Source organism: Pseudomonas sp. R1-43-08, assembly GCF_003852255.1.
Taxonomy (GTDB): domain Bacteria; phylum Pseudomonadota; class Gammaproteobacteria; order Pseudomonadales; family Pseudomonadaceae; genus Aquipseudomonas.
In genome coordinates this window covers 1,090,584-1,148,254 of the sequence record NZ_CP027734.1, presented here as the reverse complement: position 1 = coordinate 1,148,254, position 57,671 = coordinate 1,090,584, and the positions used below count along the sequence as shown (strand labels likewise).

The 57,671-nt window shown below is 60.5% G+C and carries 47 protein-coding genes and 3 pseudogenes (2 of these 50 cut by a window edge); 20 read left to right on the top strand and 30 right to left on the bottom strand.

What is annotated here, in order from left to right:
* Positions 1 to 123: the start of a DUF3649 domain-containing protein gene (locus tag C4J87_RS05085; protein WP_124365939.1), read on the bottom strand. Its footprint begins 180 nt before the window's first position; 123 of the gene's 303 nt are visible here — the first part of the coding sequence; its start codon is at positions 121 to 123; its stop codon lies beyond the left edge, outside the window.
* Between the two features lie 169 nt (positions 124 to 292).
* Between C4J87_RS05085 and C4J87_RS05080 the strand changes: the two genes are divergently transcribed.
* The 3 genes from C4J87_RS05080 to fecA all read left to right on the top strand — a co-directional run bounded on the left by C4J87_RS05080 (position 293) and on the right by fecA (position 4,147).
* Positions 293 to 781 (top strand): sigma-70 family RNA polymerase sigma factor, encoded by a 489-nt coding sequence (locus C4J87_RS05080; RefSeq protein ID WP_124365938.1) that lies wholly within the window; start codon positions 293 to 295, stop codon positions 779 to 781.
* The gene (locus tag C4J87_RS05075) at positions 778 to 1,719 is read left to right on the top strand and encodes a FecR domain-containing protein (protein WP_124365937.1); all 942 of its coding nucleotides are present in this window, start codon (positions 778 to 780) and stop codon (positions 1,717 to 1,719) included. Before C4J87_RS05080 ends, C4J87_RS05075 begins: the two co-directional genes overlap by 4 nt.
* A 91-nt stretch (positions 1,720 to 1,810) precedes the next feature.
* On the top strand, positions 1,811 to 4,147 hold the full coding sequence (gene fecA, locus C4J87_RS05070) for a TonB-dependent Fe(3+) dicitrate receptor FecA (protein WP_124365936.1): 2,337 nt from the start codon (positions 1,811 to 1,813) through the stop codon (positions 4,145 to 4,147).
* Positions 4,148 to 4,307: 160 nt separating this feature from the next.
* Here fecA and C4J87_RS05065 read toward each other — a convergent pair whose 3' ends face one another.
* Positions 4,308 to 5,180: a LysR family transcriptional regulator gene (locus tag C4J87_RS05065; RefSeq protein ID WP_124365935.1), complete on the bottom strand. Its 873-nt coding sequence runs from the start codon at positions 5,178 to 5,180 to the stop codon at positions 4,308 to 4,310.
* Positions 5,181 to 5,284: 104 nt separating this feature from the next.
* Between C4J87_RS05065 and C4J87_RS05060 the strand changes: the two genes are divergently transcribed.
* Complete coding sequence (locus C4J87_RS05060) at positions 5,285 to 6,796, top strand: MFS transporter (RefSeq protein WP_124365934.1); 1,512 nt, start codon at positions 5,285 to 5,287, stop codon at positions 6,794 to 6,796.
* A gap of 56 nt (positions 6,797 to 6,852) precedes the next feature.
* Here the strand turns inward: C4J87_RS05060 and C4J87_RS05055 are convergent, their stop codons facing one another.
* Both C4J87_RS05055 and C4J87_RS05050 read right to left on the bottom strand, forming a co-directional pair.
* On the bottom strand, positions 6,853 to 7,263 hold the full coding sequence (locus tag C4J87_RS05055) for an HPF/RaiA family ribosome-associated protein (protein ID WP_124365933.1): 411 nt from the start codon (positions 7,261 to 7,263) through the stop codon (positions 6,853 to 6,855).
* 213 nt (positions 7,264 to 7,476) lie between these two features.
* On the bottom strand, positions 7,477 to 8,424 hold the full coding sequence (locus tag C4J87_RS05050; RefSeq protein ID WP_124365932.1) for a LysR substrate-binding domain-containing protein: 948 nt from the start codon (positions 8,422 to 8,424) through the stop codon (positions 7,477 to 7,479).
* Positions 8,425 to 8,561: 137 nt separating this feature from the next.
* On the opposite strand from C4J87_RS05050, the gene C4J87_RS05045 reads away from it, so the two are divergent.
* Together C4J87_RS05045 and C4J87_RS05040 are read left to right on the top strand one after the other, a co-directional pair.
* Positions 8,562 to 9,938, top strand: coding sequence for an L-serine ammonia-lyase (locus C4J87_RS05045; RefSeq protein ID WP_124365931.1), 1,377 nt, complete (start codon positions 8,562 to 8,564; stop codon positions 9,936 to 9,938).
* Between the two features lie 324 nt (positions 9,939 to 10,262).
* On the top strand, positions 10,263 to 10,580 hold the full coding sequence (locus C4J87_RS05040) for a DUF3509 domain-containing protein (protein ID WP_124361424.1): 318 nt from the start codon (positions 10,263 to 10,265) through the stop codon (positions 10,578 to 10,580).
* On the opposite strand, the gene C4J87_RS05035 is transcribed toward C4J87_RS05040, so the two are convergent.
* Positions 10,577 to 11,065, bottom strand: coding sequence for a phosphate-starvation-inducible protein PsiE (locus C4J87_RS05035; protein ID WP_057724703.1), 489 nt, complete (start codon positions 11,063 to 11,065; stop codon positions 10,577 to 10,579). The genes C4J87_RS05040 and C4J87_RS05035 overlap by 4 nt on opposite strands.
* 320 nt (positions 11,066 to 11,385) lie before the next feature.
* Here C4J87_RS05035 and C4J87_RS05030 point away from each other — a divergent pair, with 320 nt between their 5' ends.
* On the top strand, positions 11,386 to 11,646 hold the full coding sequence (locus C4J87_RS05030) for a YebG family protein (RefSeq protein ID WP_003171979.1): 261 nt from the start codon (positions 11,386 to 11,388) through the stop codon (positions 11,644 to 11,646).
* Between the two features lie 54 nt (positions 11,647 to 11,700).
* Here C4J87_RS05030 and C4J87_RS05025 read toward each other — a convergent pair whose 3' ends face one another.
* The gene (locus C4J87_RS05025) at positions 11,701 to 12,720 is read right to left on the bottom strand and encodes a Glu/Leu/Phe/Val dehydrogenase dimerization domain-containing protein (RefSeq protein ID WP_124365930.1); all 1,020 of its coding nucleotides are present in this window, start codon (positions 12,718 to 12,720) and stop codon (positions 11,701 to 11,703) included.
* Between the two features lie 188 nt (positions 12,721 to 12,908).
* Between C4J87_RS05025 and C4J87_RS05020 the strand changes: the two genes are divergently transcribed.
* Entirely contained in the window at positions 12,909 to 13,712 is an 804-nt protein-coding gene (locus C4J87_RS05020; RefSeq protein WP_124365929.1) for a SirB1 family protein, read from the top strand.
* Here C4J87_RS05020 and C4J87_RS05015 read toward each other — a convergent pair.
* From C4J87_RS05015 to hmgA, 4 genes are all read right to left on the bottom strand, one after another.
* Complete coding sequence (locus C4J87_RS05015) at positions 13,709 to 15,070, bottom strand: aromatic acid/H+ symport family MFS transporter (RefSeq protein WP_124365928.1); 1,362 nt, start codon at positions 15,068 to 15,070, stop codon at positions 13,709 to 13,711. The genes C4J87_RS05020 and C4J87_RS05015 overlap by 4 nt on opposite strands.
* 162 nt (positions 15,071 to 15,232) lie before the next feature.
* Positions 15,233 to 15,865, bottom strand: coding sequence for a maleylacetoacetate isomerase (maiA, locus tag C4J87_RS05010; RefSeq protein ID WP_124365927.1), 633 nt, complete (start codon positions 15,863 to 15,865; stop codon positions 15,233 to 15,235).
* A gap of 12 nt (positions 15,866 to 15,877) precedes the next feature.
* Complete coding sequence (fahA, locus tag C4J87_RS05005; protein ID WP_124365926.1) at positions 15,878 to 17,164, bottom strand: fumarylacetoacetase; 1,287 nt, start codon at positions 17,162 to 17,164, stop codon at positions 15,878 to 15,880.
* 3 nt (positions 17,165 to 17,167) lie between these two features.
* Positions 17,168 to 18,451: a homogentisate 1,2-dioxygenase gene (gene hmgA, locus C4J87_RS05000; protein WP_124365925.1), complete on the bottom strand. Its 1,284-nt coding sequence runs from the start codon at positions 18,449 to 18,451 to the stop codon at positions 17,168 to 17,170.
* Positions 18,452 to 18,571: 120 nt separating this feature from the next.
* Here hmgA and C4J87_RS04995 point away from each other — a divergent pair.
* Positions 18,572 to 19,350, top strand: a pseudogene (locus tag C4J87_RS04995) (IclR family transcriptional regulator).
* Between the two features lies 1 nt (position 19,351).
* On the opposite strand, the pseudogene dacB reads toward C4J87_RS04995, so the two are convergent.
* The 8 genes and pseudogenes from dacB to C4J87_RS04955 form a co-directional block, all read right to left on the bottom strand.
* A pseudogene (gene dacB / locus C4J87_RS04990) lies at positions 19,352 to 20,808 on the bottom strand (D-alanyl-D-alanine carboxypeptidase/D-alanyl-D-alanine-endopeptidase).
* 100 nt (positions 20,809 to 20,908) lie between these two features.
* On the bottom strand, positions 20,909 to 23,323 hold the full coding sequence (locus C4J87_RS04985) for a TonB-dependent receptor (RefSeq protein ID WP_124365924.1): 2,415 nt from the start codon (positions 23,321 to 23,323) through the stop codon (positions 20,909 to 20,911).
* 133 nt (positions 23,324 to 23,456) lie between these two features.
* Positions 23,457 to 23,729, bottom strand: coding sequence for a GIY-YIG nuclease family protein (locus C4J87_RS04980; RefSeq protein WP_124361413.1), 273 nt, complete (start codon positions 23,727 to 23,729; stop codon positions 23,457 to 23,459).
* Positions 23,730 to 23,765: 36 nt separating this feature from the next.
* Positions 23,766 to 24,236, bottom strand: coding sequence for a nuclear transport factor 2 family protein (locus tag C4J87_RS04975; protein WP_124365923.1), 471 nt, complete (start codon positions 24,234 to 24,236; stop codon positions 23,766 to 23,768).
* Between the two features lie 69 nt (positions 24,237 to 24,305).
* On the bottom strand, positions 24,306 to 24,941 hold the full coding sequence (locus C4J87_RS04970; protein WP_124365922.1) for a response regulator transcription factor: 636 nt from the start codon (positions 24,939 to 24,941) through the stop codon (positions 24,306 to 24,308).
* Positions 24,942 to 25,137: 196 nt separating this feature from the next.
* Positions 25,138 to 25,872, bottom strand: coding sequence for a response regulator (locus C4J87_RS04965; protein ID WP_256679970.1), 735 nt, complete (start codon positions 25,870 to 25,872; stop codon positions 25,138 to 25,140).
* A gap of 308 nt (positions 25,873 to 26,180) precedes the next feature.
* Positions 26,181 to 27,455: a CynX/NimT family MFS transporter gene (locus tag C4J87_RS04960; RefSeq protein ID WP_124365920.1), complete on the bottom strand. Its 1,275-nt coding sequence runs from the start codon at positions 27,453 to 27,455 to the stop codon at positions 26,181 to 26,183.
* A complete protein-coding gene (locus C4J87_RS04955) occupies positions 27,445 to 28,104 on the bottom strand; it encodes a FadR/GntR family transcriptional regulator (RefSeq protein WP_124365919.1) in 660 nt (219 codons plus the stop codon). Before C4J87_RS04955 ends, C4J87_RS04960 begins: the two co-directional genes overlap by 11 nt.
* A 159-nt stretch (positions 28,105 to 28,263) precedes the next feature.
* Between C4J87_RS04955 and C4J87_RS04950 the strand changes: the two genes are divergently transcribed.
* Positions 28,264 to 28,575 (top strand): type II toxin-antitoxin system MqsR family toxin, encoded by a 312-nt coding sequence (locus C4J87_RS04950; protein WP_124365918.1) that lies wholly within the window; start codon positions 28,264 to 28,266, stop codon positions 28,573 to 28,575.
* The gene (locus C4J87_RS04945) at positions 28,572 to 29,060 is read left to right on the top strand and encodes a type II toxin-antitoxin system MqsA family antitoxin (protein WP_124365917.1); all 489 of its coding nucleotides are present in this window, start codon (positions 28,572 to 28,574) and stop codon (positions 29,058 to 29,060) included. Before C4J87_RS04950 ends, C4J87_RS04945 begins: the two co-directional genes overlap by 4 nt.
* 60 nt (positions 29,061 to 29,120) lie before the next feature.
* Here C4J87_RS04945 and C4J87_RS04940 read toward each other — a convergent pair whose 3' ends face one another.
* The 4 genes from C4J87_RS04940 to C4J87_RS04925 all read right to left on the bottom strand — a co-directional run bounded on the left by C4J87_RS04940 (position 29,121) and on the right by C4J87_RS04925 (position 33,290).
* Positions 29,121 to 29,885: an amino acid ABC transporter ATP-binding protein gene (locus C4J87_RS04940; protein WP_003171943.1), complete on the bottom strand. Its 765-nt coding sequence runs from the start codon at positions 29,883 to 29,885 to the stop codon at positions 29,121 to 29,123.
* A gap of 11 nt (positions 29,886 to 29,896) precedes the next feature.
* On the bottom strand, positions 29,897 to 30,994 hold the full coding sequence (locus C4J87_RS04935; protein WP_124365916.1) for an amino acid ABC transporter permease: 1,098 nt from the start codon (positions 30,992 to 30,994) through the stop codon (positions 29,897 to 29,899).
* A gap of 10 nt (positions 30,995 to 31,004) precedes the next feature.
* Positions 31,005 to 32,186: an amino acid ABC transporter permease gene (locus C4J87_RS04930; protein WP_124365915.1), complete on the bottom strand. Its 1,182-nt coding sequence runs from the start codon at positions 32,184 to 32,186 to the stop codon at positions 31,005 to 31,007.
* 72 nt (positions 32,187 to 32,258) lie between these two features.
* Complete coding sequence (locus C4J87_RS04925; protein WP_048723770.1) at positions 32,259 to 33,290, bottom strand: amino acid ABC transporter substrate-binding protein; 1,032 nt, start codon at positions 33,288 to 33,290, stop codon at positions 32,259 to 32,261.
* Between the two features lie 345 nt (positions 33,291 to 33,635).
* Here C4J87_RS04925 and C4J87_RS04920 point away from each other — a divergent pair, with 345 nt between their 5' ends.
* Positions 33,636 to 34,292, top strand: a complete 657-nt coding sequence (locus tag C4J87_RS04920) for an alpha/beta hydrolase (protein WP_124365914.1) — start codon at positions 33,636 to 33,638, stop codon at positions 34,290 to 34,292.
* A gap of 95 nt (positions 34,293 to 34,387) precedes the next feature.
* On the top strand, positions 34,388 to 35,854 hold the full coding sequence (rhlB, locus tag C4J87_RS04915; RefSeq protein ID WP_124365913.1) for an ATP-dependent RNA helicase RhlB: 1,467 nt from the start codon (positions 34,388 to 34,390) through the stop codon (positions 35,852 to 35,854).
* Between the two features lie 62 nt (positions 35,855 to 35,916).
* Here rhlB and C4J87_RS26295 read toward each other — a convergent pair whose 3' ends face one another.
* The 8 genes from C4J87_RS26295 to C4J87_RS04880 all read right to left on the bottom strand — a co-directional run bounded on the left by C4J87_RS26295 (position 35,917) and on the right by C4J87_RS04880 (position 47,238).
* On the bottom strand, positions 35,917 to 37,005 hold the full coding sequence (locus C4J87_RS26295; protein WP_256679969.1) for an RHS repeat-associated core domain-containing protein: 1,089 nt from the start codon (positions 37,003 to 37,005) through the stop codon (positions 35,917 to 35,919).
* A 158-nt stretch (positions 37,006 to 37,163) separates the two neighbouring features.
* The gene (locus C4J87_RS04910; protein ID WP_256679968.1) at positions 37,164 to 40,808 is read right to left on the bottom strand and encodes an RHS repeat-associated core domain-containing protein; all 3,645 of its coding nucleotides are present in this window, start codon (positions 40,806 to 40,808) and stop codon (positions 37,164 to 37,166) included.
* A 39-nt stretch (positions 40,809 to 40,847) separates the two neighbouring features.
* On the bottom strand, positions 40,848 to 42,818 hold the full coding sequence (locus tag C4J87_RS04905; protein WP_124365912.1) for a hypothetical protein: 1,971 nt from the start codon (positions 42,816 to 42,818) through the stop codon (positions 40,848 to 40,850).
* A gap of 241 nt (positions 42,819 to 43,059) precedes the next feature.
* The gene (gene moaE, locus C4J87_RS04900) at positions 43,060 to 43,512 is read right to left on the bottom strand and encodes a molybdopterin synthase catalytic subunit MoaE (protein ID WP_124365911.1); all 453 of its coding nucleotides are present in this window, start codon (positions 43,510 to 43,512) and stop codon (positions 43,060 to 43,062) included.
* 2 nt (positions 43,513 to 43,514) lie between these two features.
* A complete protein-coding gene (gene moaD, locus C4J87_RS04895) occupies positions 43,515 to 43,757 on the bottom strand; it encodes a molybdopterin converting factor subunit 1 (protein WP_124365910.1) in 243 nt (80 codons plus the stop codon).
* Entirely contained in the window at positions 43,754 to 44,227 is a 474-nt protein-coding gene (gene moaC / locus C4J87_RS04890; protein ID WP_124365909.1) for a cyclic pyranopterin monophosphate synthase MoaC, read from the bottom strand. The genes moaD and moaC overlap by 4 nt, the downstream gene beginning before the upstream one ends.
* Positions 44,228 to 44,378: 151 nt before the next feature.
* Entirely contained in the window at positions 44,379 to 45,773 is a 1,395-nt protein-coding gene (locus C4J87_RS04885) for a PhoH family protein (protein ID WP_057724660.1), read from the bottom strand.
* Between the two features lie 340 nt (positions 45,774 to 46,113).
* Positions 46,114 to 47,238 carry a polysaccharide deacetylase family protein gene (locus C4J87_RS04880; protein ID WP_124365908.1) on the bottom strand — a complete coding sequence of 375 codons (1,125 nt, stop codon included), beginning with the start codon at positions 47,236 to 47,238 and terminating at the stop codon, positions 46,114 to 46,116.
* Positions 47,239 to 47,370: 132 nt separating this feature from the next.
* On the opposite strand from C4J87_RS04880, the gene yaaA reads away from it, so the two are divergent.
* From yaaA to algG, 7 genes and pseudogenes are all read left to right on the top strand, one after another.
* Complete coding sequence (gene yaaA, locus C4J87_RS04875) at positions 47,371 to 48,150, top strand: peroxide stress protein YaaA (RefSeq protein ID WP_124365907.1); 780 nt, start codon at positions 47,371 to 47,373, stop codon at positions 48,148 to 48,150.
* Positions 48,151 to 49,026: 876 nt separating this feature from the next.
* Entirely contained in the window at positions 49,027 to 50,343 is a 1,317-nt protein-coding gene (locus C4J87_RS04870) for a nucleotide sugar dehydrogenase (RefSeq protein ID WP_124365906.1), read from the top strand.
* Positions 50,344 to 50,426: 83 nt separating this feature from the next.
* Positions 50,427 to 51,908, top strand: a complete 1,482-nt coding sequence (alg8, locus tag C4J87_RS04865; protein WP_164484512.1) for a mannuronan synthase — start codon at positions 50,427 to 50,429, stop codon at positions 51,906 to 51,908.
* Positions 51,909 to 51,945: 37 nt separating this feature from the next.
* The gene (locus C4J87_RS04855) at positions 51,946 to 53,112 is read left to right on the top strand and encodes an alginate biosynthesis protein Alg44 (RefSeq protein ID WP_124365905.1); all 1,167 of its coding nucleotides are present in this window, start codon (positions 51,946 to 51,948) and stop codon (positions 53,110 to 53,112) included.
* Positions 53,113 to 53,282: 170 nt separating this feature from the next.
* A complete protein-coding gene (gene algK, locus C4J87_RS04850) occupies positions 53,283 to 54,662 on the top strand; it encodes an alginate biosynthesis TPR repeat lipoprotein AlgK (protein WP_124365904.1) in 1,380 nt (459 codons plus the stop codon).
* Positions 54,659 to 56,146 carry an alginate export family protein gene (locus C4J87_RS04845; RefSeq protein WP_124365903.1) on the top strand — a complete coding sequence of 496 codons (1,488 nt, stop codon included), beginning with the start codon at positions 54,659 to 54,661 and terminating at the stop codon, positions 56,144 to 56,146. Before algK ends, C4J87_RS04845 begins: the two co-directional genes overlap by 4 nt.
* Positions 56,146 to 57,671 (top strand): annotated as a pseudogene (gene algG / locus C4J87_RS04840) (mannuronan 5-epimerase AlgG); it runs 42 nt beyond the window's last position. The gene C4J87_RS04845 and the pseudogene algG overlap by 1 nt, the downstream one beginning before the upstream one ends.

Here is a 57,671-nt window from a genome sequence, read left to right as displayed (position 1 = left end):
CAGCCACAGTGCGAGGCAGATAGCGGCCAGGGAGGCCATCAGATAACCGCCGACCACCGCCGCCAGCACCCGGGAGGTGACGGAAAGGCGATAGGACGCGCGCAGTGGGGTTTTGCTGTTCATGCGACAGGCGCCAAGTTCATCAGCGCGCAATATTAATGATAAATATTCTCATAAGCAAAAGAGAACGGATGAATCACCGGCTTCGCGGATTGCCGAACCTCGTCCCCGCCCCTACAATGCGAACAATTCTTGTTCTCTAAAGCATGCCGATGCTGATGGAGTGATCCCGTTGCCACCGTCCAACACCGTCGAAGTTCTGTACAACGACCATCACCACTGGCTTACCGGCTGGTTGCGACGCAAGCTCGGCTGCCCGGAAAGCGCCGCCGACCTGGCCCAGGACACCTTCATCCGTGTACTCAGCGCACGGGAAGCGCCAACGCTGAACGAACCCCGCGCCTTTCTCACCACGGTCGCCAAGCGCGTGCTGTTCAACTTTTACCGTCGCCAGGACTTGGAACGCGCCTACCTCGATGCCCTGGCACAATTGCCGGAGCAGGTAACGCCGTCTGAGGAAGACCGCGCCATCATCCTGCAAACCCTGGTGGAGCTGGACCAATTGCTCGACGGCTTGCCGATCCAGGTCAAACGCGCCTTCCTGCTGGCCCAGCTCGATGGCCTTACCTATGCGCAAATCGGTGCCCAGCTGGGCATCTCCATTGCCACGGTCAAACGCCATCTGCATAAAGCCGCCCTGCGCTGCTACTTCGCTCTATGAACATCTCGCCCCCCGTCGCCGAACAAGCCGTGCACTGGTTGCTGAAAATGCAGCAAGGCACGCTCGACCCGCGCCAACAGGCCGCCTGGCAGCAATGGCTGGATGCGCACAGCGAGCACCAGCGCGCGTGGGACCACATCCAACGCGTCAACCAGCGCCTGCGCGGCGTGCCTTCGCCCCTGGCGCACGCGGCGTTGAATGCACCGGCGTCCAACAGCCGGCGCCAGGCGCTGAAGCTGCTGTTGCTCCTCGGCGCCGGTTCGGCGGCAGCCTGGAGCCTGCGCCAGCAGCGTATTCTGCCGCCGCTGACCGCCGACTTCCGCAGCCCCGTCGGCCAGCGCCGCACCGTGCAGTTGGCCGACGGCAGCCAGTTGCAGCTCAACACCGGCAGCGCGGTGGATGTGCATGTCGATAGCCAGCAGCGACTGATCCGCCTGCTCGAAGGTGAAATCCTGCTGACCGCCCGCGCCGGTGCCACGCCGCTGCGCGTACTCACCAGCCAGGGTCTGCTCAGCAGCCAGGCGGCGCGACTGAACGTGCGGCAGTTCAGCGACCATACTCAACTGGCGGTGCTCGACGGCCAGGTCGACGTGATGCCCAACCACTACAGCGGCCTGCCGCTGACCGTCGAGGCCGCGCATCAGGTCAATTACACCCGCAAAGGCTGGGACAGCCCTCGCCCCACTGACGCCAACAGCGGTGCCTGGGCAGACGGCATGCTGGTGGCTGCGCATATGCGCCTGGAGGATTTCCTCGGCGAACTCGGGCGCTACCGTCGCGGCCAGCTCAATTGCGACCCGCAGGTGGCAAACCTGTTGCTGTCGGGCAGCTATCCACTGGATGACAGCGAACGCATCCTCGACCTGCTGGAAGTCAGCCTGCCGGTCACCGTGCGACGCTTTACCCGCTACTGGGTGACGGTTCAGGCCCGCGCCTGAAATTATTCAGAAAAACAGTGAGCCGTTTTCCCGTCCTCGCGTGACAGAGAAGGAAAGCCACCTTGATCCTTCCTTCTCAGGACCGCCCTTCATGCCCCTGCAACCGACGCTTCTTGCCCGTACCCTGCGCCAACTCCTACTCGGCGCCAGCCTCAGCCTGACCGCGCTGCCCCCAGTGATGGCGGCCGAAGCCAAGGCCTATCACATCGCACCGACCAGCCTGGAAGCGGCCCTGAACCAGTTCGGCCGCGAAGCCGGCGTGCTGGTGTCTTTCGGCTCCGAGGTCACCGCCGGCCTGCAAAGCCCGGGCTTGTCGGGCACCTACAGCACCGCCGAAGGCCTGAATAAACTGTTGGAAGGCAGTGGCCTGCAAGCCCGTGCCGAGGGCGACAACGCCTACAGCCTGCAACCGGCCAGCGCCCCGGTTACCCTCGAACTGCAGACATCCAACGTGGTCGGCGACTGGCTCGGCGATGCGGCGCAGACCAACGTGTTCGAACACCCCGGCGCGCGCGATGTGATCCGCCGCGAAGCCTTCGAACGCCAGGGCGCGACCCAGGCCCGCGACGTGCTCAACCGCATCCCCGGCGTCAACGCCCCGGACAACAATGGCACCGGCAGCCACGACATGGCGCTGAACTTCGGTATTCGCGGGCTCAACCCACGCCTGGCGTCGCGCTCCACGGTATTGATGGACGGCATTCCCGTGCCCTTCGCACCGTATGGCCAGCCGCAACTGTCATTCGCACCGATCAGCATGGGCAACATGGACGCGGTCGACGTGGTACGCGGCGGCGGCGCGGTGCGCTACGGCCCGCAAAACGTCGGCGGCATCGTCAACTTCGTGACCCGCGCGATCCCGGATGCGCCCACCGTCAAAGGCGGCCTGCAAACCGAAACCAGCCCGTCCTCCAGCCACGACGGCTTCAAGACCACCGGCAACCTGCTGGCCGGTGGCACCGCCGACAATGGCCTGGGCGGCGCGCTCCTGTATTCCGGCACCCGTGGCGGCGACTGGCGCGAAAACAGCGACACGCGCATCGACGACCTGATCCTAAAGGGCAAATACCAACTGGACGACGCCAACAGCTTCAACGCCATGGCGCAGTACTACGAAGGCCAGGCCGATATGCCCGGCGGCTTGAACGTCAAGGACTACAAGGCTGACCCGTACCAGTCGACCCGCCCCTACGATAAGTTCTGGGGCCGCCGTACGATGTTCAACTTAGGCTACCGCTACGAGCAGGACCGCCGTGAGTTCACGGTCAACAGCTTCTTCACCAAAACGCTGCGCAGCGGTTACCTCGACCAAGGCAACTTCCTCTCGCTGTCACCGCGCGAGTACTGGGTACGCGGCCTGGAAACCCGCTTCGCCCAAGGCTTCGACCTTGGCCCCACCACACACGAAGTCGGCGTCGGCTACCGCTACATCAATGAAGCCGGCCACGAGCTGCGCTACCGCACGCCGATTGCGGCCAACCAGCAAATCCCGACCACCGACAGCCGCAACGACCGCGACACGCGCGGCGGCACCGAGGCCAATGCGTTCTTCATCGATGACCGCATCGATATCGGCAAGTGGACCCTCACGCCGGGCATCCGCTACGAGATGATCAAGTCCCAGCAGACCAACAATCTGAGCAACGTCAACTACAAAGGCGACTACAACACTGCGCTGCCGGCGTTGAACGTGCTCTACCACCTCACCGACGACTGGAACCTCTACGCCAACACTGAAGGCTCGTTCGGCAGCGTGCAGTACAGCCAGATGCCCAACCGCGTGAGCAGCGGCGAAGTGAAACCGGAAAAAGCCCGCACCTGGGAGCTCGGTACGCGCTATGACAACGGCAGCCTGCGCGCGGAAATCGGTGCGTTCCTGATCAATTTCGACAACCAGTACGACAGCAACCAAACCAATGACACCGTGATCGCACGCGGTGAAACGCGGCACCAGGGCATCGAGTCGAGCATCAACTATGCCCTCGACGGCTTGAGCCCGGCACTGGCCGGCTTCGATGTGTACGCCACCTATGCGTATGTCGACGCGACCATCCGCGAAGACGGCCCGAACAAAGGCAACCGCGTGCCCTTCTCGTCCAGGCACAAAGGCACCCTCGGCGTGGGTTACACCGAAGGCCCGTGGAAGCTCAACCTGGACAGCAGCTACCAGAGCAGCCAATTCGCCGACAACGCCAACACCCAGGCCGAAAGCGCCGACGGCGCGAATGGACGCATCCCCGGCTACATGCTGTTCAGCAGCCGCGCAGCGTATGACTTCGGCCCACAGCTGTCGGACTTGAACGTGGCGGTCGGCGTGAAGAATATCTTCAACAAGCAGTACTACACGCGCTCGTTCGACGATAACAACAAGGGCAAGTACGTAGGTGAGCCGCGCACGGTGTACGTGCAAACGTCTATCGCGTTCTGACTGCCTGCCTTTGTAGATCACAACAAATCCAAATGTGGGAGGGGGCTTGCTCCCGATGGCGGAGTGTCAGTCAGTATATTTTTAACTGACCCACCGCTATCGGGAGCAAGCCCCCTCCCACATTTGGACCGAGTACCGCTTAGAGATCCGATGAGGTCCTTTAACTTCCCGCCAGGCAACTGGGGGTGGCCGCGACTAGCGCATCAATGGCGCATCGGGTCTTGGCCGGCATGTGCGGCGCCGTCGGCCAGATCACATGGATGGGGGCCGGCTGTGCGCGGAAATCGGCCAGCACCGCCGCCAGTTGCCCGCGCAGCGCATAGTGGGCGATCAACCAACTCGGCAACCAGGCCAGCCCCACACCCGCGATGGCCGCATCGGCCACGGCCTGGAGGTCGTCCAGCACCAAGGGCGTGACCAACCGCGAGCGATGAGCGCTGTTACTGCGGTAGGCAATGCCGCGATGAGCCGACAAGTCTTCGATACAGTCAATGGGCCCCCTGCGCTGCAAATACGCGGGCGACGCCGCCAGGCCCATGACCTGCTCGCCCAGGCGCCGCGCAGTCAGGCGGTCGGTATCCGGCAGTGGGCCGATGCGCACGGCGATATCGAAGCCTTCCTGCGCCAGATCGGTCATGCGGTCGGAGAAACTGATATCGATCTCCAATTGCGGATAGCGGTCCATCAAGCCCCACAGCGCAGGCGCGGCATAGTGGTGACCAAACGCCAGCGGCAAACTCGCCCGCAAGCGCCCGCGTGGCTGCTGGCGGCCGCTTTCCAGCACCGACTCGGCCGCCTCCAGCTCTGCCAGCGCGCGCAGACAGTGTTCGTAGTACGCCTGCCCATCCTCGGTCAGACGCTGGCGCCGCGTAGAGCGTTGCAACAGGCAAGTGCCCAGCCGCGCTTCCAACCGCGCCAGGCCCTTGCCCACTGCCGAACGGGTGAGATTCAGCCGGTCGGCGGCTGCGCTCAGGCTGCCGCTCTCGACGATTTGCACAAACAGCTCGACGCCATCGAAACGTGGGGTGCTCATCATAGTTTGTCGCCCTGCATTCCCTTATCCATGGAAAAATCATCGCAAATAAAGCACCAGATTCCCGAGAGAATAATCCCTCCCACTCTCGAAAGGAACGTCGCATGCCACCCGCCGCCACGCTATCGGCCCTCAGCCCACCGCATGTCGCCAGAAACGGTCTGGCGCTCACCGCCGTGTGCCTTGTGGCCCTGATGTTCGGCCTGGAAATCTCTAGCGTGCCGGTCATCCTGCCCACCCTGGAGCGCGAACTGGGCACGGGGTTTCAAGATGCCCAATGGATCATGAATGCCTACACCCTGGCCTGCACCAGCGTGCTGATGGCAGCAGGCACCCTGGCCGATCGCTTTGGCCGTCGACGCATGCTGGTGCTGTGCCTGTGGGTCTTCGGCCTGGCCTCGCTGGCCTGTGGCTTGGCCAACGACGCGTCGACGCTGATCGTGGCGCGTTTCGTCCAGGGCATCGGCGCTGGCGCGATGATGATCTGCCAGTTCGCGATACTGTCGCACTTGTTTCGGGAACCGGCGGCACGCGCCCGGGCATTCGCGATCTGGGGCGTGATTGCCGGCGTGGGCCTGGGGTTCGGGCCGATGGTCGGTGCGCTGATCCTGGCAGTCGCGGACTGGCGCTGGGTGTTTCTCGCGCATGTGCCGCTCACCCTGTTCACCTTGGTGTTGTTGCGCATCAGCGTGCAGGAATCCCGCGATCCGGCCAGCCATCGCCTCGATATCGCCGGCATGCTGACCTTGACGCTGGCGGTGTTCGCCCTGGTGTACTTCATCACCCAGGGCACCGAGCATGGCTTCGCCACACCGGGCATGCTCGGCTGGGCGGGTTTGGCGCTGGTGGCGTTGCTGCTGTTCATCGTCGTGGAAAAGCGCAGCGCCCATCCGATGTTCGATTTTTCGGTGTTGCGCATCCAGCGCTTCGCCGGTGCACTGATGGGCTCGATCGGCATGAACTTCAGCTTCTGGCCGTTCATGATCTACCTGCCGCTGTATTTCCAGGCGGGCCTGGGCTACGACACCCTGACCACCGGCGGCGCCCTGCTCGCCTACACCCTGCCCACCTTGCTGGTGCCGCCGCTGGCCGAGCGCCTGGCCCTGCGCTACGGCGCCGAACGCATCATCCCGGTGGGCCTGGCGACGATGGGCGCGGGGTTTCTGGCAATGGCCGCCGCCAATGGCGTCGCGCAGCCAAGCACGCTGCTGGTGCTGCTCAGTTGCGTGATCGCCGGCATCGGCCTGGCGCTGACCAACTCGCCCACCACCAACACCACTACAGGCGCCGTCTCGGCTGATCGCGCAGGCATGGCCTCGGGTATCGACTTCAGCGCACGGCTGATCACCCTGGCGCTCAACATCGCGTTGATGGGCCTTGTGCTGTTGCTGGGGATCGGCCATTACCTGGCCGAGGTCATGCCGCCAAGCACGGCAATGGAGTGGCCGACACTCAGCCAGCACATCGCGGCGGGCAAGCTGGCCGTGCCGGGGTTGGTGTTCAACGAGGCCCAGGCGGCGCTGCGCAACGGCGCCGGCTGGGCCATGCTCTTTGCAGGGTTGGGTGCTTGCGGGCTGGCGATGCTTAGCGGGTATTTCTTCAAACGGCGCCGTTAAACGAAAAACGGGCCTGCATGCGCAGGCCCGTCTTCAAGGGGGAGTGAAAAAAACCATCAGCCGTTGAATACGGCCCGTTCTTTTTCCAGAAACTCCTGTTCAAGCTCATCTTCATTGACTTTGGTGGTCGGCTGGTTTTTACCGGCAGCGCGGGGCTTGCCTTGCAGTTTGCCGAACAGATGGTCCAGCGCGTGGTCGAGCTTGGTGGCCGCGCCATCGATCGCTTGTTCCAGCGTATCGGCTTTATGGCAGACCGAAATCGCTTGATGGCCTTTTGGACGTGCCTCCAGACGGCAACTTAAATCGTGGGGACCGGGCTTGTCGCCGTTCTCATCCCGCAGGTAGACCTCGACACGGGTCAGGTCTTCTTCATAACGTTCGAGCGTGCTCTCAATGGTAGTACGTACCCACTCCTCCAGTCGGATGCTGCTTTCAATATGGTTATCGCTATTGACTTGGATTTGCATAGTTCTTCCCTTATTTCAGCTAGCTCGCCAGAGATCACAAACTGCAACACCGGGGTGGTGAAACCATGACCTCTTGTTTACACAATTGAGCACTCGCTGAAACAATTCAACCCCTTTGCAAAGATAAATCCCACATTACAAATTAACCCTGACGACAAGCAAAAACGCTGTTAGGGTGGGGAGTTAGTTACATCTTCTTACCCCTGAAGATCCTCACAATTGCCCCGCTCCCATTGGGTGCAATGCCCGGAAAACCCCTGCCTCCTCCACCAGCCAATCATGCACCGCGCGCACGCCCGGATGGCTCAATGCGCCTGGCGCGTACAGCAGCACGTAGCGTTTGTGGTTGGGCACGGCCAGGCCGAACGGCACGATCAGGCTGCCGCGCTCCAGTTCATCGTTGAGCAACGTGCGCCGCGCAATCGCAACGCCCATACCGGCAATGGCGGCTTCGATGGTCAGGTGGTTGCGGTTGAAGGTATGCCCGCGGCGCACATCGGCGTCGTGGTAACCAATGGCATTCAGGTAAAACTCCCACTCGGCATACTCATAACTCCCACGCCAGGCAGTGATGTCGTGCAACAGCGGGAAATGCACCAGGTCCGCCGGCCCATGCAACGGCGGGCGCCCGCGTAGCAGGCTGGGGGCGCAGACCGGAAAGATCTGTTCGTCCAGCAGCGCTGTGGATAACAGGCCTGGGTAGCTACCGTCGTTCAGGTCGATGGCCAGGTCGAAGTCGCCCTCGTGCAGGGCGATGCTGCTGTCTTCGGCGACCAGGCGCAGTTGAATGTCTGGAAAGCGCTGCTGCAAGCGTGGCAGACGCGGGGTCAGCCACTTGCCAAGAAACGACGGGATCGAACGCAGGCGCAAGGTGCCGCTGATCATCCCAGCGTCCAGACGCTGTAATTCGGCGTCAATGCTGCCATAGGCCTCCCCCACCACCGCCGCAAGGCGTTGCCCTTCGGCGCTGAGCTCCACGCCCCTGGCGCGCCGATGAAACAGTCGAAAGCCCAGGCGCTCCTCCAACTGGCGAATCTGCTGGCTCACCGCCCCCGGCGTGATGTGCAGTTCTTCGGCGCAGCGGGTGAACGACAAGTGCCGTGCAGCGCATGAAAACACATGCAGCCAGCCATACGTCTGGCCATGAAGGGGGCGGGTCATAGCGTTTAGTCCTGCTAAAGAGTGTCTTAGGATAATTCGTTGGTCAGTGCTGATCCAGAGGCTCAGTATCGCGTCAATTCCGCCTGCTCTACAAAACATGGCAGCGATTTCTACTCCATTGCTTGTAAGGCTTTAGCATGGCTATCAGTGTTTTCGATCTATTCAAGGTGGGCATTGGCCCGTCCAGCTCCCATACCGTCGGCCCGATGCGCGCTGCGGCGACCTTCGCGCAGGCGCTGACCGACCAACGATTGCTCAGTGAAACCCGCCGCGTCGAAGTGCGTTTATACGGTTCGCTGTCAGCTACCGGCGTCGGCCACGCTACCGACCGCGCCTGTGTGATGGGCTTGATGGGAGAATGGCCGGATCGCATCGACCCCACCTCGATCAACGCACGCATCCAGCAACTGCGCGAGTCCGGCCAACTGCTCCTCGCCGGCCAGCAGAACATTGCCTTCGACTGGCACACCGACCTGTTGCTGCTCGACGAAAGCCTGCCCTACCACCCCAACGCCATGTCCCTGCACGCCTATGGCGACAGCGGCCTGCTAAGCGAGCAAACCTATTATTCGGTGGGCGGTGGTTTCATCATCGAAGCCGCCGAAGCCGCGTCGGGCATTGCGCCCACCAGCGATGTGCAATTGCCCTACGACTTTTCCAGCGCCGTCGAGCTGTTGGCCTTGTGCAACCAGCACGGCCTGCGGGTTTCGGAGTTGATGATGACCAACGAACGAGCGTGGCGCAGCGACGCAGACATCCGCAGCGGCCTGCTGCATATCTGGTCGGTGATGCGCGAGTGCGTGGAACAAGGCCTGCGCGATGAAGGCATTCTGCCCGGTGGGCTGGATGTACCGCGTCGCGCTGCGAAATTGCACCGCAGCCTGTTGGAAATCGGCAAGCCCAACGTGATCACTTCGACCTTATCAGCCATGGAGTGGGTCAACCTGTTCGCCCTCGCCGTCAACGAAGAAAACGCCGCAGGCGGGCGCATGGTCACCGCACCGACCAATGGCGCGGCAGGGATCATCCCGGCGGTGCTGCATTACTACATGAAGTTCAACGCCGACGCGTCCGATGACGACGTCGTCAATTTCTTTCTGGCCGCCGCCGCCGTCGGCATCCTCTGCAAGAAAAACGCCTCGATCTCCGGTGCCGAAGTCGGCTGCCAGGGCGAAGTCGGCTCGGCCTGCGCCATGGCCGCCGCCGGGCTGGCAGAGATCCTCGGCGCTACACCTGAGCAACTGGAAAACGCCGCCGAAATCGGCCTGGAACACAACCTCGGCCTGACCTGCGACCCGGTTGGCGGCCTCGTGCAGGTGCCGTGCATCGAGCGCAACGCCATCGCGGCGGTCAAAGCGATCAATGCCACCCAAATGGCCCTGCGCGGCGACGGCAAGCACTTTATTTCCCTCGACCGGGTGATTCGCACCATGCGCGATACCGGCGCCGACATGCATGACAAATACAAAGAAACGTCACGGGGCGGCCTGGCGGTCAGCTGGGTGGAGTGCTGACCGGGATGACTGCGCCGTCAGCGGTCGTTTTTTGCGTACTGCCCTGAAACGGATCACCGTTCCCAGCACAACCTGTATCAAATGTGGGAGGGGGCTTGCCCCCGATAGCGGTGTGTCAGCCAATAAATGCTCGGCTGGAAGACCGCTATCGGGGGCAAGCCCCCTCCCACATGAGTTGCTGATCGTCTGGCAGTGCGCTGTACGGCACGGCCCTTGCTGTACAGCCTCTGAGGAAAACGGACTTTGGCCGGTGGTCAGGCAACGCGAACTATTCCCGACACCGGTCGTCAATGACTGCATGTTCTTATCAGGCGGTAACGCACCATGGACAACCCTTTTCAGATCATCACCGACACCTTCAGCCCCCAATACCGCGTCAACCTGAGCATCCAGCGGCTGGACGGCAGCATCATGCTCACGCTCTCCGATGACAGCGGCGTAGTGGCCAAACGCATGATCAGCGCCGAACAACGCAACGACCCGCAACGGCTCAAGCGCCTGGTGCAGAGCATCCAGTTCGGCATCGCCATCGAGCAGGGTCACAGCGCTATGGAAATCCTCGCGGTGATGACCGATGGCGACAATCACAAGCTCTTGCAGCCACCGCCCACCCGTAGCCTGCCGTTCAGCGTCGGGCTTTAAAGCTCGCCCTTCTCGGTTTCCAGGCTCGCCTCGCCCTTACGACGCGGGCCTTCGACCTTCACCGACGGAAAGGCCGACGACGCGTAGCGCACCACCAGAATCGCGAAGGCCAACAGCAGAATCCCACCGCACAAGTAGATGATGCCTACATCTGGCGGATTGTGATGGGACACGTTGGAGATCAGCAGACGCGTCAGCGCGGTGATTGCCACGTAGATCAGGAAGCGCACCGGCATGTGGTTGGTCTTGAAATAAATCCCGACCATGGCGCCCAATTCCAGGTAGATGAACAGCAGCAAGATGTCATCGATCTTGATATGCCCGTTCTCCAGCATCCCCAGAAACTCCATCACCGCCGCCCAGGCAGTGACCGCCCCGATAGCGAACAGCGCCAGGTAGTGGAACGACTCCACAAACAGATTGCCCAGCGACTCGGCCAGCCCATGGACTTGTTGACGCAGCTTTTCGGCCCAGTTGATTTTCACGATGATGTTTCCTTAGGTCGGCTCGACCGGATAATGCGGGAGGGACGTGACGGTTGTTCTGCATGCAGAAAAAAGGCCAGCACGTGCATAAGATGATGGCTCGATGGCATGAGACACAGATTAATCAGGGCGCTCACCAGACCTAGAGCAAAGGGGCGAGCGTGCTCGCTACAATGAGCATTTGCGCTGTAGCAAACCCCCATTTCCCAACTACATTAAAAACCTACTATCCAAACCCCCGCGTTTGGCTTATGCTTTTCGCTGTATATAAATACAGTAGTCGCAAAAGACAACTATCGTGAAGGCATGTGAGGTGGTGAATGGCCGTCGAAGTGGTATACCGCAGCAGCCGAGATCTGGAGCGTTTGTTCATGGATAAAGCCGAAGCTGACCGTCATGACAAGATGCTTGAACTCGCTGAGTTGCTGGCAGAAGTGTTGCAAAAAGCCGTGCCGTCCTTGAGCGAGCAGCAGGTGGAGGAAGCCGGGATCTACATGGCGAAGAACCGCGATGTATTTGCCAAGGCGTTCAAGAGCCAGCCGGACGCGTTGTCCGAGTTGCTGAACGCGGCGGCGGAATAAAGCCCGAATTGAACAGGCCCTGAATCATGGATTCAGGGCCTTTTTAATGCCTGGTCATTGGTACAGCAGGCGCTCGGCGAGTTCGTCTGCGACCCGTGCCGGGGAGCGTTTTTCGGCTTGGGCATGGGCGTAGACTTCGGTCAGGCGCTTGCCGATGTTGGACAGGTGCGCGGTGATGCTCGGCAGCTCGGCGCCGCTGTGTTTGAGCGCGACATAGATCAGGCCGCCGGAATTGATCACGTAGTCCGGGGCGTAGAGGATGCCGCGCCCTTCCAGTTGGTCGGCCACTTGCAGGTTGGTCAATTGCGCGCTGGCAGAGCCAGCCACGGCGGCGCAGCGCAGTTGGCCGACGCTCTGGCGATTGAACACCGCACCCAGGCCGCAAGGCGCGAGGATATCGCAGGGCGTGCTGAGCAAAGCGTCGTTGGCGATGGGGTGGGCACCCAATTGCTCCATGGCCAGTTGCACCTTGCCATGGTCGATGTCGCTGACCAACAGTTCGGCACCCGCCGCGTGCAGTTGTTCGGCCAGGGCGTAACCGACATTGCCCAGGCCCTGCACCGCCACGCGCAGGCCTTCGAGGTTGTCGCTGCCCAAGCGGGCCATGGCGGTCGCGCGGATGCCGGTGAACACCCCCATGGCCGCATGCGGTGCAGGGTCGCCGGCGGCCGTGGTGCTGGTGACGAACCGGGTGTGTTGGGCGATGCAATCCATGTCGGCGACCGAGGTGCCGCTGTCGATGGCGGTAATGTAGCGCCCGCCCAGTTGCTCCACACAGCGACCGAAGGCTTCAAACAGGCTTGCGCGGCTCTCCACATGGGCGGGGCGCAGGATCACCGCCGTGCCGCCGCCCACCGGCAAGCCCGCCAAAGCGGCCTTGTAGCTCATGCCTTGAGCCAGGCGCGCGGCATCCGCCATGGCACTTTCATCATCGGGGTAGGCAAGATAGCGACAGCCGCCCAAAGCCGGGCCCAGGCGGCTGTTATGAATGGCGATGATCGCCTTCAGCCCGCTCACCGGGTCGACGCTCAGGTGCAGCGATTCCAGGCGGGTGCTGTGCATGAGCGCAAACATCGTCGTGCTCCCGAATCACTTCTGGTAGTGGCCCAAGTATAGGCTGACAACAGCAAACTGCTCGATCGCACTGGAATAAGCGTCCCCGTTTCGTGGGACCCGCGGCATAAGAGCGTGGGATATTTACTTAAGATGCTGGACGAAAATTCGCAGCAAGGCTAAAACGAGGGCATCCGCCGGAGAATGCAATGAATCCCCGCACAGCCTTTTTCGCCTGCCTGGACCGTTCACCCCCTGCGCTGTTCGAAGCCGCGCTGTGGATTGCTGCCGAGCATGATGCTGGCGTACAGCCACAGCTGATCCTGCAGGCGTTCGGCCTGCTGCAACAACAGGTCAGCCTGGGCATGCCCACGTTGCCGGCCGATGAACTGGGCCAGCCGCTGCTGCGCTGCATGAACGACCTGGGCTTTGCTCAGGATGACTTCACCCCGCTGCGCCCCGCCGCCGCGCTGCTGGACAAGGTGTTACAACGTAAGCGCGGACAACCCCTGGCCCTGGGCCTGATCGCGCTGGAGCTGGCGCGGCGCCTGGAGATCCCCCTGGTCGGGGTGAATTTCCCCGGCCACTTCCTGCTGCGAGTACCCGGCGCCGATCACCTGCTGGACCCCTGCGGCGGTCGGCGGCTGTACCCCAACGACTGTCGCGAACTGCTGCACCGCCAGTACGGAGCCAATCTCAAACTACAAGCCGAGCACCTGCACAGCGCCGATCCGCGCGCGATCCTGCAACGGCTGTCACGTAACCTGCGCCAGCTGTACCTGGCCAACGACGAACCACTGGCCGCCCTGATGGATGCCGAGCGTGTGCTCGAACTGGGCAATGCCAGCGCCGCCGACTACCTGGCGCGGGCCAGCCTGTATCAGCGCCTGGACTGCCCGAGCGCCGAACGGTTTGACCTGGAACACGCGTTGATGCTCAGCGAAGACCCTATCCAGCGCCTGCGCCTGACCGAGCGGCTGGGGCACCTGCCGCCCAATTCCGTGGTGCATTAGGGCGCTTTGAGCAGGTCGCCCGGCGACGGCTTCATGGCATCGCTCGTGCCTGGCGACCGCACCTGAATAATCAACAGCGCCGCAATCACCGCTGGAATCGCACAGAAGAAGAAAATCTGCTGCACCGGAATATGCATCGCCAGCAGCAGGCTGCCGAACAACGGCCCCAGGATCGAGCCGAATCGCCCCACCCCCAATGCCCAGCCCGTACCGGTGGCGCGCACGTGCGCCGGGTAGAAATTACTGGCGAACGCATTGAGGGTCAGTTGCCCGCCGATGATGCAGAACCCGGCGGCAAACACGCACGCCACGAGGTAACGCGGATTGTCATGATTCAGGCCCAGCAGCACAGTGCACACCGCCGCCGCTGCCAGCACAGCGGACAACAGGCGCACTTTGCTTTTCAGCCGATCGGCGAACCAGGCCATGCCGATAGCGCCCAATGTGCCGGCAAACAGGAACATCGAGGTCACCAGGTTGGCCTGGTTCAACGCCAGCCCGCTTTCGAGCAACAGCGACGGCAGCCAGCTGATCATGAAATACAGCAGGATCAGGCTGACGAAAAAGGTCGCCCAGATCAGCACCGTGGGGCGCGCGTAGCCGTTACGGAACAGCTCCACCACGGTCAACCGGCTGCCCTGCTCCTGGCGATTCTGCGCCTCGCTCGCCAGGGGCGCCCGCCAATCGGGCAACATGCGCGCCGTGACCTTGTGCAAGCGCGCGTAGGGCGGCGCATCGCGCAGCAGGCGCGGCAGGGATTCGGGCAACCGCCACACCAGGAACGGAAACAACAGCAGCGGCGTAACACCGCCCGCCAGGAACACCGCCTGCCAACCGAAACCGTCGATAAACCCCGCCGCCACAAACCCACCGGCCGCGCCGCCGAACGAGAAGCCACAGGCTGCCAGGGTCACCATCAGGGTGCGCATGCGTGGCGGCGAATATTCCGACATCAAGGCCATGGCGCTGGGCATCGCGCCGCCCATGCCGATGCCGCAGATAAAGCGTGCGGCCATCAGCGTGGTCAGGGAGTTGGCGAACACCATCAATACGGTGAGGCTGGCGTAGATCAGCACACAGGCCAGTAGAATGCGCCGCACACCGAACCGGTCCGCCAGTGGCGTCACCAGCAGCGAGCCCACTGTGAGGCCGAGCAGGTTGGCGCTGAACACCGGGCCGAACGCGGCTTTTTCCAGGCCCCAGTCCTTGGCCAATGCCGGCACGACATAGCCGAGCACCTGGGCGTCGTAGCCATCGGTCACCAGCAGCAATGCCAGTAGCAGGAGAATCAACCACTGATAGCGCGACACCGGACGGGCGTCGAGTGCCGCGCGAAAGCTGGCAATCTGATTGTGCATCGCAAGGTACCTTTCATTATTTTTATTGGCTGGCGCTGATCAAAAACTGTGGGAGGGGGCTTGCTCCCGATGGCGGTGTGCCAGTCGACATATTCATAGCTGGCACACCGCTATCGGGGGCAAGCCCCCTCCCACATTTTGTTTCTGTGCAAGTTATGGGAATTATGGTGTGTCAGGTTGATTGGCCGGGTGCGCCTGCACGAACGCCGGATGTTGCGCCGCCAATGCGGCTACCCGCCCGATACGCGGGTACGCCGCCAATGGCACCTTGAAACGCTCGGCTGCATACAGCTGCGGAATCAGGAATGCATCGGCCATGCCCGCTTGCTCGCCAAAGCAGAACCCGTGATCGCCAATCAGCTGCTCCACCGCACCGAGGCCCTGGCTGATCCAATGCGCGATCCACTCGAGCAATTGCGCCTCATCATGGCCCCACTGGCGCAGCAGGTTCTGGGTGCTGGAGTTGTGCAACGGGTGAATATCACAGGCGATGATCGATGCCACGGCGCGCTCGTGGGCACGCGCCGCCAGGTCTTTGGAGAGCAGCGGTACCTCGGGATAACGTTCCTCCAGGTATTCGACGATTGCCTGGGACTGAATCAACAGTTCACCGTCGCTGCGCAAGGCCGGCACACGCCCTTGTGGATTGATCGCCAGGTACTCGGGCTGGCGATTGGCTCCGCCAGCCGGCACCAGCAGGTTGACCGGCACCGCCGTGAAGTCCAGGCCCTTGAGTGCCAGGGCGATGCGCACCCGGTAGGACGCGGTCGAACGATAGTACGTATAGAGTTCCATCACCCCGCCCCCTCAGCGTGCGCCGACCACAGTGCCACGGCATTCGCCGAAACCGATGGAGGCAAAACCTTCGCGGTTGCAGCGCGCACGCAGGATGATTTCGTCGCCGTCTTCGAGGAATTTGCGCACCTCGCCGGAGGCCAGTTCAATCGGTTTTTTGCCGCCTTCGGTGATCTCCAGCAGGCTGCCGAACTGCCCCGGCTGCGGCCCCGACAACGTGCCCGAACCAAACAGGTCACCGGCTTGCAACTGGCAACCGTTGACGCTGTGGTGCGCAACCATTTGCGCTACGGTCCAGTACATATGTTGGGTGTTGCTCAGGGTCAGGCGGTGGGCCGGCAGGTTCTGTTCACGCATCGAAGCGGTGGTCAGCAGCACTTCCAATTCGATATCGAAGGCGCCCGCCTTTTGATCGCGAGGGTCCAGCAGGTACGGCAACGGTTGCGGATCGCCTTCGGGTCGCGGCGGTTGCGCCTTGCGGAACGGCTCCAACGCTTCGGCCGTGACTACCCAGGGCGAGATGCTGGTGATGAAGCTCTTGGACAGGAAAGGCCCGAGCGGCTGGTATTCCCAGGCTTGGATATCGCGTGCCGACCAGTCGTTGAGCAGGCAGAAACCGGCGATATGTTCGGCCGCATCGCCGATGGCAATCGCATCGCCCATGGTGTTGCCCTGGCCGATCCAGATGCCCAGTTCCAGTTCATAGTCCAGGCGGGCGCAGGGGCCGAAGGTGGGCTCGGCCTGGCCGGCCGGCAGTGTCTGGCCCTTGGGGCGGCGCACATCCGTACCCGAGGGACGAATAGTCGAGGCACGGCCGTGATAGCCAATCGGCACGTACTTGTAGTTGGGCAACAGCGGGTTGTCGGGACGGAACAGTTTGCCGACGTTCTGCGCGTGTTCGATGCCGACATAGAAGTCGGTGTAATCATTGATTTTGGCAGGCAAGTGCATCTGACAATCGGCGGCACGGTGCAACACCTGCGCCTCGCGGGTTTGCAGCTTGCTGCCTTCGGCGAGCAGTTCCAGCAGGCGCTCGCGCAAGGCTACGCGTGGGCCGCGGCCGAGTTCGAAAAAGGCGTTCAACTGGCCGCCCGCAGTCGCCTCGACGGCACGCCGCGCTTCCCCGTCAAATTCATCCAGGGCGGCGTGCAGGTCAAGGATCGCGTCGCCAATCGCCACGCCACTGCGCGGCGCCGAGCCGTTGATGCTGAACACCCCCAGCGGCAGGTTCTGCAGGGGGAAATCCGCGTGACCGTTGGCGCAAGCGACCCAGCTGCGGGTCTGTGTGGGTTGAGTCATGGGTTATCTCCGATTCGGGTTGAAGGTGGCGGGCAGCGAAGCCCAGCACGCGTCATAAGCGGGTTGCAGTTGCGGGCATTCCAGGGCGAACTGGGTGGGGCGCAGCACCTGGCTGGTTTCGAACATGAATGCCATGGTGTTATCGATCTTGTGCGGCGCCAGCTCGGCATTGATCGCCTTGGTACAGGTCTCGCCGTCCGGGCCATGGGCGCTCATGCAGCTGTGCAGCGACGCGCCGCCGGGCAGGAATCCCTCGGCCTTGGCGTCGTAGGCGCCCTGGATCAGGCCCATGTATTCGTTCATCAGGTTGCGGTGGAACCACGGCGGGCGGAAAGTGTTCTCGGCCACCATCCAGCGCGGAGGGAAGATCACGAAGTCGAGGTTGGCCAGGCCGTGCACGCTGGTGGGCGAGGTCAATACGGTGAAGATCGACGGGTCCGGGTGATCGAAACTCACCGTGCCGAGGGTATTGAAGCGACGCAGGTCGTACTTGTACGGCACGTTATTGCCGTGCCAGGCGACCACGTTCAGCGGCGAATGGTCGAGCTCGCAAGCCCAGAGTTCGCCGAGGAATTTCTGTACCAGCGTGGTCGGCTGCTTGAGGTCTTCGTAGTGGGCGACCGGGCTGAGGAAGTCGCGCGGATTGGCCAGGCCGTTGCTGCCGATGGGGCCCAGGTCTGGCAGGCGCAGCGGTGCGCCATGGTTTTCGGCGACGTAACCGCGCGCCTGGGCATCGAGCAGTTCGACGCGGAACTTGAGCCCGCGTGGCAGTACCACAATCTCCAGCGGCTCGACCTCCAGCACGCCCAGTTCCGTGGCGATCCGCAAACGGCCCTGTTCGGGCACGATCAACAGTTCGCCGTCGGCATTGAAGAACACGCGCTCCATCGAGCGGTTGGCGCGGTAGGTGTGGATGCTGATGCCTGACGGCTTTTGCGACGCCGCGTTGGCGACCATGCCTACGAGCCCGTCGATAAAGTCAGTCGGCTCGCCTGGGATGTCCAGCGGGTTCCAACGCAGCCGGTTCGGCGTCACCGCGCCCAGAGGTCCGCCGGCCAACTGCCGCTCCAATTTGCTAAAGGCCGGGTGATTGGCCGATGGCTGGATGCGGTACAGCCAGGTACGCCGGGCTTCGCTGCGCGCCATAGTGAACGCGGTGCCGGAGAACAGTTCGGTATACAGCCCGTAGGGCGCTTTCTGCGGCGAGTTCTGGCCGACGGGCAGCGCGCCGGGCAGGGCTTCGCTGGCGAATTCATTGCCGAAGCCCGACAGGTATTCGAGGTTCATGGAGCATCCTCTGGGGGTCAGTTGTTTTTATCGTAATCCAGTTACGCTTAACGTAATTTGATCGCCATGGACCGTCAAGCTATAAAGACGCCCACTCATCTCTCGGATTCTCGCACCCCCATGGAAAAGCCCCGCGACACCGGTAAACAGAAAGTCCGCTCGGCCGAAGTGGGCACCGATATCCTCAAGGCCCTGGCCGAACTGTCGCCGGCCACTTCACTGTCGCGCCTGGCCGAGCATGTGCAGATGCCGGCGAGCAAGGTCCATCGTTACCTGCAGGCGCTGATCGCCTCGGGCTTCGCCGAACAGAACGCCGCTACCAACCATTACGGCCTGGGGCGCGAAGCCTTGCGCGTAGGCTTGGCTGCGCTGGGCAGTATGGATGTGCTGAAAGTCGGCGCGATGCCCCTGGCGGAGCTGCGCGACGACCTGAATGAAACCTGCTTCCTGGCGGTCTGGGGCAACCAGGGTGCGACCGTGGTGCAGATCGAGCCGGCAGTGCGCGCGGTGACGGTGGTGACACAACTGGGTTCGGTCTTGCCGCTGCTCAGTTCGTCCACCGGGCTGGTGTTCAGTGCGTATCTGCCGACACGGGAAACCGTGGAGTTGCGTGACCGCGAAATCCAGGCCGGCACCGCCCATGCCCTGGCGGATGACCAGGCCTACGCCATCACCTGCGAGCAGATCCGCCACCGTGGCCTGCACTTTGTGCATGGTTTGCTGATGCCGGGGTGGATGCGTTGTCGGCGCCGGTGTTCAACGCCGTGGGGCACGTGGCGGCGGTGATGACGGTGGTCGGCCCTACTTCGCTGTTCCACGCCGATGAAGACGGCCCGGCGGCGCAGCGCTTGCTGGCGGCGACCCGGGCCGTGAGTTGGCGCATGGGCTATCAGCCCTGAGTCAGTCGTGCCACTGCGCGAGGGCCACGGCCAGGCGGTTTTCCAGAGCATGGATGCTGGCGGTGTCGCTCAGGTAGTTATTGCTGATCATCGCAAACACCAGTCGCCGTCCTTGGGCATCTGTGAGGTAACCGCTCAGGGACGACACCCCGCTCATGGAACCGGTCTTGCCGTGCAGGTTGTTCTCGGCGGCCGTGGCGCGCAGCCGATAGCGCAAGCTGCCGCCGGTCATGCGATCGCTGTTGCCGGCAATTGGCAATGCGTTGTACCAGGCATCGAACCACGGCTGTTTGCTTGCGGCCAGCAGCAGGTCGGAAAGGGTCTGCGACGACAGCAAATTACGCCGTGACAGGCCCGAGCCGTCCACCTGGCTCAAGGTGCTCGTATCCAACCCCTGACGCTTGAGGAACCCTGCCACGGCCACGGCACCCGCCGCCGCCGTGCCGCTATTGGCGGTCTTGCGGCCCATGGCTTTGAGCAAGGCTTCGGACATGGTGTTGTTGGAGAGCTTGAGCAGCGGCGTGATCAATTCCTGCAAGGGCGCCGATCGATGCTCGGCCAGCAATGTCGCCGTGGCCGGACTTGCACCGCCCATGATGCGACGGCCCTGCACCCTGATGCCCTGTTGCGCCAGCGCTTGTTCAAACAGATTGGCCACCCACTGCGTCGGCTCCCACACGCTGACCAATTGCTCGCTCTGCCTGCCCGGCGCAACGGTGCCGCTGAGCTGCAACAGGTTGGTGCCATGCCGGCGGTTGATCCCATAGCTGTTGCCCGGCCCACTGACGGCGCGGTTGTTCAATTGCAGGTAATCGCTGGGCGGGTAGAGGTCGACACTCACCGGCAAACCGGCCCGCACCGGCGCCTTGGCGGTGACCAATACGCTGCCTGCGTCAAAGTCAGCATTGGGCGACACCGTCAACGCGGAAATCTGCGCGCCGTAGTAGGTGGTTTCATCATCGTGAGACCAATCGACGCCCAGGCGTTCGGCATCGAACCAGGTATCGTCGAACACCAGGTCGCCCTGGACCTGGCGGATGCCCTGGCTGGCCAGTTGCGCCGCCAGGGCCTGGTAGTCGGCGAGCTGCAGGGTCGGGTCGCCAAGGCCGCGCAGGTACAGGTTGCCGGTCAGGCGTTCGCCCTGGCGCGTGCCGTCACTGAGCAGCTGCGTGGCGAAGCGGTACTGCGGCCCCAGCACGTCCATAGCCGCTGCAGTGGTCAGCAGCTTGAGGTTGGAAGCCGGTACCAACCGCGTGCTCGGATTGTGTTGATACAGCGTGTCGCCGCTGCGTACGTCGCGCACCGTCAGTGAAACCGTGGCGCCACGCAACGCCGGGTCGGCCAACAGTTGGTCGAGCGCCGCTGGGGGGCGGGGTGTGAAACGCTGGCGCAGCCGCCCAGTAACAAGCTCAAGCCGACCAGCAGCGCGCAGGTGTGTAGCCATCTTCCAAAATGCATCAGTAGCGTTTTCCGTAGGCATCGAATGCCGGCAACGCTAACAGCTCAGGTGTCAATGTGGGAGGGTGCAATCCCCCCTCCCACAAAAAAGCAAATCCGGTCAGAAGGTAAGGGTGCTGGACACCGACACCTGCCGCGCATCACCGATGGACACGAACTGGGTGTTCACCGAAGAGGTGTAGTAAGTGCGGTCGAAAAGGTTTTTCACATTGAGCTGGAACTTGACCTTCTGCCCGTCGATTTTGGTGTCATAGCTGGCGAACGCATCGGCCACGGTATAGCTCGGCAATTCGAAGCTGTTGGCCGCATCCCCTGCCCTCTCGCCCACGTAGCGCGCACCGGCACCGACGCGCAGTTGATCGCCACCCAGCAGGCTGCCGAAGTCATACACGGCCAACAGCGACGCGGTATTTTTCGCCACGTTTTGCAGGCGGTTGCCTTTGAGCGTCGGGTCGTCGGTGACCTCGGCATCGGTGTAGGCGTAACTGCCGATCAGGCTCCACTTATCGCTCAGTTGGCCGCTGGCATCCAGCTCCAGGCCACGGGAACGCACCTTGCCCGCCACGCTGTAGACCGAGGTCAGCCCCTCGCCCACCTGCACCAGCACGTTGCGCTTATCGATGGTGAACAGCGCGGCGCTCGCGGTGATGCGCCCCGGCAGGTCGAACTTGGTACCCAGCTCCCAGGCCTTGGATTCTTCCGGCTGCAGGCTGCCCTCCAGCACCGTTTTGTTGGCCAGCGGCGCAATGGTGGAGTTGGGTTTGAACGACTCGGTGTAGCTGCCGTAGAACGACAGTTCGTCGGTGTAGCGATACACCAGCCCGGCACGCGGCACCCACTTCTGGCCGTTGCCGTCGGTGTTGGCAGTGAACGGCACGCCTTTGCCGGCGTATTGGTCGTACATCTGGTAGCGCGCGCCGCCCACCAGGATCCATTGGTCGTTCAGGTGGATGGCGTCCTGGAAGAACAGCGAATCGCTGCGCAGCAGATCGGTCTGGTTGCTGTCCGGCGCGCTGACATTGGAGCCCGCCACTTCGTTGCCGTAGACCGGATCGTTGTAGTTGAAACTGCCGCGTGGCGCCTGGCGAATCAGCTCGGCGCGGTGGATTTTGCGGTATTCATCGTCCAGCCCGAACACCAGGTCGTGGCGCATGCCGGCCACGTCGACCTTGCCCTCAAGGCTGGCGGTGGCGAAGCGGTCAGTGGTCAGCGCGCCCTGGGTGCCGTCCATGCTGCGGGTCAGCGTGCCGTTGGTGTTGACCTTGACCACGCGCACCTGGCTGGCGTCGTAGGTTTCACGGTTCCAGCTGTAGCCGAAGTGGGCTTTCCAGTCGTCGTTCAGGTCGTGGTCGACGGTCAGGCGGTACAGGTCGGAGCGGCCTTCCATATCGTTGAACGGCTCATCCAGGCGGCGGGTCGCGGGGATGTTCAGCGGGTGATTGGTTTTTGGATCGATGGCCGTGCCGCGGTCGAACGGCGACAGAAACTCGCGGTGCTCATAGGCGAACACCACTTGGGTCGCGTCGCCATACCAACCCAGCGACGGCGCCACCAGGGTTTCACGGTGGGTGCCGTAGTTGCGCCAGTAGTCTTCGTCTTCATGGTCGACGATCAGGCGATAGGCCAGGCCGCCGTCGCCAATCGGGCCGGTGGTGTCCAGGCTGCCGCCACTGCCATTCTTGCCGCTGCCGAAGGTCGAGCCGCGCGCGGTCAAGGACGTGGACTGCACCAACTCGGGCTTTTTGCTGACGATGTTGACCACGCCGCCCGGGTCCTGGATGCCGTACAGCAACGACGACGGCCCCTTGAGCACTTCCACGCGGTCGGCGGTGGCGTTCAACGCACGGCCCTGCACCACCGGCATGCCGTCCTTCATGATCGAGCCGTTACGGTTGTCGCCGAAGCCGCGCAGCATCACCGCGTCCTGGGTGCTGCCAAGGGTGTTGGACTGGGTGATGCCGCTGATATTGCCCAGCGCGTCATCCAGGTTGCGCGGTTGTTGATCGCGCAAGACCTGGGCGGGTACCACGTTGACGGTTTGCGGGGTTTCCAGCAGCAGGCCCTGGGAGCGCATCACCGAGCTGGTCGGCGGCGGCTGGTAGCTGGTGCTGTCCTGGCCAGGGCTGGCAGCGCTGATGGTGGTGGCACCGAGACTGACCGCGCCGTCGGCGGGCAGCGGTTCCAGCGCCAGGGTACGGGCGTCGATCTGGCGGAAGGTGAAGCCGGAGTTGCCCAGCAGGCGTTGCAGCGCCTGGGTCGCGCTCATCTGCCCGTTGAGCGCCGGGGCGTTGAGGCCGTAAGGCGCTTCATCGGTATAGATCACGCTAATCCCGGTGACCCGGCTGAAATCACTCAGCGCCTGGGGCAGTGGTTTGGCCGCCAGAGCAAACGTGAACTGGGCGCTTTGCTGTTCCTGCGCCTGTGCCACGGCCAGGGGCAGCAACGCCAGCGCCGAGACTGAAAATACCGAGGCTCCCAGCCATTGTTTGAGCCTACCGCCCGCCGTCGATTTCATGCTGTGAGCACCCGTGTAAAAACGCTGTTAATGCGAATTGATCGCAGTTTCAAGCACTACACGGATGGGCGAGCGGTTTACCTCACCCTTGTTTGCAAATATTTTGTTATGGCGCCTGATGGGAACCTGTCAGTCAGCCTGATGAAGCACTGGTCGCCAGGCACTCCTTGGCGCTCTTCTTCAATTTCTTGATCAAGCGTTCCTGGCGCAGTGCTTCGCCTTTGCTCGCACATTGCTCGGTGTACACCAGCGCAACGGCGGGGCTGGAGAGGAAAAACCGCGCGCCCTTGCCGCTTTGATGGGTGGCGAACCGGCGCACCGGGTCATTGCTGATGCCGCAATACAGCGAGCCATTGGCGGCGCGCACCAGGTAGACGAACCAGGGTTTGGATTCAGGCGTGTTCACGACGGGATTCGGCACTGTACAGAAGCACCCAGCTTATCAACGACCGGCCTGGAATGCCTTCAAACCTTTGCGCGCCTGGGCGCGTACGGCGTTTTTCACCAAGGGCGTCCAGCCCAGTAACAGGCCCTTGGTGCCCAATGCCTGGCGCGACCAGCGCCACAGGTCGAAATGGTCGTGATGCTCGCAAATCCTGCCGTCACGAAACACGAAGCGCGCCTGAATATCGTTGACCACCGTATTGCCGGTCGCGCTGAACAGGTATGTCGCCACCCAGTGCGCGCTGCCCGCGTTGCCCTCGCTGCGCACGTCGTCAAAGGTCAGGGAAAAATCCTTGGCCCGAGTGGTGAGCATGCGCCACATGTCGCCGGCGTCCTGCCCGCGCAGTTCGCCGAAGGCCGGATCGCTGAACACCACGTCCTGGGTATAACAGGCGGCCATGGCTTCGGCATCCAGGCGCTGAAAGGCGCTATAGAACTCAGTTACCAGGGCGTTATGGGCATCACTCATGGGCAGTTTTCGCAGGATGAACAGGGATGCCGAACGATAGTCCGCGTAACAAGAGAATGCCATTGCTTTCTACGGCACCATTCCCGTATCGCGCGCATAAGCAAACAAATCGACATCCGTCGAAATACTCAAACGTTGCATGGCCGTGCTTTTCTGCTTGCTGATGGTGGAAATACTGCGGTTGACCTGCGCCGCAATCTGGCTGACGGTCATGCCGCTGGCCAACATTCGCACCACCTCGCGCTCCTTGTCGGACAATTTAGGCTGCCCGGACTGGTCGCCCACTCCCGACTCCACCAGCTGCAAGCGCAGGGATTCGCTGGTGAAGGTCTGGCCCGCACACACGGCCTTGATCGCCTGGGGCAACTCTTTGGCCGAAGCACTCTTGGCGACCACGCCGCGCACACCATGGGAAAAAGCTGCACGCAAGATGGCGATGCTGGCGAACATCGTCACCACAATCACCGGCACCTGCGGATACTGGCGGTGCAGCAGGCCCAACAAACCGTAGCCATCGGCCTGCTGGCCGCCTGGCATGGCGAAATCCGTGACCAGCACGTCGCACGGGGTTGTGCTCAACACGTCAAGCAACTGATCAGGACCGTCGGCCTCACCGACCACTGTGCATCTTCCATTCGCCTCGATCACGACCCTTTGCCCGATGCGAACAATAGGGTGATCGTCAGCAATAATTACTCGAAGCATAGGTACCCACGAATGATTGCAACTTGAATCAGCGCAAAATACCTCCGCCGGCAATCATCAACAACAGCTAACAAAGCGTCACTTGCAGCCACGCCCAATGTTCTGTACCAGCTAAATTTTTGCCTACAAAACAACAGGAAAACACCTACAGTCAAAACCAGCTCACTCGGAAACGAAAAGCCTTGCAGGCGCGGATTCAGAGACGGGACAAGTATTCGAGATACACGCACAAACGTGCCTGGAACAGCTCCAGTTGCACCGAGTGGGAAGCAACATCGCCGGACTGGATCTGCTCGATCAATTGCGTGGCAGTGGACTCAAGGTCGCTGCCGCCCAGAAATACCAGGCTACCCACCAGGCGATGCAGGCGTTCGGCAGCCAGTGAGGCGTTGCGCGTTGAACGGGCGTGGCGCAAGACGCGATAGTCTTCCCAGGCTTCCACCAGCAGGCCTTCGAGCAGTTGATCGACGATCGCGTCGCTGCCAAACGTCGCGACAAGCGTGTCGCGGGTTGGCCAGCCAGGGGCTGGCGCAGTCTCCTGGCCGGCTTGCGGAGCATCACTGCCAGGCAACCAGTGCGTCAGCACGGCGTGCAATTGTTCCAGGGTCAGTGGCTTGAGCAGCCAGGCATCCATGCCCGCTTCGCGACAGCGCCGGGGGATATCGTTTTGCAGATTGGCGGTCAAGGCAATGATCGGTACTCGCCTCAATCCGTGGTCGTGCTCATGCTGGCGAATGGCGCTAGCCATGCTGTAACCATCCATAAACGGCATCTGGCAATCGCAGATCACCAAATCAAAGGGCCGGCGGGTAAGCGCCTCCAGCCCCATGAACCCATCGGCGGCCAATTCGTACCCCAGGCCCAGCTTCTGCAACATCCAGCCCAACAGCAGCCGGTAGGCTGAATGATCTTCCACCACCAGGATATTCATGTGCTGCCAATGGAGCGGGGGGACAACCGGCGGATCTGGTTTGCGGCTCGCTCCTGGGGTTGAACCTTGCAGCGAAACCATCACTCCCTCTCCATGGCTATTGATCCAGCGGCAACCTGTGACACTGATGCAATCGCCATGGGGGCCCTATGCAGGAATGATTGCCTAATCCTTTTGGGCGTTATCGACCAGAAACAGATAACCTTTTGAGTGATTGAAAGCCGATACAACAACTACGAAAAAGCCACTATCCACTGGCAGCGCACTGGAGTGGCGTGCCATGCAGGCACTGTTGAAAGTGTCTGCCTTTAGACTTTCTCGCTGGTGACGTTTACGTAGCGCGCACGACCGGCGCCAAGGCCCGCGATAATCGCGCCGAGGCCGATCACGGCGAAGATCCAACCGATCGCCGTCCAGCCGCCGGTCCAGTCATGCACCAGACCGACCGCAAACGGGCCCATCGACGCGAGGGTGTAGCCAATGCCCTGGGCCATGCCTGAGAGGTTGGCGGCGACATGGGAATCCCGGGAGCGCAGCACGATCAAGGTCAGCGCCAGGCTGAAGGTGCCGCCCTGCCCCAGACCCAGCAGAATCGCCCAGCCCCACAGGCCATCGAGTGGCGCATACAGGCAACCGAACAGACCGCCGAGCGTCAGCAGCATCACCACCACGATTGCCAGGCGCTGGTCCTTGCCGCGTGTGGCCAGCCACGGCGCGGCCAGGGAACTGAACAACTGCAGGATGATCGAGCCCGACAGCGCCAGCCCGGCCTCGGTGGCGCTCAGGCCACGACCGATCAGGATCGACGGCAACCAGCCGAACACGATGTAGGCCAGGGAGGATTGCAGGCCCATGTACACGGTGACCTGCCAGGCCAGCGGGTCGCGCAGCAAGCCCTTGACCCGGTAAGCCACCTGATGGGCGCTGTGTTTCTGGCCCACCTGAGGCAACCAGAACAGCGCCGCCACCAGGGCCGGCACCATCCAGAAGCCCAGGCCGATGGCCCAACTGCCCGCGAAATAATGGCTCAAGGGCACGGTCGCGCCAGCAGCCAGGGCCGCGCCCAGGCACAGGGCCATGGAGTAGACACCGGTCATGGCGCCGGCCTGCCTGGCGAAATCACGCTTGACGATGCCCGGCAGCAACACACCGATGATGCCGATGCTCGCACCGGCCAGCAGGCTACCGGCGAACAGGCCGAACTCCCCGAGAGAACTGCGCAGGATGATGCCGCCGGCGAGTGTCAGCAGAATCCCGAGGACCACGCGCTCGGCGCCAAAACGCCGGGCCAGGATCGGTGCCAGCGGCGCGAACAGCCCCAGGCACAGCACCGGCAAGGTGGTCAGCAAACCGGCCCTGGCCCCCGACAAACCCAGGCTGGCGGACACTTCGCTGAGCAGCGGCGACAGGCTCGACAACGCCGGGCGCAGGTTCAACGCCACCAGGACCAGGCCGAGCAGCAACAGCCACGGCCGGCTGACCACCGGCTCGTGCTGCTGGACCAGCTCGTCGTCGGCTTCGGCATCGATCAGCAATTCTTCCAGTTCGGTTGCACGTTGCTTGTTTGGGGCTTCAAGGTTCATTGATCAACTGCCGGCAGAGGGATTTGGCGCGTTCCGGGTCTTGGTGTTCCACGGCGTCGAGCAGGGCGATATGCAGGTCGAACACGGCCTGGCGACGCGGCGAGGTGTTCAGGGTCTGACGCAGTTGGGCGCCGACAATGCTTGAAAAATAAAGGTACAGCTCGCTTAGGGCTGGGTTGTGCGCCGCGTCCACCAAGCGTTGGTGGAACACCAGGTCGGCGCTGATGTAGGCCTCCAGTTCACCGTGATACAACGCGGCGCTGGCCTGGAGGGCTTGGCGTAGCGCGACGAGGTCGTCATCGCTACGGCGCAACGCCGCGAGCCCGATGGCTTCCATTTCGAGGATCTGCCGCGTTTCCTGCGCCTGTTCCAGCGAGCAATGGGACAACGCACGCATCGCCCCCAGCGGGTCGGTCATCGAACGCAAATAGCTGCCATCGCCCTGGCGGATTTCGATCAAGCCGGAAAACGCCAATACACGCATGGCCTCGCGCACGGTATTGCGGCTGATGCCTAGCTCGGCGGAGAGCTCCGGTTCGGTGGGCAGGCGTTCGCCGATGGCCCATTTTCCTTCGGTTATGCGCCAGCGCAACTGCTCCAGGGCCTGGTCCACCAGGGAGCGTTTGATCAACGGGGCGATGTCTGTCATGGGTTTTACGCTTTCGTCCAATCATAGGATGAATTTTCCTACAGCCTATTCGGAGTTGCCTACAAAGGCAACGCACTAGGATTTTCAGGCAGGAAAAAGAACAGAATTTTCGATTGGTAAAATTACCCTCAGAGGGTAATTATTGGACGCAGGTGTCTTATGGAAAAGTACACACCTCATTACGATCTGGCGGTGATCAAGGCGGATGTCAGGCGGCTGGGAGAAAGAGCATTCACCCGTGCGGCCAAGGAAACAGGAAAGGCTCTCGACCTGGATATCAGCGAGATGCAGGCGATCGTTTACGAACTGAAAAACCGGATGTTGTACAAGTCGATGACCACCTATGCCGATCATCGGGTCTGGCAAGACGTCTACCACATCCATTCACATGGTCTGGAGATTTACATCAAGGTCACTTACTGCTCTGGCAGTAACCCACCGGTGATCTCCTTCAAAGGGATGAACCCATGAAAACCCAACAATGCTGTATTTGTGGTGCCCCCGACGCCATGACACGCTTTGAAGGCCGCAGCGAAACCCTGCGCATAAAAGGTATGGAGCGGCGCATTGATGATCTTTCGGGCTGGGAATGCCAAGTTTGCGAGGACGGCATGTACGACCCCGACAGCAGCGAACGCCATGCCAAGGCAGGTGATGAACTGCTCCACGCCGCCCGGCGGATGATGGGCGTCGAACTCAAGCGTATTCGCCGCAAGCTGCAGCTCACGCAGAAAGAAACCGTGCAATGGCTGTCCGGCGGCGGGCACAACGCTTTTTCACGCTACGAACGCGGCGAAATAACACCGCCCAAACCACTGATGGTGTTGATGCGTCTACTGGGTCGTCACCCGCACTTGCTCACCGACGCCAAGGAACTGGCCGAGGGCGCAGACCTGCGCAACGCCTTTACCTACACCCTCAATAACGAAACGCCAGAAGCCCTCAAAGCCTCTTGATCCTCCAAACAATAAACCCGGCACCAAGGCCGGGTTTAGTGTTCAAGCATCATCCATTCATCAATGCAGAATCTGGCTCAAGAACAACTTGGTCCGATCATTCTGCGGGTTATCGAAGAAGTCGTTCGGCGCCGCCTGTTCCACAATCTCGCCCTTGTCCATGAAGATCACGCGGTTGGCCACGGTGCGGGCAAAGCCCATTTCGTGGGTTACGCACAACATGGTCATGCCGTCTTCGGCCAGGCCGATCATGGTGTCGAGTACTTCCTTCACCATTTCCGGGTCGAGGGCCGAGGTCGGCTCATCGAACAGCATGATTTTCGGCTTCATGCACAGCGCGCGGGCAATCGCCACGCGCTGTTGCTGACCGCCGGAAAGTTGCCCCGGAAACTTGTGGGCCTGCTCCGGAATGCGCACGCGCTCAAGGTAGTGCATGGCGATTTCTTCGGCCTTGCGCTTGGGCATCTTGCGCACCCACATCGGCGCCAGCGTGCAGTTCTGCAGGATGGTCAGGTGCGGGAACAGGTTGAAGTGCTGGAACACCATGCCGACTTCACGGCGGATCGCCTCGATCTGCTTGAGGTCGTTGGTCAATTCCACGCCATCGACCACGATGCGGCCCTGCTGGTGTTCTTCCAGACGGTTGAGGCAGCGGATGGTGGTGGACTTGCCCGAACCCGACGGGCCGCACAGTACGATACGCTCGCCCTGCTTGACGTTGAGGTTGATGTCTTTCAACACATGGAACTGGCCGTACCATTTGTTGACGCCCTGCATCTGGATAATGCCTTCAGGGCTCACAGGCTGTTTGATCGCTTCGCTCATCACATCAACTCCTAACGCTTGTGGCCTGTGTCGAGCTTGTGTTCCAAATGAATGGAATAGCGCGACATACCAAAACAGAAAATCCAGAACACCAGGGCGGCGAACACATAGCCTTCAGTGGCCATGCCCAGCCATTTCGGGTCGGCGGCGGCTTGCTTGACGCTGTTGAGCAGGTCGAACAGGCCAATGATGATCACCAGGCTGGTGTCCTTGAACAGCGCAATAAACGTATTGACGATGCCGGGGATGACCATCTTCAGGGCTTGCGGCAGAATCACCAGGCCCATCGAACGCCAGTAACCCAGGCCCATCGCTGCGGCCGCTTCGTACTGGCCCTTGGGAATCGCCTGCAAACCACCGCGCACCACTTCAGCCACGTAGGCCGACTGGAACAGGATCACGCCGATCAACGCGCGCAGCAGCTTGTCGATGCCCATGCCTTCGGGCAGGAACAACGGCAGCATCACCGAGGACATGAACAGCACGGTGATCAACGGCACGCCGCGCCAGAATTCGATGAAGGTCACGCAGACCACACGAATGGCCGGCATGTTCGAACGCCGTCCCAGCGCCAACATGATGCCCAGGGGCAAGGCGCCGGCGATGCCGACGGTGGCGATCACCAGGGTCAGCATCAGGCCGCCCCATTGGCTGGTCGCCACGTTGGCCAGGCCGAAGATCCCGCCATGCAGCAGGAAGAACGAGATGATCGGGTACAGCACCAGAAAGCTCAGGCCGTAGACCGCCTTGCGTTGAAAACGCGAGATGAACAACGGCGCCACGCCGACGATGGCCAGCCATACGGTGAGGTCCACGCGCCAGCGCAGGTCGCCGGGGTAGTAGCCGTACATGAACTGCCCGAAGCGCTGTTGGATGAACACCCAGCAGGCGCCCTCCTTGGTGCAATCGGCGCGCGTGGTGCCGACCCAGTTGGCGTCGATGATCGCCCAGCTCAGAATCGGCGGCACCACCAGGTAGATCAGATAGAACGCCAACAAGGTCAGCAGGGTATTGAGCCAACTGGAAAACAGGTTGGCGCGCATCCATGCCATCGGCCCGAAGACTTTGCTCGGCGGCGGCATATCAGGTTTGAACGTATGCGAACTCATGCAGGTTTCCTCACCGCTCGATCAGCGCAATGCGCTTGTTGTACCAGTTCATCAGCAGGGAAATGCTGATGCTGATCGCCAGGTACACGCTCATGGTGATGGCAATGACTTCGATGGCCTGGCCGGTCTGGTTGAGCACCGTGCCGGCAAACAGCGAAACCATTTCCGGGTAACCGATACCGGCGGCCAGCGACGAGTTTTTCGCCAGGTTCAGGTATTGGCTGGTCAACGGCGGAATGATCACCCGCAACGCTTGCGGGATGATGACCTTGCGCAACGTCGGCCCGGGGCGCAGGCCCAGGGAACGCGCCGCTTCGGTCTGGCCGTGACTGACGGACTTGATGCCCGAGCGCACGATCTCGGCGATAAACGCCGCAGTATAAACCGTCAGCGCCAGGGTCAGTGCCAACAGTTCGGGAATCAACACCCAGCCGCCGACAAAGTTGAAGCCTGAAAGCTTCGGCATTTCCCAGTGCAGCGGCGCGCCGAAGATCAATGCGCACAACGCCGGGATCACAATGAACAGCGCCAGGCCCACCCAGAATTTATGGAAAGGTACGCCGGTCGCTTCAAAGCGCTTGTTGGCCCAGCGCGCCATCAGCACGATTGCCGCAATCGCCACCACGACGCTGACCACAAACGGCCAGAAACCGTCAGCGGCAAGCGCTGCCGGCATATTCAGGCCACGACTGCTGACAAAAAAGGTATCGCCGAAGTTATGACTGTTACGCGGCCCCGGCATGGTCAGGAACACCGCGAAGTACCAGAACAGGATCTGCAGCAGCGGCGGAATGTTGCGGAACACTTCCACATACACCGTCGCCAGCTTGTTGATCATCCAGTTCGGCGACAGCCGCGCCACGCCAATGACGAACCCGAGCAGGGTCGCCAGGATCACGCCGATAAAGGTCACCAGCAGGGTGTTGAGCAAACCGATCACAAACACCCGGGCATAGCTGTCCGACTCGGTGTAATCAATCAAATGCTGCGCGATGCCAAAGCCGGCACTGCGCTCAAGAAAGTCGAACCCCGAGGTGATGCCCCGGTGTTGCAGGTTGGTCTGGGTATTGTTGAAGAGGTACCAGCCCAGCGAGACCACCGCCACTATCGTGATGATCTGGAAGAGCCACGCACGCACTTTGGGATCGCTGAAGCTGAGCTTCTGCTTGGGTGCGCCGATTTGATTTTGCATGAAGTGCCCCGGAAAGAATGGAACAGAACATCACCCGGCGGTTGGCCCACCGGGTGACAGAACCATCAGCGATCAGCGCACAGGAGGTGCGTATTGAATGCCGCCGGCGTTCCACAGGGCGTTCAGGCCACGGTCGATTTCCAGCGGGGTGCTCTTGCCCAGGTTGCGCTCGAACACTTCGCCGTAGTTACCGACTTGCTTGACGATCTGTACGACCCAGTCTTTCTTCACTTTCAGGTCTTTGCCGTATTCGCCGTCAGCACCGAGCAGACGCGCGACGTCCGGGTTCTTGGTGGACTTGGCTTCAGCTTCGACGTTTTTCGACGTGATGCCGGCTTCTTCAGCGTTGAGCATGGCGTAGCCAACCCAGCGCACGATGGCCAGCCACTCGTCGTCGCCATTACGCACGACCGGGCCCAGCGGTTCCTTGGAAATGGTTTCCGGCAGAACCACGTAGTCCTTCGGCGCGGCCAGCTTGCTGCGCTGGGCGAACAGTTGGGACTTGTCGGAGGTCAGTACGTCGCAACGCCCGGATTCCAGCGACTTGGCGCTTTCATCGGAGGTGTCGAAGGTGATCGGGGTGTATTTGAGGTTGTTGCCACGGAAGTAGTCGGAAACGTTCAGCTCGGTGGTGGTACCGGCCTGGATGCAAATGGTTGCACCGTCCAGTTCCTTGGCGCTTTTCACGCCCAGCTTGTTGTTAACCAGGAAGCCGATGCCGTCGTAGTAGGTGATGAAGCCCGGGAATTTCAGGCCCATGCCCGCATCGCGAGAGCTGGTCATGGTGGTGTTGCGCGACAGGATGTCGACCTCGCCCGATTGAAGCGCGGTGAAACGCTCCTTGGCGTTCAACTGGCTGAACTTGACCTTGGTTGCGTCACCGAAAACGGCGGCGGCCACGGCGCGGCACACGTCAGCGTCGATCCCGAGGATCTTGCCGCTGGCATCCGGCACCGAGAAACCCGGCAGGCCGTCACTCACGCCACACTGCACGAAGCCTTTCTTCTGCACGGCATCCAGGGTGGCGCCAGCTTGGGCAAAACCACTGACACCCAATACAGCGGCCGCGGTCACGATGGCCAGGGTGGATTTCAATACCTTCATTCAAACCTCCAGTTGCTCTTGTTGTGTCGGAGCTCCAACCTCAGCGCACCCTTATGAGGCGATATCGACCCGTGTTGGCTTTTTTTGGGGTCGAGCAGCATGAGATTTTTGCGGTAATTCCAGTTGCTTTCCCACAAGCGGCAGTCACTGATAGTGTTACCGCCCTAGGAGAGTTCTGACATCGACCTACACATAGCAAGGCCCGTACCAGAGTGCTGGCTGAGTCGCTGACGGCGATGTTCAATGGCAAAAGATTCACCCTTGCGACATTCTCTTAACAGATCAACCTGTCGCGCACCGTTCCGACGCACTTAATCGGAGCGCCCGCACAGCTATGGAGCAGACATGACCGAACCCTTGATCCTTGAGCCCGCCAAGCCCGCAGATGCCTGTGTTATTTGGCTGCATGGCCTGGGCGCCGACCGCTACGACTTCCTGCCGGTAGCCGAAATGCTGCAGCAAACTTTACTGACCACCCGCTTCGTTTTGCCCCAGGCGCCCACCCGTGCGGTGACGATCAACGGTGGCTACGAGATGCCGAGCTGGTACGACATCAGGGCCATGAGCCCAGCCCGTTCCATCAGCCTGGAAGAACTGGAAGCGTCGACCACGATGGTCACGGATTTGATCGAGGCGCAGAAGAGAACCGGAATAGACGCTTCGCGGGTTTTCCTGGCGGGCTTTTCCCAGGGCGGCGCGGTGGTTTTCCACACTGCGTTTAAACAATGGCAGGGCCCGCTGGGTGGCGTGATCGCCCTCTCCACCTACGCGCCAACCTTCGACGATACGCTGGAATTATCCGCCAGCCAGCAACGCATCCCTGTCCTGTGCCTGCATGGCCAGTATGACGAGGTGGTGCAAAACGCCATGGGCCGCAGCGCCTACGAGCATTTAAAGCACCGTAGTGTCACCGTGACATGGCAGGAATACCCAATGGGCCACGAAGTGTTACCCGAAGAGATACGCGATATCGGCACCTGGCTGACCGAGCGCCTGCGCTGAAACCCGCGTTGATGTAGTTGTATGACAGACGCACTACGCCGCGCCCGATTCTTGCATTACACTGGCCGGCGTACATTCCTTAACCAATTAATGAGATGACCGTGCTCAAAGCACTCAAGAAGATGTTCGGCAAAAGCGAGGCTGAGCCGCTCGCGCCTGTTCCCAGTGCTCCCGCTCCCAAGCCCGGCAACCGCAATGACGGCAGGCAGCCCGAGCGGATCGCACCTGCCGCCGCACCGAAAACAGCCTCGGTGACGCCGCCCGAACAGGCCGAGCCCGCTGAGACCCTCGCCGAGCCTGTCGCCAAACCACGCCGCGAACGCGCGCCCAAGCCGCCCGTGACGCCGTGGAAACTCGAAGACTTCGTCGTCGAGCCCCAGGAAGGCAAAACCCGCTTCCATGACTTCAACCTGGCCCCGGAACTGATGCACGCCATCCAGGACCTGGGCTTCCCGTACTGCACGCCAATCCAGGCGCAGGTGCTGGGCTTCACCCTCGCCGGCAAAGACGCTATCGGCCGTGCCCAGACCGGCACCGGCAAGACCGCCGCGTTCCTGATCTCGATCATCACCCAGCTGCTGCAGACGCCGCCGCCGAAAGAGCGCTACATGGGCGAGCCGCGCGCACTGATCATCGCCCCTACCCGGGAGCTGGTGGTGCAGATCGCCAAGGACGCTGCCGACTTGACCAAGTACACCGGCCTCAACGTGATGACGTTCGTCGGCGGCATGGACTTCGACAAACAGCTCAAGCACCTCGAGGCCCGTCATTGCGACATCCTCGTCGCGACCCCAGGCCGCCTGCTCGACTTCAACCAGCGCGGCGACGTACACCTGGACATGGTCGAAGTGATGGTGCTGGACGAAGCCGACCGCATGCTCGACATGGGCTTCATCCCACAGGTGCGTCAGATCATTCGCCAGACTCCGCCAAAGGCCGAGCGCCAGACCCTGCTGTTCTCCGCGACCTTCACCGAAGACGTGATGAACCTCGCCAAGCAGTGGACCACCGACCCGTCCATCGTCGAGATCGAAGCACTCAACGTCGCCAGCGAAAACGTCGAGCAACACATCTACGCCGTCGCCGGTGCCGACAAGTACAAGCTGCTCTACAACCTGATCAACGACAACGGTTGGGAGCGCGTGATGGTATTTGCCAACCGCAAGGACGAAGTACGCCGCATCGAAGAGCGCCTGGTACGTGATGGCGTCAACGCCGCGCAACTGTCTGGTGATGTGCCACAGCACAAGCGCATCAAGACCCTGGAAGGCTTTCGCGAAGGCAAGATCCGCGTGCTGGTGGCCACCGATGTGGCGGGCCGCGGGATTCACATCGACGGCATCAGCCACGTGATCAACTTCACCCTGCCGGAAATGCCGGACGACTATGTGCACCGCATTGGCCGCACCGGCCGTGCGGGGGCGGCGGGCGTTTCGATCAGCTTTGCCGGGGAAGATGACTCGTATCAGCTGCCGTCGATCGAGACGCTGCTGGGGCGCAAGATCAGTTGCGAAACGCCGCCGACGCATCTGTTGCGGGCTGTGGAACGTAAGCACCCGTAAGGAACATGCCCATGTGGAGCGAACTCGCTCCACAGGGGGCGCGACGCAGGCAAACGCTGGCACTACCCCCGATACAATTCCCCCGTGATGGGCTGGCGAACGCGCGATGCCTCGTCTCTGAATGCCTGGTAGTAGCCGGCACTGCCGCTCGGCATATCGACTAACCGGCTGACCGTAGGTTGCGATTGGGGCTGGGCCGAAGCAGCCCCGCCACTACCGCCCCCCTGTGGTGCGGGCGTGGCCGGCGATAAGAATCTACTTTCGAGCGAGCGACCAAGGTTAGTAAACCTCAAAATCGCCCGTGTGGCCCCGAAAGTCTGGCTGAATCGGGTGATGCCGGTTTTATCAGTGAACTTGTAGGTTAAGCCCACCATACGCTTGCCTGCGGCGGATAGCGCAGTGCCGATGGGTGCGTCTTTCAGTGTGCCGACACCTGAAAACTTTGCAGCAGCAGAACTGTAGGCCATATGCGCCGAGGTATAGGCCCCCGCCACACTCACTGCCAATGAGGCCAAAGAGAATCCGAAGGATGCCCAACCAAGATTTCGGATGTGGCCCGAACGGTCCCACCCCATGGCTTTGTCGACCTCGGTAATAGCCATCGCGGTGACACTCAGCGTCCCGCTTACAACACCAAGCCCCGCCCCGACGACAAGCGCTGTCTTGGAGGCGATCACCCACGCCGCTGCGGCTGCCGTAGCCGCAACGGCAGTCGCAGCGGCAGTCGCAGCGGCTACGGCGCCCGCCCCGGCCACAGCTCCCGTAGCGGCTGGCACCGCCACCACCGTCGCCGTCGTTAGAGCCGCTGCGAGTCCCGTAGCAATAGACGCTGCCCCATACGCCGCTACCGCTCCCGCTAGACCAACTGCCCCAAACCCCAGTGTTACTACCGACAGCGCCAACGCAACGCCGGTCAACGTCCACTTCAACCAAGTTGGCAACAACCCGCTGGGGTCCATCAGGTTAATCGGGTTACCGGCACAATAGGCGTAGCTGTTGATTCCCCCCTCATCAAATGGACTCAACGGATCGGGCTGCAAGAACATCATCAGGTCTGGGTCGTAGGCACGCTGACCGTTGCCCAGGAAATACAGATTGATCGCCGCATCCAGGCGCTGGCCGTTGAACGCCGGCAGTTGCAAATCGGCCATGGTGCGGGGTTTACCGTCATCCCGAGGGATCTGCGTATCACCATAAGGCGTGTAGTGGCGACCCACAGGTGCCTGGCCCGGGGACGAAATCCCGCGGACGCTGCCGGCGGCATCGTTCATATGCAGTTGCGGGCCTTCCACCCCGCCAGTACGCGCCATCACCTGGTCCGCACCGTCGAAGTAGCGAATCTCCTGCTGCCTTCAACCAGGGTATCAAGGCGGTCCCCGGCGTATGCCAGCATCACGGGCGGCTCATTGCTGCGGGCAGCGACGACCTGCCGGGCTTCGGCATCGTACCGATAGTTATAATTGAAGGCATTGGCCTGCACAGCAGTCAGTTGCTCGAAACCATCATAGGTATAGGCCTGGCCTGCGGGACTCGTCTGCAAGTTGCCGGCGGCATCATAGGCCGCTGTGAAATTCTGTACCGGAAGCGTGTGGGTCAGGCGGGTCAGTTGGGTGGGGTCGGCGCCGGTGAAAAAACGCTCGCACGTATCTTGGGTGCCATCGGCAAAAGTGGTCACTACCCGCGTGATGTTATTGAGGTTATCAAAGCTGAAGTCTTGCCCGGTGATGGCACGCCCCAGTCGATCCTTGGGATGTTCAAGGCCTTCACAGCGATAGGTCTTAAGCCGCAGGTAGGCATCGTAGGTGAAGGTTTCACCGATCACCACCTGTGAACTCGCATTCCGAAGGAACCGGGTCTCCAACATACTGTTGGTGTGATAGGTGCTGCTCATCACCTGCAACAGCGCGCCGTTTTGCTCAAAGCGGCGCTCGGCTTCCCGCCCCAGCGAATCGTAGGACACCTTGGTAACGACTCGCGTATTGTCATAGGCGGTGGTCAGGCTCTCGGGTCGGCCCAACGTATCGTAGGACTGTTCAATGACCATGGGGCCGGTGGTCATCCGGGAGAATCGTCCGTGGGTATCGTACTCAAGTAGGCTGCTCTGACCATCGGCAGCCGTTTGATGAAGCAGGCGCCCTGCCGGGGAATAGCTGTACTGCGCGGTCAAGGTGGTGCCGCTGGCGGTTTGAACGTCCTTTTCGGTATGGCCGTTGGCATCCAGAAAGAACTCATGGATAAGGCCATTGGTCTCCGAACGGGTCAACGCTCCGTTAATCGGGTCATGCCGATAGGTGCTCACGGGGAGTCCTGTCATCTCAATCCGACTCGCTACATCCAACTCCTTGTCATAGGTCAGGCTCTGACGAACTCCACGGGGGGTCACCATGGCGATCGGCTCGATCCACCCCGCCTCATACTCCCAGGTCGTAGCCTGCCCCGTCCCTCGCGCCTGGCTGGCCATTCGGCCCAGGCTGTCGTAAGTTCGCGTCCCCAGCCGCTTACCATCGACCGTAATCGCAGTGGCCAGTTCAGCGCTGGTACCTGGGGCATAGTCGGTTTTACGCAGCCGTTGCGGGGTACCGTCTACCGGTTTTTGAAGAGCCGTCTGCAGTCGGCCAAACGTATCGTAGGCAAATTCAGTGCTGTTTTTGCTGACGTCCAGTACCGACAGGCATCGGCCCAGGCCATCGTAGGTGCGCGACTCCACTTCGACTTTATTATTATTGGCGTCCAGCCGTTCCACCTTTATCGGTTGGTTATGCGCATTGAAATAGCTCACCAGCCGCTCACCGCCTGCAACGCCTTCCTCTGTTTGATTCAGCAGCGGGTCGTACTCATTGATCTCGACGCTGCCATCAGAACGAGCCACACGGCTGGCATTGCCCCAACGGTTGTAGGAATGGGTGCTCTTCAGTGAAATCTGTCGGTCGGCCAGGTAATCGAAATTGACCGTCTCCACGGTTTGCCCAAGCGCGTCATACCGCCACGTTGCGGTGGCACGCTCCTGGTCCTGGTTCGGGCCAATCAGTTGAGCCTCGGATACCTGACGACCAGCGCCGTCGAAGTAGGTAATGGCCTTGTTACCTTGTGCATCCGTGGTGATCAGATGGGCCCGTTTAGCCTGCGTCGCAAAATGGTAGGCATAGCGTCGACTCGCTTGCAGTGGTTTTCCAGGGGAAACCGTTTCTTCCGTCAGCCGGCCGCTTATATCAAACGCCAAGGCGAGAGTGCTGCCACCGTCTCGCGCCATCGACAGCAGGCGTCGATTGACCAGCGACAGCGTGCGCACCGCCTCAAGCCAATGCCCCTCGCGCCCCGTCAGGCGTCGGGTTTCCACAAGATTGTCACCTGTAACGGTGTAACTGAAATCACTGACCAATACCTGCCCGTCGAGCGTACTGATGCTGCTCTTCAGCCGGCCAGCCAACTCGACAGGGGTTTCGTAGTAGCTTTGCTGCATCGAAAATACACCGGCCTGGCTGCTCGACTGCTGCAGAACAAAGTAACTGCTGCCCGTCTGCGGCACGCGGGTATGGGTGTACTCCGTGAGCACGGGTGCAGGCGTGCCTCCCACAGGTATGAGGCGCTCTTGCTTGAGGTAGCGCGGGAATAAATTATGGGGGTCAGCCGGGCACTTGCCGCTCTCGCCGGCAATCGGGTAATAGGTGTATTCGGTGCGAATCCCGGATGCCCCGGTGCGGCTCAGTTCGTTGCCGTAGTCGTCTGTCTCGATCTGCTGGATTTCTTCACGCGCCGTGCCACCGGCCACCAGTTCATAGCGCTTGGTGATGGTTTTCGGCAGTTGGAGGTTGGGGGGCTGGGCGGGGAACAGGCCGGGGACCACGTTATAGGCGATGGTAGTCTTGGCCCGCGTACCTTCACGCAATACCGATTCTTCGGTCAGCAGGTGGAACTTGTTGTAGGTGGTACAGGTAACGGTCAGCACGGCATTGTCATTTGCCGAGTCGATGACTTGCTCCTCAGTCCAATAGTCATAGGCGCCGCCAATCAGATACAGATTGTCCTCCCCTTCATGAAAACCAGCGGAATAGGGGAACCCGGTAAAATTTGTGCCAGAACTATAACTATAAGTCCGGATCATGGGAGGTTGATTGGCACCTGGGGTTTGCGTCCAACTGGACACCCGAGGGATGAACTGGTTATTGCCATATTGATGGCCGTTCTCGGTGTAGCTGATCCGTTCATCCCCGCCCATAGGCAGTTGCATCCGCTCGATCGCCACCAGCCCATTACGAAACGGTGTCCGGTAGGTAAATTGATAGGCCGCGATCTCAGGTGGGCCACTACGGTCATAAGGTGCGGTAACACCGGTGAGGCGACCATTGGTCTGAGTAAACCGCATGCGCGCGTAACGACTACCCTCCACTCGCGCATCAGCCGTTTGCAGGGCTCCACTCGCATAGGTCAGCACCAGCAACTCTTCCTGCTTGTGATTGAGAACCCGCTCAAGAGCGCCGCCCGCGGCGTAGCGGAAGGTGAACACTTCACCATTTTCGAATCGTATGGAAGTGATCCGATAAGGGAGTGTGCTGCTGGTACGCTGCAAAACTTCGACAGTGCCATCCCGATAAATCACATGGAGTGTGGTTTCATCTGTGCGTCTTACTACCAGATCTTTAAGTTTTCGATCTTTGAACACCATCACGCCGCCAACTGAAGGCATACCTTGTGTTTTAAACTGCTCGCCGCTGAGCAAGGTAAGTTGGGCGTTGCTGAGATCAAACTGCGTATTACTCAGCCGCCAACCCAATCCGTATGGCGTACTTTCAGAGCTGAGCATGGAGAATGACAAAACAATGCTGCGACTGACTTCAATAGGCCCTTGAGGGGAGAATTGCGCCAAACGGATCTGGCATCCATATTGACCTGTACGCGGATCGACTGAACCGCTTAAGTACGAGGAAAAATTAAATGCATTGGAATAGACATTCATGTGAAGCTCCTGCGCTCAAGAAAAATCACGGCAATTTAATCAGTTCTCATAATCCAACAACTCAATATTATTTCCACGTCGTTGCATCGTATATGCATGCATGCAACCATAATTATCCAGCAGGCGCCAAGGTGTTCTGGCGTCTCCCTCAGGCATGCCTTTCTTACCGGAAACCCACATCGCACGCATAATCGTATTTACTCGATTAAATGGCACTCTGTGAGTAGGATCTGGCAATGTTCTGTGAATATCATAAATCTTAGGATTTGCTCCAGGGATATCGTGCCCTATGACGACGCCAACCTTTCTATAATGCTTGTCAGACCTATGAACGAAGGTTGTCTGAAAGTATATTCCCTCATCAAAGAGCCACATAGGTGAGTCCAGCCCCATTTGGGAGACAAACTTCAATCCCGGCGGTGGCAGCCAATACCAAACATCAATATCGGTATCCGTACTAAACTCCCAATAAGCATGATCCACAGTACGTACAAGATCAGCAACCCTTACTCGAAAAGGTTGCCGAGGCGAAATATGCACCCAACTATCGAAATTGATTTCAGCATCAGAAAAGTTTGTAGTATAAACCTTGCCATCTATAACGATCCTGGCCATTAACCTTCTGGCCTCAATTGAGGCGCCCGTCTCTAAACGCATAAAACGATCAATTATCTCTATAGCATTCGGCAAACCCATTTTTTGCTGCGTAATTTGCTCCTCTGTCTCATCCCCTTTTCCGCCTTCTACACTTCGATTCCACAGTCCGATCTCATATATATTTCGAGCTGTATCGCACGCCCACCCGGCAGGTAAAGGCTGATTCGCATTAGCCGAATAAAGCGTGATCGTAGCACTGTCTTTCTCATCCGCCCGTGGCCGTACCTCCTCCCAAAGTCCATCAACTCCTTCCTGCTCCACACTGAGTTCAATAGAAACTTTGCATTGGTGGCGGCTATTGGCATATAGCGCATCAGTTGTATCTTGGCCATTGGTAGTGGTAATTCGCAAGTGTTTAGGCCGTCTTCTTAATTGAACGGGCGCTACATTCATGCGATTACCATCTTCATGCGGTACGATTTTGAACACATGAAGTGTTCCGAAGTTATCCCGCAGCAACCATTTACTCTGCGAATCAGTCTGCGGAAGATCCGGTATCGATGTGTGAAGTCTCACGGCACACATAATGCGATTCCACTTCCGTATAAAAGTCGGATCCTCACCCGGACTTAATGCTGGAAGATTTTGGTGAACCATACTCAAACGCAAATCAACGCTCGCTACCCCCTTGAAAACGCCTCCCTTATAAGCATTCGAAAAACCATAAGATGTCTGAAAAACCGTACCTTCATTCGGCACATACAATGGTTCGGCCAATCCATAGTTATCAACAAAACGCAAACCATTCACACCATCCCAGTAATACATATCCACATCGACACCAACACTATCAAAAGCAAAATAGTCAGTAATTAAATCAAGTTCTGTAGAGAGCAATACGGGCGGCGCGACGGGAGCAATAAACACCGATGACTGAAAGTCAGTCGGGTATTCGGAATAGCTACGGGTGACGCCTTCGCCATCCAATATAATGGTTGCCATTAACTGTATAGGTTCAAGTGATGAAATCTCCTCGACGCGCACATATCGGCGGATAATTTCTATACGCGGATCGACAATAACACTATTTGGCCCAGGCCCGCCTGGTGCTTCCCCCGTGCGATTCCAAAGCCCTGAATCGTATTCATTTTTCTCGGCATCAAAGGCCCACCCGACCGCTTGACTTTGATCAACCGACATTAATACAGGTACGATTTTTATACTGGCGCGCTCGCTATCAGTTAACGCAACATTGTTCCATGAACCCAGCCTCCCTATAACCTCTTTTAAAACTTCAACAACAATTTCAACCTGATGATGCCCATTGGCATACAGCGCATCCGTATAGTCGGTACCGTCAGCAAATCTGACTTTAAAGTGTGAGAGTCTCATATTATTTGACTGTCTGATCATTTTACTCTCCAAAACTCATTGTCAGCCGACGCACAGAGACTGGTCAAAATCAATTCGATTGAGAAACATCACACACTTAAATGCGGGGTGTTTAAGGAGATTAGAGATCAATAAATAAACAAAGGTAACTGTCAGAATTGACAGTCAGATAGATCAAATCGAAATAGTTTAATAAGGCGTCATAATCGTAAATACCAGCGATGGCTACTTATTTATGCAAGCGCCACCGATTGATGAACAGTCAGGCTTTCCAACGATCCGCCGCCACATGATCACTGTCCCGCCCTTCCACCCAGCGCGGCCCTTCACTGGTGTTTTCCTTCTTCCAGAACGGCGCGCGGGTCTTCAGGTAGTCCATCACAAATGCACAGGCGTCGAACGCGGCCTGGCGGTGGGCGCTGGCGGCGGCTACAAAGACAATGGGCTCGCCGGGTTCCAGGGCACCGATACGGTGCAGCACTTCCAATTTGAGCAGCGGCCAGCGTTGCTCGGCCTCGACGGCGATCTTGGTCAGGGCCTTTTCGGTCATGCCGGGATAATGCTCCAGGAACATCCCCGCCACTTCGCGACCATCATTGAAATCGCGCACATAGCCGACAAAGCTCACCACCGCGCCCACGCCCACATTGGCCGCATGCATCGCGTTGACTTCGGCGCCGGGATCAAAGGCTTCGACCTGCACACGAATGGCCATGTTCAGCCTCCGGTCACGGGTGGGAAAAAGGCGACTTCATCACCGGCCTGCAACGGCTCATCAAGGCCGCACAGCTCCTGATTGCGAGCACACATCAGGCTGGTTTCGTTGAGCACTTTAAAGTCCGGCTCAACCGCCAACGCTTGGCGCACGGCGTCGACCGTCGCGAAGTCGCCTTCCATCTCCAGCGAATCCAGGCCCACCGCTTCGCTGTAACGCGCAAAAAACAATACGTTGATGCTCATGCCTGGTCCGCCTTGAAATGCCCGCTTTTACCGCCAAGCTTTTCCAGCAGGCGAATACTTTCGATGGTCATGCCCCGGTCCACGGCCTTGCACATGTCGTAGATCGTCAGCGCCGCGACGCTGGCGGCGGTCAGGGCCTCCATCTCCACGCCGGTCTGGCCGGAGAGTTTGCAGCGCGCCAGGATGTACACGACGTCGGCACCTTCGGCACGCAGTTCGACCTTGACGCCGGTAAGCATCAGCGGGTGGCACAGAGGGATCAGGTCACTGGTTTTCTTTGCCGCCTGGATCCCGGCGATGCGGGCCACGGCGAACACGTCGCCTTTGGGATGGGCGCCGTCGACAATCATTTGCAGGGTGCCGGGCAGCATGCGCACCCGCGCTTCGGCCACCGCTTCACGGAACGTCACGGCTTTGTCGGTGACGTCGACCATATGGGCGCGACCTTGGGAATCTAGATGAGTCAGCACAGCGATACTCCTGATCAGGAGCAGCGATTGTAAACCCAACCCATAACAAATGTGGGAGGGAGCTTGCTCCCGATAGCGGTTAGCCAGTCAACAGTGCTGTTGAATGTGCTGCCGCCATCGGGGGCAAGCCCCCTCCCACACTGACCGCGTTTTACAAATGAGATTCGGCGTATTCAGCCAGGATCGAACGTGGCACCCCTTGCAGCGCGATGTGCACGCCGTTCGGGAAGTCTTTGAAGCGTTCCGTCAGGTAGGTCAGCCCGGAGCTGGTCGCGGACAGGTAAGGGGTGTCGATCTGTGCCAGGTTGCCCAGGCACACCACTTTGGAACCGGCGCCGGCACGGGTGATGATGGTTTTCATCTGGTGCGGGGTGAGGTTCTGGCACTCATCGATCAGGATCAGGCTTTGCTGGAAGCTGCGGCCTCGGATGTAGTTGAGGGATTTGAACTGCAACGGCACTTTGCTGAGGATGTAGTCGACGCTGCCATGGGTGTTTTCGTCATCCATGTGCAAGGCTTCGAGGTTGTCGGTGATCGCCCCCAGCCACGGCTCCATTTTTTCCGCTTCGGTGCCGGGCAGGAAGCCGATTTCCTGGTCCAGGCCCTGCACGCTCCGGGTGGCGATGATGCGGCGATAGCGCTTGGTCACCATGGTCTGTTCGATAGCAGCGGCCAGGGCCAGGATGGTCTTGCCGGAGCCGGCGGCGCCGGTCAGGTTGACCAGGTGGATGTCCGGGTCGAGCAGCGCGTACAGCGCCAGGCTCTGGTAGATATCGCGCGGTTTCAGGCCCCAGGCTTCCTGGTGCAACAGGGGTTCCTGATGCAGGTCGAGGATCAGCAGCTTGTCGACCTGGATCTCTTTGATCCAGCCCACGAAGCCCTGTTCGTCGACGATGAATTCGTTGATATGCACGGCCGGCAGGTTGTCGATCAACTGCACCTGGTGCCAGGTGCGGCCATGGTCCTGGCGGGTCTCGACCTTGCTGACGCGGTCCCAGAACGAGCCGGTCATCATGTGATAACCGCGCGACAACATCGACACGTCGTCAACCAGTTGGTCGGTGCTGTAGTCCTCGGCCGCGATCCCACACGCTCGGGCCTTGAGGCGCATATTGATGTCTTTGGTCACCAGCACCACGCGCAGGTCCTTGTCGCGCGCGTGCAGGTCGATCAATTGGTTGATGATCTTGTTGTCGTTGAGGTTTTCCGGCAGCAGGCTGTTGGGCTCGTTGCGCTTGCTCATCAGGATCGACAGCAAACCCTTGGGCCCGCTTTTGCCGCGCTGGATCGGTACGCCGACTTCAACGTCCTCGGGCGAGGCTTCACCCAGGGTCTTGTCGATCAGGCGGATGGCCTGGCGGCATTCGGCGGCGACGCTGTGATGGCCGCTTTTGAGTTTGTCGAGCTCCTCCAGCACGATCATCGGGATGGCGACATGGTGTTCTTCAAAGTTAAGCAGTGCGTTTGGATCGTGAATCAGTACGTTGGTATCAAGCACATAAAGGATTGGCTGGTCGGAAGAAGGGGTGCGTCCATGATCATCCATACTCGGTCACCTTTGTGGGAGCCAGTCGACGCAATACCTGGGCGGTGCTGCGCCTCGATTCGACCACCGACCGCAGCTTGAGTGACGTCAAGTGCGGTGCCCACATGAGGAGTCTTGGAAGACGCCACCTGTGTTGCAGGGTTCGGCGATCTGACTTCGTAATACCGCAAAACCCATGACAGGAAAAAGCACTTTGACGCTTTTTTGAAGTTTATTTTTCAGGATGACGAATAGCACTAGCCGAGTGCCAGGCAGGCCGTTAAAGTCGGAAGTCCGCCTGCTGCGAAATGTCGCAGCAAATCACCCCGAAAATGCCTCTCGTCCAACAGGGCCGGGCACTTCAGCGAAACGCCTCGCGGCAGTCCTGCCAACCCAGGCCACTCTGCGCCGTTGCCTGTAACAGCAGCGGCAATGCCAACCGCGCCTTGTCCTGGGTGTCATGAAACACAATCACCCCTTTGCGCCACAACAGCATCAGCGTCAGCACCCGTTGCGCCGATTCCTCGGCCTTGAGCTTGCCCGGATCGTCCTGGGAGTCGATGTCCCACAACGCCACCTGCAGACCTTGCGCCTGAAAGAATCCCTGGCTGTCCGCACGGCGCTGCCCGTAAGGCGGCCGGAACAGCGGCACATAATTTTCCGGCAGCAGGTTCTGCACCAAAGATGCGCTGCGGATGATCGAGTCTTGCCAGTCGACCCAGTGGCTGTGGGAGCGATATTGCCAGCCCTGGCTGCCCACGCACTGGCCCTGGTACAGCGCCTGCACATCGGCGGCCGAGCTGCGTTCCACACGGGTTTGCAGGCTGCTGCCGAGGGCGAAGAAGGTGGCGTTCATCTTTTGCTGGCGCAGGTAGTCGGCGAGCCAGTCGGTATTACCGCTGACCGGCGCCGGGCCGCCGTCGAAGGTCAGCAGGAACATCCGGTCATTAAGCTCGTCACCATTGCGTTCATGATCACCGAAGCGCGCGACTTCGCTGCTGATCTGCGGCAGCAGCGCGGCCTTGCGCAGCAGTTCGTCCAGATAGCGCCCATGGAACTGCCGGCTGGGGGCGGCCCAGCCTATATAGAAAGAGTTGTCACTGACTTCGAATTTGCCGGCCTGCTCGCGCAGGTCGTCCATGTTTTCCACCAGGTAGCAGAACGAGGCGTCTTGCTCACAGCTCTGCTGGGCAAACGTATAGTTCTCCAGCAAACGCTGCCAAAGCTGGCGGCGCAGGTCGTCGATGGCCGCCAGGTTGATGATCTTAAGCCCCAGGCGTTGCTTGAGCGCAGTTTCGTCCTGGGCTTCGCTGAGGATCAAGCCATGGGCAAACATCAGGATTTCTGCACGCGAGGCCACATCGAACAGCGCCGGGCTGCCGAGTTTTTCCGGCCAGGTGCCACGGTCGAGGCTGGCGACATCAACCGGCGCGGCCTGCACATTCAGGCACCACAGGCACGCCGTCACAAAAAGCGCTAATCGCACTTGGGGTCTCCCTCTCCAGAGTTGCCGGCCATCATAGCGGATCGCGCCTATCGCCATCATAGGTGGAGTCAAACCGCCCCAACCCCTAGAATCGCGCCCACGCTACACGCCACGACTTCTGGAGCCAACTTCATGCTGATGGTGATTTCCCCCGCCAAGACCCTCGATTTCGAGTCAAAGCCGGTAACCCCGCGCTTCACCCAGCCGCAGTACCTCGACCATTCCCAAGAACTGATCGAGCAACTGCGCGAACTCAGCCCGGCGCAGATCAGTGAGTTGATGCACGTGTCCGACAAGATCGGTGGCCTCAACGCCGCCCGCTTCGGCAGCTGGACGCCCGCTTTCACGCCGGCCAATGCCAAACAGGCGCTGCTGGCGTTCAAGGGCGACGTATACACCGGCCTCAACGCCGAAACCTTCAGCGACGCCGACTTCAGTTACGCCCAGGATCACCTGCGCATGCTCTCCGGCCTGTACGGCCTGCTGCGCCCGCTGGACCTGATGATGCCGTATCGCCTGGAGATGGGCACCAAACTCGCCAACGCCCGTGGCAAGGACCTCTATGCCTTCTGGGGCACGCGCATCAGCGAGTGGCTCAATGAGGCGCTGGCCGAACAGGGCGACGATGTGCTGCTCAACCTGGCGTCCAACGAGTATTTCTCGGCGGTCAAGCGCACGGCCCTGAACGCACGGGTCATCAATACCGAGTTCAAGGACCTGAAGAACGGCCAGTACAAGATCATCAGCTTTTACGCGAAAAAAGCCCGGGGCATGATGAGCCGGTTTGTGATTCAAGAGCGGATCAACGACCCGGCCAGGCTCAAGCAGTTCGATGCACAGGGTTATCGCTTCAATGCGGAGCAGTCCAAGCCGGACAACCTGGTGTTTTTACGCGATCACGCACCGGAATAAGGCCAGCCAGGCACTGAATTACAAATGTGGGAGGGGGCTTGCTCCCGATGGCGGAGTGTCAGTCACTGAAGTAATGACTGATCCACCGCTATCGGGAGCAAGCCCCCTCCCACATTTTGTTCTGTATTCCAAATGAGAATCGCCATTTATTTGGCGTCAGAAAAACACCCAGACACAACTCTAACAATTTCTTCACTCGACACTCGTCGGTTTTTTTCGTAGTGGCACCACTTTTTTTAAACAGTAGTGGCACAAAACTATCTCAACGTGCCAACTCCCCACAACTACTGGCCTAAATAGCAAGTGCTATCACTATAGTACCAGTGCCATCTTCTCTAATATTTCAAAAAATTTCCGGAAACAGGATGAGCGGCCAGGAACTTCATCCTGAAGCACCGCTCATACCACCGGTAACGAAATTCTCTGCTGCTGTAAGAGATGACTTACATAACGACCAACGGAAGTAGTCAAGTTGTCACAGAACACTTTGACTCTATGGTCACAACATCAACTGATCGAGTTAAGGGTGGCGATAAGTACGCATTGCTATCCCCTACAGGCCAAGGCAGCGCCTGACCTAAATGAGCCGTGCATGCACTCAAGGCATTGATAAAAAAGGCGTTTTGCCTGCATCAAAACCTTGCAGCACCGGCGCCGGAGCCTTCCTCCAAGGGAGCCCGGCTGCATTTCAGGGCAAGCCCCAATAATAAGGCCTGGTCGCGCACAACTTGAGTGCAATAGTTAGTCACTCGTTATTCAACATGCCTGCACGCGGTAAGTCGGCGTCTATTCGCCCAACTTTCGCGGCATCAGTGACGCTTGCAAACATGAACTCCGGCCATCTAATGGCATGATTTAAATACAGAGGTAATTGCGATGCGCATCAGCATATTTGGTTTGGGTTACGTTGGCGCAGTGTGTGCCGGTTGCCTGTCTGCCCGTGGCCACGAAGTGGTCGGCGTAGACATCTCCAAGGAAAAGATCGACCTGATCAACGCCGGCAAATCGCCGATCGTTGAACCGGGTCTGGGCGAGCTGTTGAGCCAGGGTATCCAGACGGGCCGGCTGCGTGGCACTACCAACTTCGCCGAAGCCATTCGCGATACCGACCTGTCGATGATTTGCGTCGGCACGCCGAGCAAGAAAAACGGCGACCTGGAACTCAACTACATCGAATCGGTATGCCGCGAGATCGGCTTTGTCCTGCGTGACAAGACCACCCGCCACACCATCGTGGTGCGCAGCACCGTACTGCCCGGCACCGTGGCCAACGTGGTGATCCCGATCCTCGAAGACTGCTCCGGCAAGAAAGCCGGCGTCGACTTCGGCGTTGCGGTCAACCCGGAATTCCTGCGCGAATCCACCGCCATCGCGGACTACGACCAGCCGCCAATGACCGTTATCGGCGAATTCGACACAGCCTCCGGCGATGTCCTGCAGTCGCTGTACGAAGAACTCGACGCGCCGATCATCCGCAAGGACATCGCTGTCGCCGAGATGATCAAGTACACCTGCAACGTGTGGCACGCCACCAAAGTCACCTTCGCCAATGAAATCGGCAACATCGCCAAGGCCGTCGGCGTCGATGGCCGTGAAGTGATGGACGTGGTCTGCCAGGACAAGACCCTCAACCTGTCCCAGTACTACATGCGCCCAGGCTTCGCGTTCGGCGGCTCGTGCCTGCCAAAAGACGTGCGCGCCCTGACCTACCGCGCCGGTTCCCTGGACGTGGAAGCGCCGCTGCTCAACTCGCTGATGCGCAGTAACGAGTCCCAGGTGCAGAACGCCTTCGACATCGTTTCCAGCCACGACAAACGCAAAGTCGCCCTGCTGGGCCTGAGCTTCAAGGCCGGTACCGATGACCTGCGCGAAAGCCCATTGGTGGAACTGGCGGAAATGCTGATCGGCAAGGGTTACGACCTGAGCATCTACGACAGCAACGTCGAATACGCCCGCGTACACGGTGCGAACAAGGACTACATCGAAGGCAAGATCCCGCACGTGTCGTCCCTGCTCAACTCGGACTTCGACGCTGTGATCAACAACTCCGACGTGATCATCCTGGGTAACCGCGACGAGAAATTCCGTGCCCTGGCGCACAACGCCCCGGACGGCAAGCAAGTGGTCGACCTGGTGGGCTTCATGTCCAAGGCCACCAGCGTAAGCGGCCGTACCGAAGGTATTTGCTGGTAACAGCAACGGCAAGTTTCAGGCTGCAAGTGTCTTTATCCCCAGCGCTTGCAGCCTGAAACCTCCTCTCCTTGCGGATGACGCTTATGTCCAAGTTAAAACATGTATTCCTGCAAGCCGCCGGTTGGCTGTTGTTCCTCAGCCTGCTGATGGGACTCGCCCTGGCGTTGCCGGCGAGCACCTTCGATTCGCAATCGAAGAACTTTATTTTCCTGATTGGCGCCGTCGGTATCTGGCGCTACTCGATGGGTGCAACGCATTTCTTTCGCGGCATGCTGTTCCTCTACGTGGTCTACCCGCACCTGCGCCGCAAAGTGCGCAAGCTGGGCAAGGCCGCCGACCCATCCCATGTGTTCCTGATGGTCACCAGTTTCCGTATCGACGCGCTGACCACCGCGCAGGTCTACAGCTCGGTGATTCGCGAAGCCATCGAATGTGGCTTCCCTACCACCGTGGTCTGCTCGCTGGTGGAAATGTCTGATGAGCTGCTGGTCAAGAGCCTGTGGGAAAAACTCAACCCGCCGGATCACGTCAAACTCGACTTCGTGCGCATCGCCGGCACCGGCAAGCGTGACGGCCTGGCCTTCGGTTTTCGCGCCATCTCGCGCCACCTGCCGGATGACCGCGCCGTGGTGGCCGTGATCGATGGCGACACCGTGCTCGCCGAGGGCGTGGTGCGCAAGACCGTGCCGTGGTTCCAGTTGTTCGGCAATGTCGGCGGCCTGACCACCAACGAGTTCTGCGAAGTGCGCGGCGGCTACATCATGAGCGAATGGCACAAACTGCGCTTCGCCCAACGCCACATCAACATGTGCTCCATGGCCCTGTCCAAGCGCGTGCTGACCATGACCGGGCGGATGTCGGTGTTCCGCGCCAGCGTGGTGACCGACCCAGGCTTTATCGCCGACGTGGAAAGCGACTCGCTGCAACACTGGCGCCTGGGGCGCTTCAAGTTCCTGACCGGCGACGATAAATCCAGCTGGTTCAGCCTGATGCGCCTGGGCTACGACACCTTCTACGTGCCCGATGCCGCGATCAATACCGTGGAGCACCCGCCGGAAAAGAGCTTCATCAAGGCCAGCCGCAAACTGATGTTCCGCTGGTACGGCAACAACCTGCGCCAGAACTCTCGCGCCCTGGGCCTGGGTGTACGCCGCCTCGGTCTGTTCACCAGCGTGGTGCTGTTCGACCAGCGCGTGTCGATGTGGACCTCCCTGCTCGGCCTGACCGTGGCGATCATCGCTACCTTCAAGTACGGCGGCGCCTTCATCCTCGCGTACCTGCTGTGGATCGGCATCACCCGCCTGATTCTCACCCTGTTGCTGTCGTGCTCAGGCCACAAGATCGGCCCGGCCTACCCGCTGATTCTCTATTACAACCAGATCATGGGCGCGTTGGTGAAGATCTACGTGTTCTTCCGCCTTGATCAACAGTCCTGGACCCGCCAGGACACCAAACTGACCCGCGATTTGGCCAGCTTTCAACGTTGGTTCAACACCTGGTCGTCTCGGACCATGACCTTCTCCGCCGGCAGCATCTTCGTTGCCGTGTTGCTGATGATGGTCTGACCCTGCCAAGCCTGAATTAACTAGGAAATCGAACATTATGAACAGCCAAGTAAACGCCAACGTTGTCCACGAATCCGAAGCCCAGCGCCAGCACGCCCGGGTAAAAATCCCGGCCAAGCTGCGCTTTTTCAACAGCGACCGCACGCCGACCGAGGCCAAGGTCATCGACCTGTCCGCCGGCGGCCTGGCGTTCACCGCCACCCAGCCGCTCACCGTCGGCCAGGTGCACAAGGGTCGTTTGCAATTCGTCATCGATAACCTCGGCCTGGCGATGGACGTGGAGCTGCAGATTCGCTCCTACGACCGCCAGACCGGCCGCACCGGTTGCCAGTTCCAGAACCTCGATGCCCAGGACATTTCCACCCTGCGCCACCTGATCACCTCGCACCTGTCGGGCGACATCGTGACCATGGGCGACGTGCTCGCCACCCTGCAACGCGACAACTTCACCAAGGCGCGCAAGGTCAAGGACGGCGGCAGCGGCATGACCGCGTTCGGGCGCCTGCGCGCCGTGACGTTCAGCCTGGCGATCTTCCTGGTGGGCCTGGCGGCCTTCGGTTTTGTCTTCAAGTCGCTGTACGGCATGTACTTTGTCAGCCACGCCCAGGCCGGGCTTGTCAGCGTGCCGGGCATGAACGTGACCATGCCGCGCGACGGCACCGTGCAAAGCCTGCTCAAAGGTGACGCGGTAGCGGCCAAAGGCGCGCCACTGGCCACCTTCAGCACCAGCATGCTCGATGTACTCAAGGGCCACCTGGACGAAGACCAACTGCAACCGGCCAAGGTCGAAGAGCTGTTCGGCAAGCAAATGACCGGCACCCTGACCTCGCCGTGTGATTGCGTGGTCGCCCAGCAATTGGTCGCCGACGGCCAGTACGCCAGCAAGGGTGATGTGATCTTCCAACTGGTGCCACGCGGCAGCCAGGCCAACGTGGAAGCACGCTTCAGCTATCGCCAGTTCGGTGATGTGCGCCCAGGTACGCCGGTGAGCTTCCAGGTCGCCGACGAAGAACAGGTGCGCACCGGCACCATCGTCAGCAGCACCAGCCTGAACAGCGCCGACCTGTCTTCGGACATCCGCGTGCAGATCAAGCCTGACGCCCCGCTGGACAGCACCTATGCCGGCCGCCCGGTAGAAGTCACCAGCGACCGTGGCCCTTCGCTGAACTGGCTGATCGATAAAGCCATGGCTCACGGTCTGTAAGCGAGGACATGCCTGTGAACCCTATTTCAAGAACAACACAATCCCTGTGGGAGCGGGCTTGTTGTGGCGAGGGAGCTTGCTCCCGCTCGACAGCGCAGCTGGAGCCGGCTCTTGGGGGCGCTTCGCACCCCAGCGGGAGCAAGCTCCCTCGCCACAAACGCCGGTCCCACATGGGTTCGGTGGCGTTGCTGGCGATTGCGGTGAGCCTGGCCGGTTGTGCCGGCCTGCCTGACCAACGCCTGGCCAACGAAGCATTGAAACGCGGCGACACCGTCACCGCGCAACAGAATTACCAACAACTGGCCGACCTGGGCTACAGCGAGGCCCAAGTGGGCCTGGCCGACATCCAGGTAGGCACCCGTGACCCGGCGCAAATCAAACAGGCCGAAGCCACTTACCGTGCTGCGGCGGATACCTCGCCCCGCGCCCAGGCACGCCTTGGCCGCCTGCTGGTGGCCAAGCCCGGCGCCACCGAAGCCGAGCACCACGAAGCTGAAAGCCTGCTGAAAAAAGCCTTTGCCAATGGCGAAGGCAACACCCTGATCCCGTTGGCGATGCTGTACCTGCAATACCCGCACAGCTTCCCCAACGTGAATGCCCAGCAGCAGATCAGCAAATGGCAAGCGGCGGGTTATCCAGAGGCCGGCCTGGCCCAGGTGCTGCTGTACCGCACCCAGGGCACCTACGACCAGCATCTGGATGATGTGGAGCGCATCTGCAAAGCCGCGCTGAACACCACCGATATCTGCTACGTCGAGCTGGCCACGGTCTATCAGAAAAAAGCCCAGCCGGAACAACAGGCCGAACTGCTCAAGCAGATGGAAGCAGGCTACAGCCGTGGCACCGTCACCGCCCAACGTGTCGACAGCGTCGCCCGTGTGCTGGGCGATGCCACCCTCGGCACGCCGGACGAGAAAACCGCCCAGGCCCTGCTGGAAAAAATCGCCCCTGGCTACCCGGCGTCCTGGGTCAGCCTGGCGCAACTGCTCTACGACTTCCCCGAACTGGGCGACGTCGACCAGATGATGAAGTACCTCGACAACGGCCGTGCCGCCGACCAGCCGCGCGCAGAATTGCTCTTGGGCAAGCTCTACTACGAAGGCAAGTGGGTGCCGGCCGACGCCAAGGCCGCCGAAGCCCATTTCGAAAAAGCCGTGGGCCGTGAAGTGGCCGCCGATTACTACCTCGGCCAGATTTACCGCCGTGGCTACCTGGGCAAGGTCTATCCGCAAAAAGCCCTGGACCACCTGCTGACCGCTGCGCGCAACGGCCAGAACAGCGCCGACTTCGCCATTGCCCAACTGTTTTCCCAAGGCAAGGGCACCAAGCCCGACCCGCTGAACGCCTATGTCTTCAGCCAGCTGGCCAAGGCCCAGGACACGCCAGAGGCCAATGAGCTGGCCACCCAGCTTGAGGCCCCGCTGACGCCTGAGCAACGCGCCGAAGGCCAACGCCTGGTGCAGCAGGAACTGGCCGCCCGCGGCACCCTGGCCCAAAGCACGCTGCAACTGCACGCCCTGCAAGAAGAAGACGGCGAGGAATCCCTATGAAGCTCAACCCATTCGTCAAGGCCGGCATCGGCCTGTCCTTCGCCCTGCTGTGGTCGTGCCCGACCCTGGCCGCGCTGACCGAAGCCAAGAACTTCGGCCTGGAAGTCAAAGCCACCGCGCAGTCCGAAGACGATCGCGACCTGGGTACCCAGAAAGGCGGCGACGTCAACGGCATCGGCCTCGACCTGCGCCCGTGGATCTACGCCGAAAGCGGCGCGTGGAGCGCCTACGCCATGGGCCAGGCGGTGGTTTCCAGCGACATCATCGAGACCGACACCCTGCAGCAGTCGGCGGATGACACCACCGAACAATCGAGCAACGACGACCGCAAGGCCAAGAAGAACTACCTGGCCCTGCGCGAGTTCTGGGTCGGCTACAGCGGCTTCACGCCCTACCCCGGCGAGCTCCTCAAGTTCGGTCGCCAGCGCCTGCGCAATGACGACGGCCAATGGCGCGACACCAATATCGAAGCGCTGAACTGGACCTTCGACACCACCCTGCTCAAGGCCAATGTCGGCGCCGCCGAGCGTTTCAGCGAATACCGCACCGACCTCAAGGAACTGTCGCCCAAGGACAAGGACCGCCAGCACTTCTACGCTGACGCCGCCTACCAGTGGACGCCGGGCCAGTGGATCGGCCTGCGCGGCCACCACACCCATGACGACGGCAAGCTCGACTACGCCGAACCGGGCGTGGCCAGCGACCCGTTGGACAAGCGCGAAAACGGCGACCTGACCTGGCTCGGCATCGAAGCCAACAGCGACGCCTATAACTGGCGCAACACCAACACCGTCAACTACTGGGCGAGCATCACCGGCATGCGCGGCGACCGCGACACGGTCAACGCCTTGAGCGCCGACGGCACCCGCCCGACCAACGCCAAGCGCAGCGATGACGTGAGCGGCTGGGCCACCGATATCGGCGTGCGCCTGCGCCTCGACCCGCAGTGGCAAGTGGGTGCAGCCTATTCGCGCGCCAGTGCCGAATACGAACAGAACGGCCTGCAAAGCAACCGTTCGAACTGGACCGGTACCCAGTCCCGCGTGCATCGCTTCGGCGAAGCGTTTCGCGGCGAGATGAACAACATGCAGTCCATGAGCCTGTTCGGTTCCTGGCAACTGCGCGAGGACTACGACGCCAGCCTGGTGTACCACAAGTTCTGGCGCGTCGACGGCAACAAGCCGGTGGGCAGCAACGGCATCGATGCGGTGCAGAACAACACCGATGACGTGACCGGCGCAATCCTGTCCAGCACGTCCCTGCCCCTTGAAGACGGCAAGAAAGACCTGGGCCAGGAGATGGACCTGGTCGTCACCAAGTACTTCAAGAAAGGCCTGTTGCCGGCCGCGCTCAGCCAGTCGATCGACGAGCCGTCGGCGCTGGTGCGCCTGCGCGCCGGCGTGTTCAAACCGGGCGATGCCTATGGTAGCCAGGTCGACTCGTACATGCACCGCGCCTTTGTCGACGTGATCTGGAAATTCTGATGGGAGCCTGCGCAATGAATGCTCAAAGCCTACTCGTCGCGGCAATGCTGGTGACCAGTGCCCCAGCGTTCGCCGATACGGCGGCCAAGGCGCCGACCATCGCCAAGGAACTGCAACAGGCCAAGACCTACACCATTTCCAGCCCGCCGACCGCGCCGCTGGAAATGGCCAAGCCGGCGCTGCCCGATCTGTCGGGCTACACCGCTGCGGCCATGGAAAAGAAAATCGTCAAGACCAAGGCGGGCAAGGTCAGCATCCGTCGCATGATGCAGGAAGACGCCCTCAAGGACTTTATCGGCGGCGATAACAAGATGGCCGAATGGGTGGTGCGCCAGCACGGCATTCCCCAGGCGATCTTTGTCGACGATGGCTACATGAACCTCAAGGACTTGCTGGGCAAGGTGCCCAAGCAGTACTTCAGCGAGACGTCGCCGGGTGTGTTCCTGGCCAAATTGCCAATCGTGGTCGGCCGTAAAGGCATCCTCGATATCGACAAGCAGACCCAGGAGTTGCGCCTGTCCCAGCAAGCCGGTTCGTTTTTGATCAACGACGGCCAACTGTTCGTGCGTGACACCAAGGTCACCGGCTGGGATGAAAAAACCAACGGCCCGGCGCTGTTCAAGTCGCCCAAGGAATTCCGCCCGTTCCTGCTGGCCTGGGGCGGCACCGAGACCTACATTTCCAAGACCAAGATGGCCAGCTTCGGCTACGCCAACAGTAAGTCGTACGGGGTGAGTATTTCCCAGTACACGCCGAACATGGCCAAGGTGCTCAAGCGTCCTGAACCGACCGGCTGGATCATCGATTCCGAGTTCTCGGACATGTGGTACGGCTTCTACTGCTACGAAACCACGGGCTTTGTGATCAAGGGCAATACCTACAAAGACAACATCGTCTACGGCATTGACCCCATGACCGTTCCCACGGCCTGATCATCGCTGACAACACCGTGTACGGCACCAAGAAGAAGCACGGCATCATCATTTCCCGGGAAGTGAACGACAGCTTCATCTTCAACAACCGCAGCTATGACAACAAGCTCTCGGGCCTGGTGATCGACCGTAACAGCGTGAACAACCTGATCGCCGACAACGAGATCTACCGCAACCACACCGACGGCATCACCCTCTATGAGAGCGGTGACAACCTGTTGTGGGGCAACAAGGTGATCAGCAACCGTCGCCACGGCATCCGCATACGTAACAGCGTGAACATCAAGCTGTACGAAAACACCGCCATGGCCAACGGCCTGACCGGTGTGTACGGCCACATCAAGGATCTGACCGACACCGACCGCGACATCGCCCTTGACCCGTTCGACGCCAAGGTCTCGCTGATCGTGGTCGGCGGTGAACTGGCGGGCAACGGCAGCGGGCCGTTGTCCATCGACTCGCCGCTGAGTATCGAGTTGTACCGCGTGTCGATGCTGGCGCCGACCAAATCCAGCGGCATCAGCTTCTCCGGCGTTCTTGGCGAGCGCCAGGAAGAGATTCTCGACCTGCTGGTACGCCAGCAGAAAGCCGTG

Coding starts and splice junctions, on each gene's coding strand:
- C4J87_RS05075 (WP_124365937.1), top strand. CDS start 778: ATGAACATCTCGCCCCCCGTCGCCGAACAAGCCGTGCACTGGTTGCTG.
- fecA (WP_124365936.1), top strand. CDS start 1,811: ATGCCCCTGCAACCGACGCTTCTTGCCCGTACCCTGCGCCAACTCCTA.
- C4J87_RS05065 (WP_124365935.1), bottom strand. CDS start 5,180: ATGAGCACCCCACGTTTCGATGGCGTCGAGCTGTTTGTGCAAATCGTC.
- C4J87_RS05060 (WP_124365934.1), top strand. CDS start 5,285: ATGCCACCCGCCGCCACGCTATCGGCCCTCAGCCCACCGCATGTCGCC.
- C4J87_RS05055 (WP_124365933.1), bottom strand. CDS start 7,263: ATGCAAATCCAAGTCAATAGCGATAACCATATTGAAAGCAGCATCCGA.
- C4J87_RS05050 (WP_124365932.1), bottom strand. CDS start 8,424: ATGACCCGCCCCCTTCATGGCCAGACGTATGGCTGGCTGCATGTGTTT.
- C4J87_RS05045 (WP_124365931.1), top strand. CDS start 8,562: ATGGCTATCAGTGTTTTCGATCTATTCAAGGTGGGCATTGGCCCGTCC.
- C4J87_RS05040 (WP_124361424.1), top strand. CDS start 10,263: ATGGACAACCCTTTTCAGATCATCACCGACACCTTCAGCCCCCAATAC.
- C4J87_RS05030 (WP_003171979.1), top strand. CDS start 11,386: ATGGCCGTCGAAGTGGTATACCGCAGCAGCCGAGATCTGGAGCGTTTG.
- C4J87_RS05025 (WP_124365930.1), bottom strand. CDS start 12,720: ATGTTTGCGCTCATGCACAGCACCCGCCTGGAATCGCTGCACCTGAGC.
- C4J87_RS05020 (WP_124365929.1), top strand. CDS start 12,909: ATGAATCCCCGCACAGCCTTTTTCGCCTGCCTGGACCGTTCACCCCCT.
- C4J87_RS05015 (WP_124365928.1), bottom strand. CDS start 15,070: ATGCACAATCAGATTGCCAGCTTTCGCGCGGCACTCGACGCCCGTCCG.
- maiA (WP_124365927.1), bottom strand. CDS start 15,865: ATGGAACTCTATACGTACTATCGTTCGACCGCGTCCTACCGGGTGCGC.
- fahA (WP_124365926.1), bottom strand. CDS start 17,164: ATGACTCAACCCACACAGACCCGCAGCTGGGTCGCTTGCGCCAACGGT.
- hmgA (WP_124365925.1), bottom strand. CDS start 18,451: ATGAACCTCGAATACCTGTCGGGCTTCGGCAATGAATTCGCCAGCGAA.
- C4J87_RS04985 (WP_124365924.1), bottom strand. CDS start 23,323: ATGAAATCGACGGCGGGCGGTAGGCTCAAACAATGGCTGGGAGCCTCG.
- C4J87_RS04975 (WP_124365923.1), bottom strand. CDS start 24,236: ATGAGTGATGCCCATAACGCCCTGGTAACTGAGTTCTATAGCGCCTTT.
- C4J87_RS04970 (WP_124365922.1), bottom strand. CDS start 24,941: ATGCTTCGAGTAATTATTGCTGACGATCACCCTATTGTTCGCATCGGG.
- C4J87_RS04965 (WP_256679970.1), bottom strand. CDS start 25,872: ATGAATATCCTGGTGGTGGAAGATCATTCAGCCTACCGGCTGCTGTTG.
- C4J87_RS04960 (WP_124365920.1), bottom strand. CDS start 27,455: ATGAACCTTGAAGCCCCAAACAAGCAACGTGCAACCGAACTGGAAGAA.
- C4J87_RS04955 (WP_124365919.1), bottom strand. CDS start 28,104: ATGACAGACATCGCCCCGTTGATCAAACGCTCCCTGGTGGACCAGGCC.
- C4J87_RS04950 (WP_124365918.1), top strand. CDS start 28,264: ATGGAAAAGTACACACCTCATTACGATCTGGCGGTGATCAAGGCGGAT.
- C4J87_RS04945 (WP_124365917.1), top strand. CDS start 28,572: ATGAAAACCCAACAATGCTGTATTTGTGGTGCCCCCGACGCCATGACA.
- C4J87_RS04940 (WP_003171943.1), bottom strand. CDS start 29,885: ATGAGCGAAGCGATCAAACAGCCTGTGAGCCCTGAAGGCATTATCCAG.
- C4J87_RS04935 (WP_124365916.1), bottom strand. CDS start 30,994: ATGAGTTCGCATACGTTCAAACCTGATATGCCGCCGCCGAGCAAAGTC.
- C4J87_RS04930 (WP_124365915.1), bottom strand. CDS start 32,186: ATGCAAAATCAAATCGGCGCACCCAAGCAGAAGCTCAGCTTCAGCGAT.
- C4J87_RS04925 (WP_048723770.1), bottom strand. CDS start 33,290: ATGAAGGTATTGAAATCCACCCTGGCCATCGTGACCGCGGCCGCTGTA.
- C4J87_RS04920 (WP_124365914.1), top strand. CDS start 33,636: ATGACCGAACCCTTGATCCTTGAGCCCGCCAAGCCCGCAGATGCCTGT.
- rhlB (WP_124365913.1), top strand. CDS start 34,388: ATGACCGTGCTCAAAGCACTCAAGAAGATGTTCGGCAAAAGCGAGGCT.
- C4J87_RS26295 (WP_256679969.1), bottom strand. CDS start 37,005: ATGGCCGATTTGCAACTGCCGGCGTTCAACGGCCAGCGCCTGGATGCG.
- C4J87_RS04910 (WP_256679968.1), bottom strand. CDS start 40,808: ATGAATGTCTATTCCAATGCATTTAATTTTTCCTCGTACTTAAGCGGT.
- C4J87_RS04905 (WP_124365912.1), bottom strand. CDS start 42,818: ATGATCAGACAGTCAAATAATATGAGACTCTCACACTTTAAAGTCAGA.
- moaE (WP_124365911.1), bottom strand. CDS start 43,512: ATGGCCATTCGTGTGCAGGTCGAAGCCTTTGATCCCGGCGCCGAAGTC.
- moaD (WP_124365910.1), bottom strand. CDS start 43,757: ATGAGCATCAACGTATTGTTTTTTGCGCGTTACAGCGAAGCGGTGGGC.
- C4J87_RS04885 (WP_057724660.1), bottom strand. CDS start 45,773: ATGGATGATCATGGACGCACCCCTTCTTCCGACCAGCCAATCCTTTAT.
- yaaA (WP_124365907.1), top strand. CDS start 47,371: ATGCTGATGGTGATTTCCCCCGCCAAGACCCTCGATTTCGAGTCAAAG.
- C4J87_RS04870 (WP_124365906.1), top strand. CDS start 49,027: ATGCGCATCAGCATATTTGGTTTGGGTTACGTTGGCGCAGTGTGTGCC.
- alg8 (WP_164484512.1), top strand. CDS start 50,427: ATGTCCAAGTTAAAACATGTATTCCTGCAAGCCGCCGGTTGGCTGTTG.
- C4J87_RS04855 (WP_124365905.1), top strand. CDS start 51,946: ATGAACAGCCAAGTAAACGCCAACGTTGTCCACGAATCCGAAGCCCAG.
- algK (WP_124365904.1), top strand. CDS start 53,283: ATGGGTTCGGTGGCGTTGCTGGCGATTGCGGTGAGCCTGGCCGGTTGT.
- C4J87_RS04845 (WP_124365903.1), top strand. CDS start 54,659: ATGAAGCTCAACCCATTCGTCAAGGCCGGCATCGGCCTGTCCTTCGCC.